Source organism: Mycobacterium sp. PDNC021 (genome assembly GCF_048282635.1).
Classification (GTDB): Bacteria; Actinomycetota; Actinomycetes; order Mycobacteriales; family Mycobacteriaceae; genus Mycobacterium; species Mycobacterium llatzerense.
The window spans coordinates 2282766-2339723 of record NZ_CP182502.1 but is presented as its reverse complement, the minus strand read 5'-3'; the positions used below and the strand labels follow the sequence as shown (position 1 = coordinate 2339723).

At 66.8% G+C, this 56958-nt stretch carries 51 protein-coding genes and 3 pseudogenes (1 of these 54 cut by a window edge); 27 read left to right on the top strand and 27 right to left on the bottom strand.

All coding sequences use genetic code 11. The features are described 5' to 3' along the window. The 3 genes in view from ACNO8X_RS10990 to ACNO8X_RS10980 are tightly spaced (each overlapping or abutting the next) and all read right to left on the bottom strand, a layout consistent with a single transcriptional unit that may run on beyond the window. Window positions 1-143 carry the 5' end (the start) of a hypothetical protein gene (locus ACNO8X_RS10990; protein WP_418005308.1) on the bottom strand. Its footprint begins 304 nt before the window's first position, so only the first 143 of its 447 coding nucleotides appear in the window; it begins with the start codon at window positions 141-143; its stop codon lies off the left edge, out of view. Further along, a complete protein-coding gene (locus ACNO8X_RS10985; RefSeq protein ID WP_418005307.1) occupies window positions 140-3049 on the bottom strand; it encodes an RND family transporter in 2910 nt (969 codons plus the stop codon). The genes ACNO8X_RS10990 and ACNO8X_RS10985 overlap by 4 nt, the downstream gene beginning before the upstream one ends. Next, window positions 3046-3492, bottom strand: a complete 447-nt coding sequence (locus tag ACNO8X_RS10980; RefSeq protein WP_418005306.1) for an MmpS family transport accessory protein — start codon at window positions 3490-3492, stop codon at window positions 3046-3048. Before ACNO8X_RS10980 ends, ACNO8X_RS10985 begins: the two co-directional genes overlap by 4 nt. A gap of 145 nt (window positions 3493-3637) precedes the next feature. On the opposite strand from ACNO8X_RS10980, the gene ACNO8X_RS10975 reads away from it, so the two are divergent. Further along, on the top strand, window positions 3638-4249 hold the full coding sequence (locus ACNO8X_RS10975) for a TetR family transcriptional regulator (protein WP_418005305.1): 612 nt from the start codon (window positions 3638-3640) through the stop codon (window positions 4247-4249). Window positions 4250-4256: 7 nt separating this feature from the next. On the opposite strand, the gene ACNO8X_RS10970 is transcribed toward ACNO8X_RS10975, so the two are convergent. After that, complete coding sequence (locus ACNO8X_RS10970; protein ID WP_418005304.1) at window positions 4257-5402, bottom strand: GTP-binding protein; 1146 nt, start codon at window positions 5400-5402, stop codon at window positions 4257-4259. A 136-nt stretch (window positions 5403-5538) separates the two neighbouring features. Between ACNO8X_RS10970 and ACNO8X_RS10965 the strand changes: the two genes are divergently transcribed. Next, window positions 5539-6084 (top strand): YceI family protein, encoded by a 546-nt coding sequence (locus tag ACNO8X_RS10965; RefSeq protein ID WP_418005303.1) that lies wholly within the window; start codon window positions 5539-5541, stop codon window positions 6082-6084. Between the two features lie 75 nt (window positions 6085-6159). On the opposite strand, the gene ACNO8X_RS10960 is transcribed toward ACNO8X_RS10965, so the two are convergent. Next, window positions 6160-6798 (bottom strand): HD domain-containing protein, encoded by a 639-nt coding sequence (locus ACNO8X_RS10960; RefSeq protein WP_418005302.1) that lies wholly within the window; start codon window positions 6796-6798, stop codon window positions 6160-6162. 107 nt (window positions 6799-6905) lie between these two features. Beyond that, window positions 6906-7172, bottom strand: a complete 267-nt coding sequence (locus tag ACNO8X_RS10955) for a UBP-type zinc finger domain-containing protein (RefSeq protein WP_260937847.1) — start codon at window positions 7170-7172, stop codon at window positions 6906-6908. A 94-nt stretch (window positions 7173-7266) separates the two neighbouring features. On the opposite strand from ACNO8X_RS10955, the gene ACNO8X_RS10950 reads away from it, so the two are divergent. Next, window positions 7267-8448 (top strand): geranylgeranyl reductase family protein, encoded by a 1182-nt coding sequence (locus ACNO8X_RS10950; protein WP_418005301.1) that lies wholly within the window; start codon window positions 7267-7269, stop codon window positions 8446-8448. Between the two features lie 15 nt (window positions 8449-8463). On the opposite strand, the gene ACNO8X_RS10945 is transcribed toward ACNO8X_RS10950, so the two are convergent. From ACNO8X_RS10945 to ACNO8X_RS10930, 4 genes and pseudogenes are all read right to left on the bottom strand, one after another. Then, on the bottom strand, window positions 8464-9234 hold the full coding sequence (locus ACNO8X_RS10945; protein WP_418005300.1) for an SDR family NAD(P)-dependent oxidoreductase: 771 nt from the start codon (window positions 9232-9234) through the stop codon (window positions 8464-8466). Window positions 9235-9455: 221 nt separating this feature from the next. After that, on the bottom strand, window positions 9456-10313 hold the full coding sequence (locus ACNO8X_RS10940; RefSeq protein WP_418005853.1) for a pseudouridine synthase: 858 nt from the start codon (window positions 10311-10313) through the stop codon (window positions 9456-9458). 2 nt (window positions 10314-10315) lie between these two features. Then, window positions 10316-12061, bottom strand: coding sequence for a glycerol-3-phosphate dehydrogenase/oxidase (locus ACNO8X_RS10935; RefSeq protein ID WP_418005299.1), 1746 nt, complete (start codon window positions 12059-12061; stop codon window positions 10316-10318). After that, window positions 12054-13551, bottom strand: a pseudogene (locus ACNO8X_RS10930) (NAD(P)H-quinone dehydrogenase). Before ACNO8X_RS10930 ends, ACNO8X_RS10935 begins: the two are co-directional and overlap by 8 nt. A gap of 60 nt (window positions 13552-13611) precedes the next feature. On the opposite strand from ACNO8X_RS10930, the gene ACNO8X_RS10925 reads away from it, so the two are divergent. Together ACNO8X_RS10925 and ACNO8X_RS10920 are read left to right on the top strand one after the other, a co-directional pair. Beyond that, complete coding sequence (locus tag ACNO8X_RS10925; protein ID WP_043397583.1) at window positions 13612-14079, top strand: gamma-glutamylcyclotransferase; 468 nt, start codon at window positions 13612-13614, stop codon at window positions 14077-14079. A gap of 190 nt (window positions 14080-14269) precedes the next feature. Then, on the top strand, window positions 14270-15157 hold the full coding sequence (locus tag ACNO8X_RS10920) for a hypothetical protein (RefSeq protein ID WP_418005298.1): 888 nt from the start codon (window positions 14270-14272) through the stop codon (window positions 15155-15157). A 60-nt stretch (window positions 15158-15217) separates the two neighbouring features. Here the strand turns inward: ACNO8X_RS10920 and ACNO8X_RS10915 are convergent, their stop codons facing one another. Next, window positions 15218-16387, bottom strand: coding sequence for a M20 family metallopeptidase (locus ACNO8X_RS10915; protein ID WP_418005297.1), 1170 nt, complete (start codon window positions 16385-16387; stop codon window positions 15218-15220). Next, window positions 16384-17598 carry a M20 family metallopeptidase gene (locus ACNO8X_RS10910; RefSeq protein WP_418005296.1) on the bottom strand — a complete coding sequence of 405 codons (1215 nt, stop codon included), beginning with the start codon at window positions 17596-17598 and terminating at the stop codon, window positions 16384-16386. Before ACNO8X_RS10910 ends, ACNO8X_RS10915 begins: the two co-directional genes overlap by 4 nt. A gap of 43 nt (window positions 17599-17641) precedes the next feature. On the opposite strand from ACNO8X_RS10910, the gene ACNO8X_RS10905 reads away from it, so the two are divergent. Continuing rightward, window positions 17642-18457 (top strand): purine-nucleoside phosphorylase, encoded by an 816-nt coding sequence (locus tag ACNO8X_RS10905; RefSeq protein ID WP_418005295.1) that lies wholly within the window; start codon window positions 17642-17644, stop codon window positions 18455-18457. Then, window positions 18412-19962: pseudogene (locus ACNO8X_RS10900) on the top strand (phospho-sugar mutase); the annotation flags it as partial. The gene ACNO8X_RS10905 and the pseudogene ACNO8X_RS10900, both read left to right, overlap by 46 nt. Before the next feature lie 20 nt (window positions 19963-19982). Here the strand turns inward: ACNO8X_RS10900 and upp are convergent. Continuing rightward, window positions 19983-20606 (bottom strand): uracil phosphoribosyltransferase, encoded by a 624-nt coding sequence (gene upp / locus ACNO8X_RS10895; protein ID WP_418005294.1) that lies wholly within the window; start codon window positions 20604-20606, stop codon window positions 19983-19985. Window positions 20607-20656: 50 nt separating this feature from the next. Between upp and ACNO8X_RS10890 the strand changes: the two genes are divergently transcribed. From ACNO8X_RS10890 to ACNO8X_RS10860, 7 genes are all read left to right on the top strand, one after another. Beyond that, entirely contained in the window at window positions 20657-20959 is a 303-nt protein-coding gene (locus tag ACNO8X_RS10890) for a type VII secretion target (RefSeq protein WP_418005293.1), read from the top strand. Continuing rightward, a complete protein-coding gene (locus ACNO8X_RS10885) occupies window positions 20959-22068 on the top strand; it encodes an NlpC/P60 family protein (protein ID WP_418005292.1) in 1110 nt (369 codons plus the stop codon). The genes ACNO8X_RS10890 and ACNO8X_RS10885 overlap by 1 nt, the downstream gene beginning before the upstream one ends. Window positions 22069-22086: 18 nt before the next feature. Further along, window positions 22087-22275: a hypothetical protein gene (locus tag ACNO8X_RS10880; protein WP_418005291.1), complete on the top strand. Its 189-nt coding sequence runs from the start codon at window positions 22087-22089 to the stop codon at window positions 22273-22275. 10 nt (window positions 22276-22285) lie between these two features. Continuing rightward, window positions 22286-23575 carry a primosomal protein gene (locus tag ACNO8X_RS10875; RefSeq protein ID WP_418005290.1) on the top strand — a complete coding sequence of 430 codons (1290 nt, stop codon included), beginning with the start codon at window positions 22286-22288 and terminating at the stop codon, window positions 23573-23575. Window positions 23576-23620: 45 nt separating this feature from the next. Next, complete coding sequence (locus ACNO8X_RS10870) at window positions 23621-24457, top strand: alpha/beta fold hydrolase (RefSeq protein WP_418005289.1); 837 nt, start codon at window positions 23621-23623, stop codon at window positions 24455-24457. 207 nt (window positions 24458-24664) lie between these two features. Beyond that, a complete protein-coding gene (locus tag ACNO8X_RS10865; RefSeq protein WP_166651317.1) occupies window positions 24665-25102 on the top strand; it encodes an MmpS family transport accessory protein in 438 nt (145 codons plus the stop codon). After that, a complete protein-coding gene (locus ACNO8X_RS10860) occupies window positions 25099-28053 on the top strand; it encodes an RND family transporter (protein ID WP_418005288.1) in 2955 nt (984 codons plus the stop codon). The genes ACNO8X_RS10865 and ACNO8X_RS10860 overlap by 4 nt, the downstream gene beginning before the upstream one ends. On the opposite strand, the gene ACNO8X_RS10855 is transcribed toward ACNO8X_RS10860, so the two are convergent. From ACNO8X_RS10855 to ACNO8X_RS10840, 4 genes are all read right to left on the bottom strand, one after another. Beyond that, the gene (locus ACNO8X_RS10855) at window positions 28032-29120 is read right to left on the bottom strand and encodes an adenosine deaminase (protein WP_418005287.1); all 1089 of its coding nucleotides are present in this window, start codon (window positions 29118-29120) and stop codon (window positions 28032-28034) included. The genes ACNO8X_RS10860 and ACNO8X_RS10855 overlap by 22 nt on opposite strands. Before the next feature lie 28 nt (window positions 29121-29148). After that, entirely contained in the window at window positions 29149-29970 is an 822-nt protein-coding gene (locus ACNO8X_RS10850) for a dienelactone hydrolase family protein (RefSeq protein WP_418005286.1), read from the bottom strand. A 73-nt stretch (window positions 29971-30043) separates the two neighbouring features. Next, window positions 30044-31360 (bottom strand): thymidine phosphorylase, encoded by a 1317-nt coding sequence (locus ACNO8X_RS10845; protein WP_418005285.1) that lies wholly within the window; start codon window positions 31358-31360, stop codon window positions 30044-30046. An 83-nt stretch (window positions 31361-31443) separates the two neighbouring features. Next, window positions 31444-31839, bottom strand: coding sequence for a cytidine deaminase (locus ACNO8X_RS10840; protein ID WP_418005284.1), 396 nt, complete (start codon window positions 31837-31839; stop codon window positions 31444-31446). A 225-nt stretch (window positions 31840-32064) separates the two neighbouring features. Between ACNO8X_RS10840 and sdhC the strand changes: the two genes are divergently transcribed. Genes sdhC through ACNO8X_RS10820 form a run of 4 tightly spaced genes read left to right on the top strand, consistent with a single transcriptional unit; the run spans window position 32065 to window position 35529 of the window. Continuing rightward, complete coding sequence (gene sdhC, locus ACNO8X_RS10835) at window positions 32065-32499, top strand: succinate dehydrogenase, cytochrome b556 subunit (RefSeq protein ID WP_081936740.1); 435 nt, start codon at window positions 32065-32067, stop codon at window positions 32497-32499. After that, window positions 32496-32978, top strand: coding sequence for a succinate dehydrogenase hydrophobic membrane anchor subunit (locus ACNO8X_RS10830; RefSeq protein WP_043397617.1), 483 nt, complete (start codon window positions 32496-32498; stop codon window positions 32976-32978). Before sdhC ends, ACNO8X_RS10830 begins: the two co-directional genes overlap by 4 nt. An 8-nt stretch (window positions 32979-32986) precedes the next feature. Beyond that, window positions 32987-34741: a succinate dehydrogenase flavoprotein subunit gene (gene sdhA / locus ACNO8X_RS10825; protein ID WP_418005283.1), complete on the top strand. Its 1755-nt coding sequence runs from the start codon at window positions 32987-32989 to the stop codon at window positions 34739-34741. Window positions 34742-34743: 2 nt separating this feature from the next. Beyond that, window positions 34744-35529 (top strand): succinate dehydrogenase iron-sulfur subunit, encoded by a 786-nt coding sequence (locus tag ACNO8X_RS10820; protein ID WP_418005282.1) that lies wholly within the window; start codon window positions 34744-34746, stop codon window positions 35527-35529. Between the two features lie 66 nt (window positions 35530-35595). Here ACNO8X_RS10820 and ACNO8X_RS10815 read toward each other — a convergent pair whose 3' ends face one another. Continuing rightward, complete coding sequence (locus ACNO8X_RS10815; protein WP_418005281.1) at window positions 35596-36444, bottom strand: hypothetical protein; 849 nt, start codon at window positions 36442-36444, stop codon at window positions 35596-35598. A gap of 152 nt (window positions 36445-36596) precedes the next feature. Here ACNO8X_RS10815 and ACNO8X_RS10810 point away from each other — a divergent pair, with 152 nt between their 5' ends. Next, window positions 36597-37574 carry an AurF N-oxygenase family protein gene (locus ACNO8X_RS10810; RefSeq protein WP_418005280.1) on the top strand — a complete coding sequence of 326 codons (978 nt, stop codon included), beginning with the start codon at window positions 36597-36599 and terminating at the stop codon, window positions 37572-37574. Continuing rightward, window positions 37574-39004 (top strand): FAD-dependent oxidoreductase, encoded by a 1431-nt coding sequence (locus ACNO8X_RS10805; RefSeq protein WP_418005279.1) that lies wholly within the window; start codon window positions 37574-37576, stop codon window positions 39002-39004. The genes ACNO8X_RS10810 and ACNO8X_RS10805 overlap by 1 nt, the downstream gene beginning before the upstream one ends. On the opposite strand, the gene ACNO8X_RS10800 is transcribed toward ACNO8X_RS10805, so the two are convergent. After that, the gene (locus tag ACNO8X_RS10800) at window positions 38980-39714 is read right to left on the bottom strand and encodes a TetR/AcrR family transcriptional regulator (RefSeq protein ID WP_418005278.1); all 735 of its coding nucleotides are present in this window, start codon (window positions 39712-39714) and stop codon (window positions 38980-38982) included. The genes ACNO8X_RS10805 and ACNO8X_RS10800 overlap by 25 nt on opposite strands. A 67-nt stretch (window positions 39715-39781) precedes the next feature. On the opposite strand from ACNO8X_RS10800, the pseudogene ACNO8X_RS10795 reads away from it, so the two are divergent. Beyond that, window positions 39782-40375, top strand: a pseudogene (locus tag ACNO8X_RS10795) (carboxymuconolactone decarboxylase family protein); the annotation flags it as partial. Window positions 40376-40473: 98 nt separating this feature from the next. Further along, entirely contained in the window at window positions 40474-41265 is a 792-nt protein-coding gene (locus ACNO8X_RS10790; RefSeq protein WP_418005277.1) for a 3-oxo-5-alpha-steroid 4-dehydrogenase, read from the top strand. Between the two features lie 4 nt (window positions 41266-41269). Here ACNO8X_RS10790 and ACNO8X_RS10785 read toward each other — a convergent pair whose 3' ends face one another. Continuing rightward, window positions 41270-42175, bottom strand: a complete 906-nt coding sequence (locus ACNO8X_RS10785) for a sigma-70 family RNA polymerase sigma factor (protein WP_418005276.1) — start codon at window positions 42173-42175, stop codon at window positions 41270-41272. A gap of 83 nt (window positions 42176-42258) precedes the next feature. On the opposite strand from ACNO8X_RS10785, the gene ACNO8X_RS10780 reads away from it, so the two are divergent. Beyond that, window positions 42259-43980 carry an APC family permease gene (locus tag ACNO8X_RS10780; RefSeq protein ID WP_418005275.1) on the top strand — a complete coding sequence of 574 codons (1722 nt, stop codon included), beginning with the start codon at window positions 42259-42261 and terminating at the stop codon, window positions 43978-43980. On the opposite strand, the gene ACNO8X_RS10775 is transcribed toward ACNO8X_RS10780, so the two are convergent. Next, entirely contained in the window at window positions 43977-45014 is a 1038-nt protein-coding gene (locus tag ACNO8X_RS10775) for a GGDEF domain-containing protein (RefSeq protein ID WP_418005274.1), read from the bottom strand. The genes ACNO8X_RS10780 and ACNO8X_RS10775 overlap by 4 nt on opposite strands. Before the next feature lie 251 nt (window positions 45015-45265). Between ACNO8X_RS10775 and ACNO8X_RS10770 the strand changes: the two genes are divergently transcribed. From ACNO8X_RS10770 to nagA, 3 genes are all read left to right on the top strand, one after another. Further along, window positions 45266-46264: an SMP-30/gluconolactonase/LRE family protein gene (locus tag ACNO8X_RS10770; RefSeq protein WP_418005273.1), complete on the top strand. Its 999-nt coding sequence runs from the start codon at window positions 45266-45268 to the stop codon at window positions 46262-46264. 96 nt (window positions 46265-46360) lie between these two features. Continuing rightward, window positions 46361-47608: a D-alanyl-D-alanine carboxypeptidase family protein gene (locus tag ACNO8X_RS10765; RefSeq protein WP_418005272.1), complete on the top strand. Its 1248-nt coding sequence runs from the start codon at window positions 46361-46363 to the stop codon at window positions 47606-47608. Window positions 47609-47621: 13 nt separating this feature from the next. Beyond that, window positions 47622-48797 (top strand): N-acetylglucosamine-6-phosphate deacetylase, encoded by a 1176-nt coding sequence (gene nagA / locus ACNO8X_RS10760; protein ID WP_418005271.1) that lies wholly within the window; start codon window positions 47622-47624, stop codon window positions 48795-48797. A gap of 322 nt (window positions 48798-49119) precedes the next feature. Here the strand turns inward: nagA and ACNO8X_RS10755 are convergent, their stop codons facing one another. Genes ACNO8X_RS10755 through ACNO8X_RS10730 form a run of 6 tightly spaced genes read right to left on the bottom strand, consistent with a single transcriptional unit; the run spans window position 49120 to window position 55535 of the window. Further along, window positions 49120-50685, bottom strand: coding sequence for a radical SAM protein (locus ACNO8X_RS10755; protein WP_418005270.1), 1566 nt, complete (start codon window positions 50683-50685; stop codon window positions 49120-49122). Beyond that, the gene (locus ACNO8X_RS10750) at window positions 50682-51131 is read right to left on the bottom strand and encodes a hypothetical protein (RefSeq protein WP_418005269.1); all 450 of its coding nucleotides are present in this window, start codon (window positions 51129-51131) and stop codon (window positions 50682-50684) included. Before ACNO8X_RS10750 ends, ACNO8X_RS10755 begins: the two co-directional genes overlap by 4 nt. Next, window positions 51112-51912, bottom strand: a complete 801-nt coding sequence (locus ACNO8X_RS10745) for a prolipoprotein diacylglyceryl transferase (protein ID WP_418005268.1) — start codon at window positions 51910-51912, stop codon at window positions 51112-51114. Before ACNO8X_RS10745 ends, ACNO8X_RS10750 begins: the two co-directional genes overlap by 20 nt. 25 nt (window positions 51913-51937) lie before the next feature. Further along, a complete protein-coding gene (locus ACNO8X_RS10740) occupies window positions 51938-53044 on the bottom strand; it encodes an NDMA-dependent alcohol dehydrogenase (RefSeq protein WP_418005267.1) in 1107 nt (368 codons plus the stop codon). A gap of 30 nt (window positions 53045-53074) precedes the next feature. Then, a complete protein-coding gene (locus ACNO8X_RS10735) occupies window positions 53075-54016 on the bottom strand; it encodes an alpha/beta hydrolase (RefSeq protein ID WP_418005266.1) in 942 nt (313 codons plus the stop codon). Between the two features lie 13 nt (window positions 54017-54029). Then, entirely contained in the window at window positions 54030-55535 is a 1506-nt protein-coding gene (locus ACNO8X_RS10730; RefSeq protein ID WP_418005265.1) for a flavin-containing monooxygenase, read from the bottom strand. A 125-nt stretch (window positions 55536-55660) separates the two neighbouring features. Between ACNO8X_RS10730 and ACNO8X_RS10725 the strand changes: the two genes are divergently transcribed. Beyond that, window positions 55661-56923, top strand: coding sequence for a PucR family transcriptional regulator (locus tag ACNO8X_RS10725; protein WP_418005264.1), 1263 nt, complete (start codon window positions 55661-55663; stop codon window positions 56921-56923). The last annotated feature ends 35 nt before the right edge of the window (window positions 56924-56958 follow it).

Here is a 56958-nt window from a genome sequence, read left to right as displayed (position 1 = left end):
TTGTGGGCGCCCACCTGTTCGCCCAACGGAGCCGGCGGTCGCCTCTCCAACCCGCGGACGTACACGAAGACACACGCGACGAAGGTCAGTGCCATCATCCCGGCAAGGATGGTGAGACCGCCCCACAGCTCCATGCCTGTCATGCGCCTCCTCCGTGGCTTCGCGCGCCTGCACCCGATCCACTGACCGCCGGGTCCCCGTCCTCCCACAGCAGCAGTTGACGCACAGCCTGGCGTGACCCGTAGGGCTGCAGCATCTGGCTGGCGGGGCGTGGCCGCACCTTCAGCGGCCACCAGAACCACCGCCCGAGCAGCACCGCGATGGACGGCGTCATGAACGACCGCACGATCAACGTGTCGAACAGCAGGCCCAGGGCGATGGTCGTGCCGATCTGGCCGAGCACCCGGAGGTCCGCGAACACGAAGGACGCCATGGTCGCGGCGAACACCAGCCCGGCTGAGGTCACCACCGCGCCGGACCCGGCCATCGAGCGGATGATGCCGGTGTTGATGCCGGCGTGGATCTCCTCTTTGAACCGCGAGACCAGCAACAGGTTGTAGTCCGATCCCACCGCCAGCAACAGGATGACAGCCAGCGCCAAGACAATCCAGTACAACTCGATACCGAAGATGTCCTGCCAGATCAGTACGGACAGCCCGAACGAGGCACCCAGCGACAGCGCCACGGTGCCGACGATGACGAGCGCGGCGACGATGCTTCTGGTGATGAACATCATCACCAGCAGAATCAGGCTCAGTGCCGCGATGCCCGCGATCATCAGGTCGTACTTGGCGCCCTCCTGAATGTCCTTGTAAGTAGCCGCGGTACCGGCGAGGTAGATCTTCGATCCACCCAGCGGCGTGCCTTTGACCGCTTGCCCCGCGGCGTGCCTGATGGCGGCGATATGCGAAATACCTTCCGGCGTAGCGGGATCGCCTTCGTGCGTGATGATCATGCGGGCGGCCTTGCCGTCCGGTGACATGAACAGCTTCATGCCGCGCTGGAACTCTGGGTTGGTGAACGCCTCGGGCGGAAGATAGAACGAGTCGTCAGTTTTCGACGCGTCGTACGCCTGTCCCAGCGCAGTGGCATTCTCCAGCGACGCGGCGGCCTGATCGTTCAGACCTGAGTTCGTGGCGTAGTTCGTCATCGTCAGTTCGCGGTTGGTTTGTTGACTGGCGATCTGCGGCGGGATCAAAGCGAGCAGTTTCGGTTGCAGCGCATCGAGTTTGGCGATGCTGCCCGCGACATCACCCAGCTGATCGGTCAGGTCGTCGATGCCGTCGAGAGAGTCGAACACCGACCGCAACGCAGCACAGACCGGGATGTCGTAGCAATGCGGCTCCCAGTAGAAATAGTTGCGCAGCGGCCGGAAGAAGTCGTCGAAGTTGGCGATCTTGTCGCGCAAATCCTTGGCGGTCGCGACAGTCTGCTGGAATGCCTGAGCCTGTTCGTGAGTGATACCGCTGGATTGCTGTTGCAGCGAATACTGTTGGCGCAGAATGTCGATCGACTTGTTGATCACGTCGACCTGCTTGAGCAGGTCAGCGCTGCGAGCCTGCTGGAAGGGCAGGTTGTTGATCTGGCCCGCGTTTCCGGCGCTGATCAGGAACGGTATCGACGAGTGGTCCAGGGGCGTCCCCAGCGGCCGGGTGATCGACTGCACCTGCGCGATGCCGTCGGTGTGGAAGACGGCTTTCGCGACGCGCTCCAACAGGATCATGTCGGTGGAGTTGCGCAGATCGTGGTCGGCTTCGATCATCAGCAATTCGGGATTGAGTCGGGCCTGCGAGAAATGACGTTCTGCGGCGGCGTAACCGATGTTGGCGGGCGCGCTTGCCGGCATGTATGGCCGGGTGTCATAGCTGGTCTTGTACCCGGGCAGGGCGATCAGGCCGATGAGGGCCACGGCGACGGTCACCACCAGGATGGGGCCGGGCCAACGCACGATAGCCGTGCCGATGCGCCGCCAGCCCTGGGTCTGCAGCTGGCGCACGGGTTCGAAGAGACCGAAATGCCGGCCGATACACAGCATCGCGGGCGCGAGCGTCAACGCGGCGACCACCGCGACGAGAACACCTGTGCCGGCGGGAATTCCGAGACTCTGGAAGTACGGCAGCCGGGTGAACATCAGGCAGAACACCGCACCGGCGATGGTGAGGCCCGATCCCAGGATGATGTGCGACGTCCCGCGATACATGGTGTTGTACGCGGTGACCCGGTCCTGCCCGGCATATCTGGCTTCGTGGAACCGGCCGAGAATGAAGATCGCATAGTCGGTGCCGGCAGCGATGACCAAGAGCGTCAACAGGTTTGTCGAGTACGTCGACAGCTCGATGATGCCGGCGTTGGCCAGCGAGGCGACGACGCCGCGCGACGCCGTCAGTTCCATCATCACCGTGAAGATCACCATGATCACCGTGGTGAACCGGCGGTAGAGCGAGAACAACATCACCATGATCACGCCGATGGTGATCAGGGTCGTCTTCAGCGTCCCATGGCGGCCCACCTCGAACTGGTCGGTGATGAGCGGCGCGGCGCCGGTGAGGTAGACCTTCAGACCTGTTGGCGGCGGGGTGTTCTCGATGATCCTGCGGACGGAGTCGACGGACTCATTGGCCAGCGACTCGCCCTGATTGCCGGCGAGGTACACCTGCACCAGGGCGGCCTTGCCGTCGGCGCTCTGCGAGCCGGCCGCCGTCAGCGGGTCACCCCAGAAGTTCTGCACGTGCTGAACGTGTTTGGTGTCGGCGGTGAGCTTGTCGATCAGGCCGTCGTAGTAGTGGTGCGCGGCAGCACCCAAAGGCTGATCGCCCTCCAGGACGATCATGGCCGAGCTGTCGGAATCGAACTCGTGGAACACCTTGCCGATCCGCTTCGCCGCCTGCAGCGACGGCGCGTCGGTCGGGCTCAGCGACACGTTGTGGGATTCGGCCACAGTCTCCAGCTGTGGCACAAAGACATTCGTAACGACGGCCAGGGCCAGCCAGAAGAAGGCGATGAGCACCGAGTATCGGCGGATGAAGTCAGGAACCCGGTTGGCGCTCATCCGGATTTGTCCAGACAGTAGGTGAAGGCGTGCACAGTGTTCACCGTTCTCTCGTCCTTGACGGCGTCATCGATGGTGATGCGGCAGCCGATCGAGTCGCTGTCACCTTGCGCCTGGAGGTTGACGAACACCGCAGGCTGCGTGGTGGTCGCGTCGTAGGTCCACGGCAACCTGACCGCGTCGGCGCGCTGTGGCCGGGCGTCCACGTCCAGGTAAGTGACGGTGGCCACGGTGCCCGGCGGTCCGAAGACCTCCATCACCACATGTTTTGGGTTGAACGGCACGATGTCGTTCACCGCACCGCTCGGGGTCGACGTGACGTCCTGCGACGCGAAGATGCCGTGCAGTCGGTACACCGCGAATCCGGCGACGACGACCACCACCACGGCCACCACATACATCCAGTGCTGACCAAGTCGGCGTCTGATCGAAAACCGCTGCATCCGTGCCCCTTTCAATCCATGCGGGTGGGCACGGACTGCGCGGAACTCCTTCTAGCGTGCCTAATCAAGAAGGTTGACGGTATGACATTAGACCCGCCGGGGCTATAATTCAACACGTAAGGAATTCTGTGAAACGGGGAGCCGAATGACCCAGCGAACCTCCCGCGGTGGACGCCGTCCGGGACCCAACGGCACTCGCGAGGCGATCGAGGAAACCGCACGAAAGCTGTTCGCGGAGTTGGGGTACGAGCGCACCTCACTGCGGCAAGTCGCGTTGCAAGCCGGCGTCGACCCCGCGTTGGTCAGCCACTTCTACGGCAAGAAGTGGGATCTGTTCCTCGCGGTGGTCGAACTGCCGGTCGAACCCTCGGTGATCATCGGCCGGGTGCTCGACGGCGACAAGGACACGGCAGGTCTGCGCCTGGCGTCATTCATCCTCGATGTTCTCGACGACGAGGTCCGGCGACGGCCCATGATCGGCATGGTGCGCGCCGCCACGGCCGAACCCGAGGCGGCGAAGCTGGTGCGGGACTTCCTCGCACGCAAGATCATTGCGCCCATCGCCGAAGGGCTCGGCTCAGCGGACGCCGACTACCGCGCCGCCCTGGTCATGTCGCAGGTCAACGGATTCGCGCTGGCGCGGTACGTCATCGGCCTCGAACCGCTGGCCAACCGCTCCAACGAGCAGCTTGCCGCCGACCTCGGCGTCACGTTGCAGCGCTATCTCCTCGGCGATCTCGCACCGAGCGCGCGCTAGCGACGAGTCAGACGTGGCTGTGCGCCGCGGTCCACGCCGGCAGCGGATCTGCGTACCGCAGCCACGCGCTCGTGCCGTCGGCAATTTCGTCGTCGGTGAGCAGCGCCGAGTCGAGAAGCGCTCGCACCTTGCCGGTTTCGAGGCGAATGCCGATGAAGACGATCTCCTGACCGGGCTCGATCTCGGTGCTCGTCCAGTACTGAGCGGGTTCGATGGTGAGGTTGGGTCCGGCCTGCGACCAGATGGCGGCGATGTTCGGTCGGGTGGCGATCCAGCAGAAGCCCTTGCTGCGCAGCAGTCCTCGCACCTGATCGAGGGCATCGGCGAGGCGCTGCGGATGGAACGGACGGTCGGCACGGAACGTCATGCTGCTGATGCCGTACTCCTCGGTTTCGGGCGTGTGCCCATTGGCGATCTCTTCATCCCACCCGGGCGCCTCGGCGGCGAGTTCCGGATCGAACAACCCGGTATCCAAAACGGTTGCCAGCGGCACGATCCCGTGCTCGGTGCGCTCGATCCGCGCGTTGGGGTTGAGGCGTCGCACGACGGCCTCGACGGTCGCAATCGTCTTGGCGCTGACCAGATCGGTCTTGTTGACCAGGATGACGTCCGCGAACTCGACCTGATCGACCAGCAGATCAGCGATGTTGCGTCCGTCGCCGTCGGCCACCGCCAGGTTGCGTTCGGTGAGCGCTTCCCCGCGCGCCAACTCCGGAAGGAAGGTGCACGCATCGATGACGGTGACCATCGTGTCCAGGCGGGCGAGCTCGGACAGCACGAAGCCGTCCTCGAATTCCCAACTGAAGGTGGCGGCCACGGGCATCGGCTCGGAGATGCCCGTCGATTCGATCACGATCTGGTCGAATCGCTGCTGGCGAGCCAGCTCGGCGACGGCGGTGATGAGGTCTTCACGCAACGTGCAGCAGATACATCCATTGGTGAGTTCGACCAACTTCTCCTCGGTCCGGTCAAGGTGACCTTGGCCGGCGATCAGGGCCGCATCGATGTTCACCTCGCTCATGTCGTTGACGATCACCGCGACGCGGCGGCCGTCCCGGTTGGCGAGGATGTGGTTGAGCAGCGTGGTCTTGCCGGCTCCCAAGAAGCCTGAAAGCACGGTCACGGGGATGAGATCAGCGGCGGTCGAGGGCATGACCTTAATGGTAATCATTTTCATTAAGGAACGCGAGCCGCCCAGCACCTGTCCGAGGAAATAATCCGGACCGTAGTCCGGTTGGATATCGTCAGAGCCGGATCGACCGACTCTCGAACCAACAAAGGACAGGCACATGACCACCGCAACCACTCCCCTCAGCGTCGGCACCTGGGCAATCGACACCGCCCACTCCACAGTCGAGTTCTCGGTACGCCACCTGATGGTCAGCAAGGTCCGCGGCAAGTTCGAGAACTTCAGTGGCGCCATCACTGTCGACGCGGACGGCACCCAGTCGGTCACCGCCGAGATCGACGTGACGTCGCTCAACACCGGCAACGAACAGCGCGACGGCCACATCAAGTCGGCCGACTTCTTCGACGCCGAGAACCACCCGGTCGCGACCTTCGCATCGACCTCGGTTCGACAGAACGGTGCCTCCTACGTGCTGGACGGCAACCTGACCATCAAGGGCAACACCCGCCCGGTAACCCTGGGCCTGGAGTTCAACGGCGTGAGCCCCGGCATGGGCGCCGGCGAGGTGTCCGGCTACGAAGCATCAGTTGTCATCAACCGCAAGGACTTCGGCGTCGACCTCGACCTGCCGATGGAGACCGGTGGCGCCGTCGTCGGCGACAAGGTCACCATCACCCTCGACATCGAAGCCGTCAAGCAGGCCTGATCCGATAGGCGACGCCGGGCCGGGTTCCCAAGCCTGTCGCCCGGCCCGGCGTCGGCCCGTGCTGGTCGTGGGGACTCACTCCGGCCAGGCGTTGTTCTCAATAAGGTCAACGAAATTCGTCCGCTTGAATGACGGATCAAAGTGGGCCAGGACGTCGTCGTTCATGGTCCCGAACGTCGTGTCGGGACGATTGACCATGCCGTCGTTGAACGCCCGCAGGATGCGGTTCTTGAAGTCGGGACGCGGATGTGCGGCCACCACCTCAGCTCGTTGTGCATCGGTGATCTCGTCGAAATCCAGACCCAGGACATCGGTTTCGACACCCAGGCTGACCACCGCCACCTCCGGTGCCAGGTGGTGCGGCACTTCCGGAGTCGTGTGCAGCGCGATGGCCAGCCACACATTCGTCGCTTCCCGCTCGGTACGGCCGAAGTCCAACAACAGCTTCCGCGCCATTGCCGCGCCATCGATCTCGAACCGCTGGTCCTTGGTGCCATGCGCCGCCGTCAGGCCCAGATCGTGGAACATGCCGCCGACGTAGGCGAGTTCCGGATCGACGTCCAGCCCGCGCGCAGCCACTTTCAATGAGCCCCACAGGAACACGCGGCGGGAATGGTTGAACAACGTTTCGTCGGTCGCCTGCCGGACGATCGAGGTGGTCTCCCGGACCAGCTCAGTGTCCGGAATCGTCACTCCTGCAATCACTTCAGCCATGATGTGTCACTCCCGTTGGGATTAATTGGACACATTCCATTTTGCCCGTTGATTCGCCGCCGCCACATGGCGCAAGCGGCCACGCAGCCCTCAAATCAGGACACCGGTCAGACGTACTTCTCGTGCACGTAGCACCACCGCCAGTTCTCGCCCGGCTCGAAGGACTGCACGATCTCGTGCCCCGGCGTCTGCGCATGAGCACTCGCGTGGCGCATCGGCGACGAATCGCAACAGCCGACGTGCCCGCACGTCAGACACAACCGCAGATGGACCCAGCGGGTACCACCCGCGATGCAGTCCTGACACCCCTTCGTCGTCTGCGGGGTGACCAGACGGACGTGCTTCAGGTGGGAGTCGCCGAAGATGGATGCCACGGCTTCCACGGTAGCCCCGTCGGTAGTAGTCCACCTGGCGGCTCCGCCCGAAAGCTGATGAACTGGAGCTTCTTCGGGACTGGGGGCGGACACGGTGGCACATCGATATGACGTCGTCGTCGCCGGTGGTGGCCCGTCGGGCTCCGCCGCGGCATGGCAGGCGGCACAGGTGGGCGCCAAGGTGCTGGTCGTCGACAAGGCAGAGTTTCCCCGGGACAAGCCTTGTGGAGACGGACTGACCGCCCGCGCCGTCAGTTACCTGCAGAAGATGGGCCTGGCAGACGAAGTCGCCACCTTCCACCGGGTCAACCGGGTCACGGTGTTCAGTCCGAGTCGGTGGGAGATGTCCTTCCCGAGGCGCCCCGGCATGCCCGATCACGGACACACCGTCAGCCGCACCCACTTGGACACCGTGTTGCTCAGGCACGCCGAGAAAGCTGGGGCGGAGGTTCGCGAGGGCGCCGAAGTGGCAGGACCGGAACTAGATGCCGACGGTCGTGTGGTCGGCGTGGTCCTCAAGACCGGGGAGAAGATCTGGGCAGATGCGGTCATCGCCGCCGACGGTGCGTACTCACCGATCAAGCGCGCGCTGACCATCAATTCGGAGTACAACGGCTACTCGGCTATCGCGATCCGCTCGGAGATACACGTCAACCGGCCGGACAACGATTCGCTCGACATTTATCTCAAGCTGCAGTTCGAGGGCGATCAGTTGCCCGGCTACGGCTGGGTGTTCCCGATGGGCGACGGCGTCTTCAACATCGGCGTGGGCTATGTCAACTGCTTCCGAAACTGGCAGGCGATCAACGCCACCCAGCTACTGGGCGACTTTCTGCGTTCCCTGCCGCGCGATTGGGACCTGCCGCCGATTGCCGAGTTGAAGAAGAGCAAGAGCGCGCGAGCGTGGCGACTGCCGATGGGTTTCACCGCGTGGCCGCCGTGGCGTCCGGGCGTCGTCTTCACCGGCGACGCACTCGGTGCCGCCAAACCGGTCTCGGGCGCAGGCATCTCGAAGGCGCTCGAATCCGGTTTGGTCGCCGGGGAAAGCGTGATCGCGGCCCTGTTGAACGGCGGCCCCAACGATTTCACCAACTACACCCAGCGCCTGGAGGCGGCCTGGGGCAGGGAGTACCGAATGGGCCGCTTCGGACACAAGCTCGCCGGTATCCCTGCCATTCCGAACGCAGGCATCAAGCTCCTCGACAAAGGGCTCGTCCGCGACTGCACGCTCAGGGTGATGTACGGAAAATCGCACGGTCCCCTGCATACATACTGACAGCCGGCCGCAGCCCTACCTCGGCGTCCCGCCACCGTCGACGATGACGACCTGTCCGGTGATGTAACTGCCTGCGCCCGAACACAACAGCAGCGCCGCGCCCACCAATTCATCGGGGTTGGCGAGCCGCTTCAGCAGGGTGTTGGAGGCCATCGCGTCGATCGCCGACTGCGGGTTGTTGCGCACCATGTCGGTGTCGACGGGGCCGGGCGCGATGGCGTTGACCCGGATGCCGTCGGTCGCGAAACCGGCCGCCATCGACCGGGTGAACGACAACAGCGCCGCCTTGCCGGCGGCGTACATCGACACGAACGGCGCGAACTGGAACGCGCCGATCGACGACATGTTCAGCACCGCCGCGGCCGGGCTGGCCTTCAAGTGCGGCAACGCTTTCTGCACCAGGAACACCGGACCGCGCAGGTTGGAGTCGTACGACTTGGCCCACGCCTCGGGCGTCATCTCCCCCAGCGGTTGGGCGAGCGCGTTGGCCGCGTTGTTGACCAGGACGTCGATGCCACCGAACTCCGCGACGGTGGCCGCCACCAGCCGGTCGAGATCGTCCAGGCTGCCCATGTTGGTGGGCACGCCGATCGCCTTGCCCCCCAGGCCGCGCAGGTGCTCGGCCGCGGCCTCACAGGCGTCGGGCTTGCGGCTGGCCACCACCACATTCGCACCGGCCAGCAGGAACCCCTCGGCCATCGCGAGGCCGATACCGCGCGTCCCGCCCGTCACGATGACGGTGCGGCCGGTCATGTCGAACAGGCGGTCAAATGTGGTGCGGTCCATGGCTAGCAGTAGAACACAGGGGTTGAACGCGTTGACCCGGCCCACTCCAATGAGCGGCACAGGCCGCCGAGACCAGCTCGGCGAGATCAGCGCGGCGTGTCGGCTCTGTTGTGACACTTGCGGTTTGGGGGCGTCAACTTTCCTTGACGCGTCAGGGAAAGTTGACGGCTTCCAGCGCGAGTTGTGTGGAGAGAGCTCCACGGCGCCGCCGTTCCCCGGATCTAGGTCCCAGCCTGCAACGTGCGCTGACTGACGAACTCCCGCTCAACGCCGGTCACCGGATCGGTGAACGCCAGCCGATGGGCCAGCAACTGCAGCGGCGTCGAGAAGTCACCGGCGGCGACATCAAGCACCGTGGGATACAACGGATCCCCGTCGATGGGCAGTCCGAGCGAGTTCATGTGCACCCGCAGCTGGTGCGTACGGCCCGTCGACGGCGTCAGCTGGAACAACCCCGAACCCAACGGCGCGACCACCGTCACCGCGTTCACCTCACCGGGTTCCACGACGGCCTGTAAAGACCCGCGCCGCTTCATAATTCGGTTACGCAACTCGACGGGCTCGGCCAATGTCCCGGCCGATGACCGGGCCAGATACGTCTTGGACACCGCACCCGAGGCGAACATCGTCTGATAGGCCCCGCGCAACGAGCGGCGCGCCGTGAACACCAGCACGCCCGCCGTCAGCCGGTCCAGCCGATGTGCCGGCGAGAGCTCCCACAAACCCAAGGCTCGGCGCAGTCTTACCAACGCCGTCTGCACCACGTGCCCGCCGCGGGGCATGGTCGCCAGAAAGTGCGGTTTGTCGACCACGACGATGTTCTCGTCGCGGTACAGCACCGGCACGTCGAACGGGACGACGGCCTCGTCGGGCAGGTCCCGGTACCAGTAGATGAACGCGCCGGCGGGCAGCTCGGTGACCGCATCCACGACCGACCCGTCAGCGCAAACCACTTCGCCGGCAAGCACTTTCGCGGCTGCCTCGTCGCCGAACCGGGACCGCAGCTCGGCCAGCACCGGCCCACCGTGCAGCCGCAGCCGGGACGGCCCGATCCCCTCATATCCGGGACGGACAGGCAGGCTCAATCGAGCGGCACCGGCTCGAGGATCTCCGCACGGGATTCCGGAGCCGCGGCGCGCAGCGCGTCGGCCGATTCGTCGTCGGGCTGGGTCTGCGACAGCACCTCGGCCTCGACGCGCGCCAAGTAGGTCGCGACCTCACGGTCGATGTCCTCGGCACTCCAACCCAGCACCGGCGCAATGACTTCCGCGACCTCGCGGGCGCAGTCCACGCCGCGGTGCTGGTACTCGATGGAGATCCGCATGCGGCGCGCGAGGATGTCCTCGAGGTGCAGCGCACCCTCGGCCGCGGCCGCGTACCAGGCCTCGACCTTCAAGTACACCGGCGCCTCGGTGATCGGCTCCAGCAGCTCGGGACGGTCGGCGGCCATGTCCAGCACCTCGCCGATCAACGAGCCGTAGCGGTCCAGCAAGTGGCGCACCCGGTAAGGATGCAGGCCGTAGTGCTGGCCGACGTGTTCGGTCTGGTTGATCAGCGCGAAGTAGCCGTCGGCGCCGAGCAGCGGCACCTTCTCGGTTATCGACGGCGCCACCCGTGTCGGCACGAACTCGCTGGCCGCGTCGATGGCGTCCTCGCCCATGACGCGGTACGTGGTGTACTTGCCGCCCGCGATGGCCACCAGGCCCGGGGCCGGCACCGCGACCGCGTGCTCGCGGGACAGCTTGGAGGTCTCCTCGCTCTCCCCGGCCAGCAGCGGGCGCAGGCCCGCGTAGACGCCGTCGATGTCGTCATGGTTGAGCGGAGTGGCCAGCACCTTGTTGACGTGCCCGAGGATGTAGTCGATGTCGGCCTTGGTCGCCGCCGGGTGCGCCAGGTCCAGGTTCCAGTCGGTGTCGGTGGTGCCGATGATCCAGTGCGTGCCCCACGGGATCACGAACAGCACCGACTTCTCGGTGCGCAGGATGATCGCCACCTCGCTGACGATCCGGTCCCGGGGCACGACGATGTGCACACCCTTGGAAGCGCGGACCCGGAAGCGCCCGCGCTGCTTCGACAGCGCCTGAATCTCGTCGGTCCACACGCCGGTGGCGTTGACCACGACGTGGCCGCACACCTCGGTCACCGCGCCGGTCTCGGAGTCGCGGACGCGGACGCCGGTGACCCGGTCACCTTCGCGCAGCAGCGCCACGACCTGCGTCGAGGTGCGGACCACGGCACCGTAGTGCGCCGCGGTGCGGGCGACGGTCATGGTGTGCCGCGCGTCGTCGACGACGGTGTCGTAGTAGCGGATCGCGCCGACCAGCGAGCTGCGCTTGAGCCCGGGCGCCAGCCGCAGCGCCCCGGCCTTGAGCAGGTGCTTCTGCGGGGGCACCGACTTGGCGCCGCCCAGCTGGTCGTACAGGAAGATGCCGGCGGCGATGTACGGGCGTTCCCAGATCCGCTTGGTCAGCGGGAACAGGAACGGCAGCGGCTTCACCAGGTGTGGCGCCAGAGTGGTCAGCGATAGCTCGCGTTCGTACAGCGCTTCACGGACCAGACCGAACTCGAGCTGCTCCAGGTAGCGCAGGCCGCCGTGGAACATCTTGCTGCTGCGGCTGGACGTGCCGGAGGCGAAGTCGCGCGCCTCGACCAGGGCGACCTTCAGCCCGCGCGTCGCGGCGTCCAGGGCCGCACCGGCACCGACGACGCCGCCACCGATCACGATGACGTCGAACTGCTCGGCGCCCAGCCGGTTCCATGCGGTCTCGCGCTGTGCGCGGTTCAGCAGGGTCTGACCATTGCCCGGGCCGGGAATCGGGTCACTCACGGCGGAACTCCTCGTGGTTACTCGTCGGTAGGCCTTGCATGACCGAGCCTACGTGGTCGGCCCCGGTTCGTGCGTCAGTCCAGATCGTCGTGAGCCATGAGCCGGCGGGCCGTCTCGATGGTCGAGCCCGACAGCGACGGGTAGACCGACAGGGTCTGGGCCAGATCGGTCACCGAGATCCGGTTCTGCACCGCCAGCGCGATCGGCAGGATCAGCTCGGACGCGATCGGGGCGACCACCACCCCGCCGATCACCACGCCCGTGGCCGGGCGACAGAAGATCTTCACGAAACCGTGCTCGAGCAACGACATCTTGGCCCGCGCGTTGGTGTTCAGCGGCAGCATCAGGGTGCGGGCCGGGACGGCGCCACTGTCGATGGCGGTCTGCGGCACCCCGACCGCGGCGATCTCCGGGAAGGTGAACACCGCGGCCGCGACGGTCCGCAGCCGGATCGGCGAAACCCCTTCACCCAGTGCGTGATACATCGCGATGCGGCCCTGCATGGCGGCCACCGAGGCCAGCGGCAGCAGGCCCGTGCAGTCACCGGCGGCGTAGATGCCCGACGCCGACGTGCGCGACACCCGGTCCACCGTCAGATAGTTGCCGGGGCCCAGCTCGATGCCGACCTTCTCGAGTCCCAGACCCTCGGTGTTGGGCACCGACCCGATGCTCATCAGGACGTGGCTGCCCTCGACCGTCCGGCCGTCGGCCAGATTGACCTTGGCGCCCGTCTCGGTGCGGACCACCGAATCGGCGCGGGCGTTCTTCACCAGGCGCACGCCACGTTCGGCGAAGCTCGTCTCCAGCACCGCTGCGGCGTCGGAGTCCTCGTGCGGGAGGATCTGGTCGCGGCTGGCGACCACGGTGACCTTGACGCCGAGTTCGGTGTAGGCGTTGCAGAACTCGGCGCCGGTGACGCCGGAGCCGACGATGATCAGGTGCTCGGGCAGCTCGTCGAGGTCGTAGAGCTGACGCCAGTTGAGGATGCGCTCGCCGTCGGGCTTGGCGTTGGGCAGCACGCGGGGGCTGGCGCCGGTGGCGATCAGCACCACGTCGGCCTTCAGCACGCCGGACCGGCCGTCGGGTGTGGTGACTTTCACTCGGTGGTGCGCCATGCCGGGGATGTCGTCGACCAGTTCGCCGCACCCGGGCACCACGTTGACGCCGGCGCGCAACAGCTGACCGCCGATGTCGACGGACTGGCTGCGGGCCAGCGTCTTGACCCGGTTGTTGATCTGCGGCAACGAGATTTTGGCGTCCTCGACATGCAGGTCGAAGCCCAGACCACTGGCCCGTCGCAGCTCGGTGCGCACGCCGGTCGACGCGATGAAGGTCTTGGACGGCACGCAGTCCCACAGCACGCAGGCGCCACCGATACCGTCGCGGTCGACGACGGTGACCTCCGTTGTGTCGGGGCCGTAACCGGCGGCAACCAGGGCTGCCTCATACCCGGCGGGACCGCCGCCGATGATCACGATGCGGGTAACCACGGCTACATCTAACCCCGAGTTGGGTGTTGGTCGCCGGACAACAAGCCGTACGCTTGCCAGGTGCCGCTCTACGCCGCTTACGGATCGAACATGCATCCGGAGCAGATGCTGCAGCGGGCCCCTCATTCCCCGATGGCGGCCACCGGTTGGCTGCACGGCTGGAGGCTGACGTTTGCGGGCGCAGACATCGGCTGGGAGGGCGCGCTGGCGACGCTGGTCCAGGATCCCATGTCCAAGGTCTTTGTCGTGCTCTACGACATGACCCGCGAAGACGAGGAACGCCTGGACCGCTGGGAAGGCTCAGAGCTGGGCATCCACAAGAAGATCCGGTGCCGGGTGAACCGGGTGTCGTCGGACACCTCGACCGAACCCGTGCTGGCGTGGCTGTACGTAGTCGACGCCTGGGAAGGTGGGCTGCCGTCGGCGCGCTACCTGGGCGTGATGGCCGAAGCCGCCGAGATCGCCGGCGCCCCCGCCGACTACGTCCACCACCTCCGCACCCGCCCGTCCCGCAACATCGGACCCTAACTTCCCGCGAGCGTGCGTGTCTGTCACCAACACGCCGTCGTTCGCATGCCATTCCGTCGCGCTCGCTGCTAACGACCGCCGCAACCCGTCAGGCCGTGGCACTGGTCCGCATCATCCACAGTTCGGGATCCATCCACAGATTGCGCGCGAGCACTGTTGACGAACGCGAGGCGACTCCAGTATCGGGGTCATGAATGCCGATCTCGAAGCGCTACTGGATGCCCAGAACGGGGTTGCCACGAGTGAGCAAATCCTGGCTCTGCAGTCCCGCCCGTCGTTCAGGGTGGATGTGAAAGCTGGAGTATTACAACGTATCTGGCAAGGAGTCTACTGCCACGGCGAACCTGACGACTGGGTCCGGCTACGTGGGCTCGACCTTGCCGCGGGCACGCCCGTTCCGGTCTGCCTCGGCACCGCGGCCGCGCTCCACGGTTTCGACACCGAGAACCCGAAGGACCTGCATGTCCTGAACCCTCCGCAACATCAGCTCCGGAACGCGGACGGATTGGTGGTACACCGCCGCGACGGCGCACCGATGGCAGAGGTGAACGGTCGACCCACCACCGCTGCGGCCTGGACAGCCATCGAGGTGGCCCGCTCGCTGCGCAGGCCACGAGCGCTGGCGACCTTGGATGCCGCGCTGCGGTCGGGAACCTGCGATCGCGTGGAGCTGGCCCGCGCTCTGATAAAGCAATCGGGACGTCGCGGCATTGTCGCGGTTCGTGAATTGCTGCCGCTGGCAGACCCGCGCGCCGAGTCTCCGATGGAGAGTGAAGCGCGACTGGTGATGCTCGATGGTGGGTTACCGGCGCCGGAACTCCAACATGAAATCATCGATGGCCGTGGGCAGTTGCGGCGCCTCGACTTTGCTTGGCCCGACCACCGCGTCGCGGCCGAGTACGACGGAATGGACTGGCACAGTGGCGCCGAGGCGATGTTGTCCGACCGGAACCGGACAACAGCGTTGATGGAAATCCGCTGGACGGTGGTGCCGATCGTCTACGACGACGTCCGGCGTCGGCCCGACGACCTGGTCTCGCGGATCGACATGCGTTTACGTCACGCTCGTGCGGCGTGAGTTGACGCCAAAATGCCCGCGAAATGCGGTGTGTCGCGGGCAGACACGCACGCTCGCGGTTTAGAACTCGGCGGCCTGCTCGATGATGTTGACCAGCACGCGGACGCCGACGCCGAGGGCGCGTTCGTCGAGATCGAAGGTCGGCTGGTGCAGGTCGAGCTGCGGGCCGACGCCAGGCCACACGCCGAGGCGCGCCATGGCTCCCGGCACCTCTTCCAAGTACCACGAGAAGTCTTCTCCGCCACCGGATTGCTTGGTGTCGGCCAGGGAGTCCGGGCCCAGCGCCTCGATCGCGTGGGTCATGATCCGGGTGGACAGTTCTTCGTTGACCACCGGCGGGACGCCGCGCCGGTACAGCACCGTGTGATCCACGTTGAGCGGCGCCAGCAGCGACGAAACGATCTCGCGGACAATCGATTCCATCTCGACCCAGGCGTCGCGGCTGGCGGTGCGGATGGTCCCGGCCAGAGTTCCCGTCTGCGGAATGGCGTTCGACGCGAACCCGGCGTTCACCGCACCCCACACCATGACCGTGCTGTGCCGCGGATCGACCCGACGCGACAGGATGCCGGGCACCCCGGTGATCAGCGTGCCGAGCGCATAGACCAGATCGCCGGTCAGGTGCGGCCGGGAAGTGTGCCCACCCGGCGAGTGCAGGGTGATCTCCATCTGGTCGGCGGCCGACGTGATCGGCCCCGGAATGGTGGCGACCTTGCCCACTTCCAGTCGCGGATCACAATGCAGCGCAAAGATTCTCGATACCCCGGCCAGCGCACCCGCAGAAATGGCGTCCAGTGCACCGCCGGGCATCAGCTCCTCGGCGGCCTGGAACACCAGGCGCACACCGACGGGCAGCGCCGGTGCGGACGCCAGCGCCAACCCGGCACCCAGCAGCACTGAAGTGTGGCCGTCGTGGCCGCAGGCGTGTGCCACGTTAGGGATTGTCGACGCGAACGGCAGGCCGGTGCGCTCGTCCATCGGCAGCGCGTCCATGTCGGCGCGCAGCGCGATCCGCGGCCGGTCCTCAGGACCGAAATCGCAAGTCAGACCGGTGCCGCCAGGCAGAATCTTCGGGTTCAACCCAGCCTCGGCCAGTCGCGTCGCGACGAACTTGGTGGTCTCGAACTCCTGCCGGCCCAACTCCGGGTTGGCGTGCAGATGCCGCCGCCACCCGACGAGGTCACCGTAGTTCGTGGCCAGCCAGCGCTCGGCGTGGTCCGAGAGGGTCATCCGCGCCCTGCCTTCACTTGTTGCTGAACCGCTGCCCGGTCCGCCATCTTCTGCAAAACCCGGGCTCGCTCATCAGGCGCTTGTGCCAACGCAACCACGGTGCGCGCCAACATGATTGCACCTTCGATGACGGCCTGGTCCGCACTCGGCCCCGCCGCGGCCACGGTGAATTCCGGCTGATGGATCGACGCCCCGTTGGCTTCGATCCCCACCACGGGATGGATGCCCGGCATCATCTGCGTGACGTTGCCCATGTCGGTACTACCAAGGGGCACAGAGACTTCCAGGTCCACCGGCAGCGGGGTGCGGCCCAGCCGCTCCATCTCGGCACGGAACACCGTCGTCAACCAGGGGTCCGGGGTGAGGGCGTCGTATCGCGGTGACACCTCGGTCACCTCGTGAGTGCAACCCGTCGCCAAGGCGCCGGCCGCGAAACAGGAGAACATCCGGACTTCCAGCTCGTCCAGGGACACCGAGTCGGTGGCGCGCATCGTGTACAGCAATTCCGCATGCGCCGGAATCACATTCGGCGCCTGACCGCCGTCGGTGACGATGCCGTGCATCATCTGACCGGGCGTCAGCTGCTGACGCAGCAGCCCGATCGCCACCTGAGCGACCGTCACCGCGTCGGCGGCATTGATGCCCAGGTACGGGGCAACTGCGGCGTGCGACTCGCGCCCGCGGTAGGCCACCGACACCTCGGACAGAGCCAGGGAGCGTGCCCCCGCGATGTCCACCGGGCCGGGGTGCAGCATCACTGATGCCGCGACGTCGTCGAACACTCCGGCGTTGATCAACAACGCTTTTCCGCCGCCGGCTTCTTCGGCGGGAGTGCCGATCAATGCCACGGTGATGCCGAGTTCGTCGGCGACCTCGGCCAGCGCCAACGCCGTGCCGACCGCCGACGCGGCAATGATGTTGTGCCCACACGCATGTCCGATGCCGGGCAGCGCGTCGTACTCGGCACAGATGCCGATCACGAGTTCGCCACTGCCGTAGTCGGCGCGGAACGCGGTGTCCAGACCGCCGGCGGCCGCGGTGACCTCGAACCCACGCTCGGCGACGAGCGCCTGGGTCTTGGCGCAACTGCGATACTCCGCGAAGGCCAGTTCCGGCTCGGCGTGAATCGAGTGGGACAGTTCGATCAGATCGGCACGGTGACGCGCGACGGCATCGGTGACCGTCTGCAGCGCGTCGCCAGTAAGCATCATGGAAGTATCGCACCGGCCCGTTTGGGCGCGGCTGGCAACTAAGGTGGACGCCGTGACCGTTCCGCAGGCCACCCCTGACTTCGCCGCCGCTCAGGCCGCCGCCGCCATCCGTGACCGCACCGGGATCCCGCAGTTCGACGTGGCTGTCGTACTGGGCTCGGGCTGGGCTCCCGCCGCCGCGGTGCTGGGCGAGCCCACATCCGCCATCGCCATGGCTGACCTCCCCGGATTCACCCCGCCGACAGCATCCGGGCATGGCGGGCAGGCGCTCGCGCTGCAGGTCGGCGGACGTGACGTGCTGGTGCTGTTGGGCCGCATCCACGCCTATGAGGGCCATGACCTGCGCCATGTGGTCCACCCGGTGCGCACTGCCATCGCGGCCGGTGCACGGACCGTGGTGCTGACCAATGCCGCGGGAGGCCTGCGCGCGGAGTACTCGGTCGGCCAGCCGGTGCTGATCAGTGACCACCTGAACCTGACGGCGCGCTCACCGCTGGTCGGCGCGCAGTTCGTCGACCTGGTCGACGCCTACTCGCCGCGGCTGCGGGCGCTGGCCCGCGCGGTCGACCCGTCGCTGACCGAGGGCGTGTACGCCGGCCTGCCCGGCCCGCACTACGAGACGCCCGCCGAAATCCGGATGCTTCGCACCCTGGGCGCCGATCTGGTTGGCATGTCAACGGTGCACGAGACCATCGCCGCCCGCGCCGGCGGCGCCGAGGTGCTCGGCATCTCGATGGTGACCAACCTGGCCGCCGGCATGACCGGCGAGCCGCTGAGCCACGCCGAGGTCCTGGAGGCCGGCCGCCAGTCCGCGACCCGGATGGGGACACTGCTGGCCGAGGTGCTGGCGCGGCTGTGACCGTCACACCCCTTGCCTTCGGCACCGCCGGCCTGCGTGGCCCTATGCGCGAAGGCCTCGACGCCATGAACGTCACCACCGTCAGTCGGGCGACGTGGGCCGTCGCGAAGGTGCTCAAGGACCGTTGTCTGGGCGGGTCGACAGTCGTGGTCGGCCGCGACGCGCGGCATCACTCCGACGAATTCGCGACGGCGACGGCGGAAATCTTTGCCGCCGAGGGATTTTCCGTCGTCCTCCTCCCCCACCCGGCACCCACGCCCGTCGTCGCCTATGCGGTGCGTCAGCTCAATGCCGTTGCCGGCGTACAGATCACCGCGTCGCACAATCCGCCGGCCGACAATGGCTACAAGGTGTACTTCGACGGGGGCATCCAGATCGTGCCCCCAACCGACGGCGACATCGAAACCGCGATGCGCCAGGCGCCGACGGACATCGCCCGGCAGCCGGTCACGCCCACCGATGGCACTCTCATCGAGCAGTACACGCGACGGGCCGGGTCACTGCGCAAGACCGAAGGCGACGTCCGAGTGGCACTGACCGCCATGCACGGCGTCGGGGGCGCGCTGGCAGTCGACGTCCTGAACCGAGCCGGCATCACCACTATCCACACGGTGGCAACACAATTCGACCCCGACCCCGACTTCCCCACCGTCGCGTTCCCCAACCCCGAGGAGCCCGGCGCCACCGACCTGCTGCTCACACTGGCCGCTGACAGCGACGCAGAGGTTGCCATCGCCCTGGACCCCGATGCCGACCGCTGCGCCGTGGGCATCCCGACCACGGGCGGTTGGCGCATGCTGTCCGGCAACGAAACCGGTTGGCTGCTGGGCGATTACCTGCTGTCGGACCTCACCCCGAACCAAGCCAAAGACACCGTCGTTGCCAGCTCACTCGTCTCGTCGCAGCTGCTCGCCACGATCGCGGCCGACTACGGGGCCCACCACGTCGAAACCCTCACCGGCTTCAAATGGCTCGCCCGCGCCGACAAGGACGTCCCGGGTGCCACCCTGCGCTATGCCTACGAAGAGGCCATCGGTCACTGCGTCGACCCCGACACCGTGCGCGACAAGGACGGCATCAGCGCTGCCGTCGTGGTCTGCGATCTGGTTGCGGCACTGCGTAATCAAGGTCAGACGGTGCAGGATCGATTGGACGCACTCGCCGCGAAACACTGCGTGCACGTCACCGGCGCGGTCTCGGTGCACACCGATGCCGACGCGGTGATGGCCCGCCTGCGCGCTGAGCCACCGACCGAGATCGCCGGTATCACTGTCGCCACCGAGGACTTGGCCCAGCTCCAGGGTCAACGCCGCACCGACGCGCTGATCTTCACCGGCGACGGCCTGCGGGTAGCGGCGCGCCCGTCGGGCACCGAACCAAAGGTCAAGGGCTACCTCGAGATCAGCAGGCCGCCGGCTGCCGATGTGACGGCCTCGCGTACCTCCGCGGAGGCAGAACTGGCGAGAATCAAAGCCGCTGTGACGGGCCTGCTGGCGCCACGCTGAGCGGCTCGGCGTATCCACCTTCAGCGCGGCCCGAACTGCCGATCCCCTGCATCGCCCAGGCCCGGCACGATGTAGGCGTCTGCGTTCAACGAAGCATCAATGGTGGCCGTGAACAACCGCAACGACGGAACCGCCTTCTCCACCAACGCAATTCCCTCCGGCGCGCACACCACACACACGGCGGTGATGTCATCGGCGCCGCGGTCGAGCAGCAACTGCAGCGTGTGCGCCATCGAACCGCCCGTGGCCAGCATCGGGTCGAGCACCATCACCGGCCGGCCGCTCAGGTCCGCGGGCAGCGACTCGAGGTACGGCGTCGGTTGATGCGTCGTCTCGTCACGGGCCATGCCGACGAAGCCGACCTGAGCCTCCGGAATCAGCGCGTGCGCCTGATCGACCATGCCCAGACCGGCCCGCAGCACCGGGACCAACAGCGGCGGGTTCGACAGCCGCGACCCGGTGGTCAGCGCCACCGGGGTTTGAACCGGCAGCTCGTCGCAGGCCAACGAGCGCGTGGCCTCGTAGACGAGCATCAGCGTCAGATCACGCAACGCCGCCCGGAACCCGGCGTTGTCGGTGCGCTTGTCACGCAAGGTGGTCAGCCGCGCGGCGGCCAACGGATGATCGACGACCCGGACGTCCATGCGCGCCAACATTAATGGAACCGAACGGGCCTGGCGGCCGTCTTATCCACATGACCCGAAATCTGACCGCGGATCCGTCGGCTCTGCACGCCCTTGCCGCGGATTACCGCGGCCACAGCACCGAACTGGCGGCGCACGCCGCGAACCTGGCTGCCATCGCGGGACAGTTCGACGTGTTCGGCCCGGTCGGCGCGGCCTTCGCCGCCGCCCTGGCACAGGCCACGCACCACCAGGCCCAACTGGCGCACCGCCTCAGCGCGCACCTCGACACCGGCGGCGAGGCGGCCGTCGCCACCGCGGCCGGCTTCGTCGACGCCGACCACAGCGTTGGCGGCCGGATCGGAGCCTGGTGATGAACGGCTCACTGACATCCGCGCTGGCAGCCCCGATCCGTGAGGTGCAGTCCCTCGTGGGTCCCGGTTTCTCCGGTCCGGACCCGGCCGACGCCCTGCGCACGGTGCAGTCCGGACTCGACGGCGTCGCCGCCGCTGCCGACAACGCGTGGCAGCAGACCCAAGGCCAGTGGACCGGCGCCGCGGCGGGCAGCGCGGGTCAGTTCGCGAACGCGGCCGTCACGGCCATCGTGGCGATGGCGATGACCGCCGGGCAGCTGAGCACCCACACACAGCAGGCCGCTGCCGCAGTGACCAGGGCGCGCGAGCGACTCGACACCATCCTGCGCAATTTCGAGACCAGAGCGGCCGAACTCGAAGCCACCCTGGAATCCCCCGCCGACGCCGCGGCGCTCATCGACGAAGCCAGCCGCGCGCTCGACGAGGCCATCACCGTCGTCGACGAGCTGCACACCGAACTCGCCGCGCAGGCCGAGCAGGTCACCGCCATGGCGAGCACTCCTCCGCCCCAGAACGGATCGCCCTGGGAGGCAAGCGGATCCGGCGCGGGCACCGGATCAGGTGCGGGCACCGGCCCGGGCATGAGCCTGCCGAGCCTGGGCACGCCGACCGGGCAGGGCGCCGATTGGGCAAGTGGACTCGCGGCGCCCGCGGCCCACGCCGCCCAGGCCGCGCTCACCCACCGCCGGCCGCCCGACCCCGGGAAGTTCGGCGCCGGCGAAGCCGTCACGCTGCCCGACGGCAGCACCGCCACCGCGCCCAACAAGGTCGCGGCCGACGCGGTCCGCCACGCCCTCACCCAACTCGGCGTGCCCTACGTGTGGGGTGGCACGACGCCCGGCGTCGGACTGGACTGCAGCGGCCTGACGCAGTGGGCCTACCGCGAGGCCGGCCTCGACCTCCCGCGGCTGGCGCAGGAGCAGGACATCGGCGCCGCCGTCGACCGCGGCTCGCTGCGCCCGGGCGACCTGGCGGTGTGGGACGGTCATGTCGCGATGATCGTGGGAAACGGCCTGATGGTGGAGGCAGGCGACCCCATCCAGCTGTCCCCGATCCGCACCACCAACCTCGATCAGGGTTTCCACGGCTTCTTCCGCCCGACCGCATGACCACCGAATGACGGCCGCATGACCACCGCCGAATACGACGACGCGATGGCACGTGCGCGTACGGCGCTGGCGGTGCTCAAACGCGCGGCAGCGGAACTGTCCACGCCGGGGCGGGACCCCGACGCGGCGGCCACCGTCCTGCGCCATCTACGCGACGACCTGTACCGACCCGACGCCCCCAGCATGGCCCCAGCCGCACGTCGATAGGCTGTGCCGCATGGCTGCTGACATCGTGCCGGTTCGGCTCGGTTTGACCCATGGCGATCTGTACACCCTGTGGGCGCCGTTGTGGCGTGACTCGGACGACGAGTGGGAAGCGTTCCTCGGCGACGACGACGCCCTCTTCGGGTTCGACTCCGTCGCTGACCTGGCCGCCTTCGTGCGGACCAACACCGACAACGACCTCGCTGACCACCCCAAGTGGCAGGCGCTCGGCGAGGCCAACGCCCACCGCCTGAACCCGGACGAGAGCCACCTGCACGACCTGGTCGGTGTGCCAGAACTGGTCGCCGAGAAGCCCACCGACGAGTCCGTCACCTCGCTGCGGCGGACGCTCCAGGTGGTCGGCGCGCTCGGCTCGGTGTGCGATCTGATCGCGGTGGCGAAGTTCTTCAACGGCAACCCCGTGTTGTCGACGCTGGGCGGCGGCGCCGAGGCCTACTCGGGTCGCGCCGGCCGCAAGCGCTGGGCGGACATCGAGGCCGCCGTCGGCCGCAGCTGGGATCACGTGCTCGACGCCATCGACGAGCTGGTGACCACCCCCGAGGTCGACGCCACGGCGGCGGCCAAGGCCCAGGCCGAGCTCGACGAGCCCGCACCTGAGCCCGAGGAAGACGAACTCGACGAGGCCGAAGCGGCCGCCGAGGACTCCGAAGATGAGGTCATCGAGGGCGAGGTGGACACGGACTCCGAGGAGGCGGCCCTCACCGTCCAGGCGGAGCGCCAGCTGCTCGGCAGCGACGAGGACTTCTGGGAGCGTGTCGGCATCGACCCGATCCGCATCATGACCAAGGGCGGCACCTTCTACACGCTGCGGTGCTACTACAACGACCAGCCGCGGTTCCTCGGCCGTAACGGCCGCATCAGCGTGTTCGGCTCAGAGCGCGCCCTGGCCCGCTACCTGGCCGACGAGCACGAGAGCGACCTGTCCAGCTTCGAGGCCTACGCCGACATCCGCACCGCGGCCACCGACGGCTCGCTGCAGATTCGGGTCACCGAGGACAACGTCTACGTGCTCAGCGGGCTGTCCGACGACATCTCCGACGGCCCCGACGCCGTCGACCGCGAGCAACTGGACCTGGCGATCGAGTTCGCCCGCGACGTCTGCGACTACGCCGACGACGGCACCGCCGACAAGGCCCTGACCACCAGCCAGCCGCTGGGCAAGTTCGTCGGCCACGTGCTCGAGCCCGAGACCGTCGGCGCCCCGTCGAAGCCGTACGCCGAGGCCGTCGCCCAGTGGGAGACCCTCGAGCGCTTCGTCGAGTCCCGACTCCGCCAGGAGTAGTCCAGACGGCGATGAGTTCCGGGGATGCCACCGGTCTGCACTGACATGACCCAGACCGGCACCCAGCCCATCGTCCGAAATCTCGCCGTACCCGGCGCGACCCTGCACTACGAGGTGCGCGGCAGCGGGCCGGTGCTCGCCGTCATCGGTTCCCCGATGACGGCGTCCGAGTTCGCTCTCGTCGCCGACGCGCTGGCCGTCGACCACACCGTCGTGACGTACGACCCACGCGGGCTCGGCGCCAGCCCCATCGACGATCCCGCACAGGACTCGACGCCAGAGCTGCGGGCCGCCGACGTCGCCGCGATCCTCGATGACCTCGGCGCCGGTCCGGCCGACGTGTTCGGCTCCAGCGGCGGCGCGGTGACCGGCCTGGCGCTGGCCACGAAGTACCCCGACTGGGTGCGGACCCTGGTCGCGCACGAGCCACCGCTGCTGGAACTGCTGCCCGCATCGGAAGCCGCCAAACAGCGCGCCGCGACGCAGGACATCATCGCCACCTTCCACAGCGACGGGCCCGGCGCGGCGATGGCGAAGTTCATGGCCACAGCGGGCTTCGATCAGTCCGAGGACGGGGCTCCGGGGCAGCCGGGACAGCCCTCGCCCGACGAGATGGCCAAGCAGCTCGCCGACCTGGCCCGGTTCTTCAACCACGAATTGCTCTGCACCACAACGTATGTGCCGGACCTCGACGCATTGAAAGCAAGCCGGGTCATCGTCGGCATCGGCGCCGATTCCGAACATCTCATCACGCACGGCACCTCGATGGCGCTGTGCCACCTGCTGGGTGTCGAGCCCGTCACCTTCCCCGGCGATCACGGCGGGTTCATGAGCGCGCCCGACGAGTTCGCGGCCACACTGAGGGCCGTTCTGCCCGACTGAAAATCCCAGGTCACCCAGCCACCGAGCACACTCCCGGCCGACACCCGGCAGAACCGCGTTGCAATATTAGTTAGCAAGGCGTAAGAATTTCCCAAGAATCCGCTGAGTCAGCGGAGCCTCCTGCCGAGGGCAGGACAGGCAGCAGCCTGATCGTCGGGGTTTCGGTCAGCGGGTTGAGCGGAAGGTGGTCGGGTGCGGTCGTTTTCGATGGGGCGCCTGTTGAAGAAGGTCTGGATACCGCTTCTTCTGGTGGTCGTATTGGCGGTGTCGGGCCTGGTGGTGTCGCGCCTGCACGCGAAGTTCGGGTCCGAGAACCTCAATGCCCACGCCGGTGCGGGAATCGAGATCGTCCAGTTCAACCCCAAAGTCGTCGTGTACGAGGTCTACGGACCACCCGGGAGCTCGGCCGACATCAGCTACTTCGATCCGGACGCCAACGTGCACTCGGTCACCGCGACACTGCCGTGGTCGGTCACCCTGTCCACCACGCTGCCGACGGTCAGCGCGAACTTGATGGCCCGCAGCGACGGTGAGCAGAGCAGCGACCACATCGGTTGCCGCGTCACCGTCAACGGCACCGTCCGCGAAGAGAAGTCAGCCGATGGCGTCAACGCCCAGACCTACTGCTTGGTGAAGTCCGCATGACCGAAACACTTGAGACACCGCACAGCACGACGGCCAAGCGGCCCAAGTTCGCCCATGCGCTGCGCATCCTGTCGGTGCCGATCATCCTGTTCTGGATCGCGATCGCCGTCCTGGTGAACGTGATCGCACCGCCGCTGGAGGTCGTCGGCGAGCTGCACGCCGCGCCGATGGCGCCCGAGGACGCCCCGTCGATGCACGCGATGAAGTTGATGGGCGGCAACTTCAAGGAGTTCAACTCCAACAGCACGATCATGGTCGTCGTCGAGGGCAAGGAGCCACTCGGCCCGGACGCCCACAAGTACTACGACGAGATCATCCGCAAGCTGCAGCAGGATCCCGAGCACATCCAGCACATCCAGGATTTCTGGGGCGACACGCTGACGGCGGCCGGCGCGCAGAGCGCCGACGGCAAGGCGTCGTACGTGATGATCAACCTGGCCGGCGAGCAGGGCATGACGCTCGCCAACGAAGGCGTGGACGCCGTCCGCAAGGTCATCGAGGAGACCAAGGCCCCGCCGGGGGTCGAGGCGCACGTCGCCGGTCCCGCCGCACTGACCGACGACCTGCACGTCATCGGTAACGCGAGCCTCATCATGATCACGGTGATCACGCTCGTCGCGATCGCGGGCATGCTGCTGGTGGTCTACCGCTCGGTCAGGACCACGCTGGTCCAGCTGTTCCTGACGTTCCTGGCGCTGTTGACCGCGCGCGGCGTGGTCTCGGTGCTCGCCACCCACGACGTGTTCGGGCTGACGACCTTCGCGGGCAACATCCTGACCATGCTGGCGATCGCCGCCGCCACGGACTACGGCATCTTCATCTTCGGCCGGTACCGCGAAGACCGTGGCATCGGCCTGGACCGGGACGACTCGTACTACGCCACCTTCAAATCCGTCGCCCCCGTGATCGTGGGCTCCGGCCTGACCATCGCCGGCGCGACGTACTGCCTGAGCTTCTGCCGGCTGCCCTACTTCACCACCATGGGCGCTCCGGTCGCCATCGGCATGCTCGTCGTGGTGGCGATCTCGGTGACGCTCGGCCCGGCTGTCCTGTACCTCGGCAGCCGCGTCGGGATGTACGAGTCCAAGCGGCCTCCGCAGAGCCGGTTCTGGCGGCGCATCGGCACGGCCGTGGTGCGGTGGCCCGCCCCGATTCTGGTGGCGAGCCTGTTCGTCGTGCTGGTCGGGATCGTGGCCATCCCCGGCTACAAGCCCGCCTACAACGATCGCTACTACCTGCCCGAGGACGCCAAGGTCAACATCGGCTTCGCCGCCGCCGACCGGCACTTCACGCAGGCCCGGATGAACCCCGACATCCTGATGGTCGAGTCCACCCACGACATGCGCAATCCCGCCGACATGCTGGTGCTGAACAAGATTTCGAGCAACGTGATGCACACCGACGGCATCGCGATGGTGCAGAGCATCACCCGGCCACTGGGCATTCCCATCCAGCACAGCTCGATTCCGTTTCAGACGAGCGTCTCGGGCCAGACCAGCAACATGAACCTGCCGTTCCAGCGCAAGCAGCTGGAAGACCAGCTGAGGATGGTCGACGCCACCAACGTGTCGATCAGCATCCTGGAGAAGCAGTACGCGCTGTCGCTCCAACAGACCAAGCTCACCCAGGACTCGGCCGCCAAGTCCCAAGCGCTCCTGGAGGTCACCGAGGAGATGCGCAACAACATCGCGAACTTCGATGACCAGTTCCGGCCGATGCGCAACTACTTCTACTGGGAACCGCACTGCTTCGACATCCCGATGTGTGCCGCGGTGCGGTCGGTGTTCGATTCCCTGGACGGCATCGACGAGCTGACCGACAGGACAAGCGATGTCCAGGTCAACACCGACAAGCTCGCCGACCTGGCGCCGAAGTTGACGGCGCTGCTCCCCCAGACCATCGCGTCGATGAAGACCAGCCGGGACCTGTCGCTGGCGTCGTACAACTCGCAGAAGGCCCTCATCGACCAGATGCAGGCCATGAACGACACCGCGCTGTCGATGGGTGCGGCCTTCGACGGCGCCAAGAACGACGACCTGTTCTATCTGCCGCCCGAGGCCTTCCAGAACCCCGATTTCCAGCGCGGGCTGAAGATGTTCATGTCACCGGACGGCAAGTCCGCGCGCATGTTCATCACCCACCAGAGCGACCCGGCGACCGTCGACGGCATCGCCCGCGTCGAGTCCGAACGCAAGGCCGCGCAGGAGGCCCTGAAGATGTCGTCGCTGTCGGACGCCAAGATCTACCTCGGCGGCGTCGCGGCGACCTACAAGGACATGGCCGACGGTGCCCGCTACGACTTGATGATCGCCGTCGTGTCGTCGCTGACGCTGATCTTCATGATCATGCTCATCCTGACCCGCAGCGCCGTCGCGGCGTTGACGATCGTCGGCACCGCGGGCAGTTCCATCGCCGCATCGTTCGGCATCTCGGTGCTGATCTGGCAGGACCTGTTCGGCATCCAGGTGCAGTGGCTGGTCATGCTGATGTCGGTCATCATCCTGTTGGCGGTCGGTTCGGACTACAACCTGCTGCTGGTGTCCCGGTTCCAGGACGAGATCCACGCCGGCCTCAAGACCGGCATCATCCGGTCCATGGCCGGCACCGGCGGCGTCGTCACCTCGGCGGGACTGGTGTTCGCGGCCACCATGGCCGGCATGATGGCCAGCAAGCTGATCGTGCTGGCGCAGATGGGTTCGACCATCGCCATCGGCCTGCTGATCGACACCTTCATCGTGCGGTCGCTGCTGATGCCGTCGATCGCGGTGCTGCTCGGTCGCTGGTTCTGGTGGCCGCAGGTGGTCCATCCGCGGGGCAAGTACAACTTCGAGAAGTTCGTGCCCAAGTCGTTCCAGCAGGCGCAGCAGCCCGCGCCGGCAGGTGCGGCAGCCGGGCGGTCTGGCTTCGTGGACGACACCCCGACGGACAGCTACCCGACGAGCACGGCGTAACGCGGTTTGATGACGTCGTCGATGATCGCCAGCCGCTCATCGAACGGGATGAAGGCCGACTTCATCGCGTTGATGGTGAACCGCTGCAGGTCGGTCCAGCCGTAGCCGAACGCCTCCACCAGGTGCGCCATCTCCTGGGTCATGGTGGTGTCGCTCATCAGGCGGTTGTCGGTGTTGACGGTGACGCGAAAGCGCAGCCGGGCCAACCGGTCGAACGGGTGCTCGGCGATGCTCGCCGCGGCGCCGGTCTGCACATTGCTGCTCGGGCACATCTCCAGCGGAATTCGCTTGTCCCGCACGATGTTCGCCACCCGGCCGAGCCGGGGGACGTCGCCCGAGGCCGCTGGAACTTCTATGTCGTCGACGATCCGCACCCCGTGCCCCAGCCGGTCGGCACCGCAATAGGCGATGGCCTCGTGGATGGACGGCAGGCCGAAGGCCTCACCGGCGTGAATGGTGAAGCGCGCGTTGTTGCCCCGCATGTATTCGAAGGCGTCGAGGTGGCGGGTCGGAGGGTAGCCGGCCTCGGCACCGGCGATGTCGAACCCGACCACGCCGCGGTCGCGGAACCGGATGGCCAATTCAGCGATCTCGCGGGACCGGGCGGCATGCCGCATCGCAGTGACCAGGCAGCGGACTGTCGCCGCCTGCCCCGCGGCGGCCGCGGCCTTCTCTCCGTCGGCGAACCCGGCCAGCACCGCGTCGACGACCTCGTCCAGCACGAGGCCATCGGTGATGTGCAGCTCGGGCGCGAACCGCACCTCGGCGTAGACCACGTTGTCGGCGGCGAGATCCTCGACGCACTCGTAGGCGACGCGGTACAGCGCGTCGGTGCTCTGCATGACGCCGACGGTGTGCGCGAACGGCTCCAGATAACGGACCAGCGAGCCGCTGTGCGCCTGGGTGCGGAACCACATCGCCAGTTCATCGACGTCCATGGTGGGCAGGTCGCCGTAGCCGCTCTGCTCGGCCAACTCCACCACGGTGGCGGGGCGCAGGCCGCCGTCCAGGTGATCGTGCAACAGGGCTTTCGGTGCTTGCTTGATCTGATCCAGCGTCAGGGTCATGTGTCCATCTTGCGCCGGATGGTGGCTTTTAGCCCGCCGGTTCCGTGGCCGGCAGCAGCCGTGTCCGGAACAGGTCCAGTACCTGGTCCAGCGCGACTCGGGTGGCCTGGCCCGGCTCATCGATCAGGTGCTCGGTGACCACCGAGTGCGGTGGCAGCCGCGCATCCGGGTTGGCGTCGGCGTCCTCGAGTTCGACGGCGATGAAGGCGTCACCCAGCTGCTCCCGGAGGAAATCGAAACGCGCTGCCGGGACCAGCTTGTCGCTCTTGAACCGCATGCCGATGACGTTGAGCCCACGGGCACACCGGCCCTTGACGACCTCCAGGTCGGCCGGCGAGATGTCGATGTTGTGGCGCTGCTTGGCGGTCAGGCCGATCGGCATCGACGGCTGGGACAGCACCGGGGCGAGGATGACGTCGTCGGTGGCCATCGCCAGGGCGTAGCCGCCGGTGAAGCACATCCCGATCGCGCCGACGCCGGGGCCGCCGCAGCGTTCGTGTTCGGATCGCGCCAGTGCCCGCAGCCAGTCGACCACCGGCGACGTCTTGCCGGTGGCGAGGAGGGTGAACTCCTTGCTGACGCACGCCGGCAGGACCGAGGCCATGCCTTTCAACGCGGCCATGTTGCTCGCGTTGGGGTCCAGACCCGGAATGCCGAACAGGTGGGGCAGGACGGCGGTACAGCCGATATCGGCGACCTTGCGGGCGAAGTCGAGAACCTTGGGCGTGATGCCCGGAATCTCGGCGATCACGATGACGGCCGGACCGGTACCGCGGCGGTAGACGGTGCGGGTCGTGCCATCGTGGGTGAACTCGGTGCGCTCGAAGTCGCGGAGGTCATCGTCAGCCATGCGGTCGACCCTAGCGGCGCAGACCGGTCAGAGCCATGGATGCCGCTTTCGCCCAAGGCGAATCAGCCGCTGCCTACTCGACGCGGTCGAGCACCACGGGCCGCTGCGCCGGCGGCGCGTCGTCCACGGACCAGCCGCCGTCGAGTTCGGCCAAGGCTGACGACAGCCGCTCGGGAGTCTCGGTGTACAGCGTGAACAGCGTCTCGCCGGCAGCGACGGGCTCGCCGCTGCGCCGGTGGAGGTACAGCCCCGCCCCGGCCTGCACGGGGTCGCCGGGCTGGGCCCGGCCCGCACCGAGCCGCCACACGGCCATCGCGACCGCCATGGCGTCGATGTCGCCCATCACCCCACCGCGGGTCGCCGCCACCGTCTGGGTGTACGTGCCCATCGGCAGCGGCGCCTCGGGATCGCCGCCCTGCGCCACGATCAGCTGCCGGAAACAGTCCATCGCGGTGCCGTCGGTCAGTGTGTCCGCCGGATCGACGCCGTCGATACCGGCGACGTCCAGCATCTCGCGGGCCAGCGCGATGGTCAGCGTGACGACGTCGTCCGGACCGCCGCCGGCCAGCACGTCCAGCGACTCGGCGACCTCGATCGCGTTGCCGATCGCGCGACCCAACGGCCGGTCCATGTCGGTGAGCAGCGCCCGGGTCGGGACGCCGTAGGCGATACCGAGGTCGACCATGGTGCGCGCCAGCTCGCGCGACTCGGCCTCGGTCTTGAGAAACGCGCCGCGACCGACCTTGACGTCCAGTACCAGCGAGCGGGCGCCCTCGGCCAGTTTCTTGCTCATGATCGAGCTGGCGATGAGCGGCAGCGATTCCGTCGTACCGGTGACGTCCCGCAGGGCGTAGATCTTGCGGTCGGCGGGCGCCAGGTCCCCGGCCGCGAAGATCGCTGCCCCGATATCGGAAAGCTGTTGGCGGATACGGTCTTTGGACAGTTCGGCGGTGAACCCCGGAATCGCTTCGAGCTTGTCCAAGGTGCCGCCGGTATGCCCGAGGCCGCGGCCCGCCGCCTGCGGGACGGCGCCGCCGCAGGCCATGACGACGGGGACCAGCGGGATGGTGATCTTGTCGCCGACGCCGCCGGTCGAGTGTTTGTCCACCAGCGCCAGCGGCCGGCCGGCACGCCGCAGGTCGGTGAAGTCGAAGCGCTCGCCCGAGCCGACCATCGCCGCGGTCCAGCGGGCGATCTCGGCCGGCGTCATGCCGCGCAGGAAGATGGCCATCAGCAACGCCGACATCTGCGCGTCGGCCACCCGGCCGTGGGTGTAGCCGTCGATCACCCAGTCGATCGCGGCATCGGACAGCACGCCGCCGTCGCGTTTGGTGCGAATGACTGTCGGAGCATCGAGATGCGACCCGTGGTTGTGCGCGTCCGACGACACGATGACATCCTCCTGCCGGCGACCCAGGCCGCCCCGTCGAGCTGGTTACCGGCCAGTAACCAGAAGTGTTGCCCCGCTTGGCGTTACCGGCGGTTCAGGTCATCCGGCCCGAAGGCGTCGGGTAGCAGTTCGGCCAGCGCCCGCGGACCCGATGCGTGGTCGATCAGCATGGCCGGTCCGCCGTGCTCGAGAAGCACTTGCCGGCACCGCCCACACGGCATCAGCACCGCCCCGGAACCGTCCACGCACGCCAGCGCGAGCAGCCGTCCACCGCCGCTGGAATGTAGGGCACAGACCACAGCACACTCGGCGCAGAGGCCAAGGCCATATGAGACATTTTCCACATTGCAGCCCACCACGATTCGACCATCATCGACCAGCGCCGCCGCCCCCACCGGGAAGTTCGAGTAGGGTGCGTAGGCATCCTCGGAAACAGCTATCGCCTTGTCCCGCAACAGCTTCCAGTCAATTTCTGACACCACCGACACCCCGTTCCCGGCGCCCCGAAACCACCTCGAGACCCGTCCCGACCACCCAGTAAGTTAATGTAGGCAAACCTAATTTCCGACGCGGGTTCGCCATTCCCCCCACACCGTAGTTCTGACTGTGCGCAAATTGGGATTAGAGTCGCCCCGAGGTTTGGGCTCGGCACGCGAAAAAGTTGCTGCCGGGTCATGCGTCCACCGACGGCGTTGGAGGTCGAAATGAGTACAGCGGCAGCCGCGGATTCCATACCCGCGCCGCGTTCATCCCCGCAGAAGCGGCGGAGCCTGTATCGCGGAGACCCGGGCATGTGGTCCTGGGTACTACACCGCATCACCGGTGCCACCATCTTCTTCTTTCTGCTGGTCCATGTTCTGGACACGGCACTGGTCCGGGTCAGCCCCGAGGCCTACAACGAGGTGATCAACACCTATAAGACGCCGATCATCGGGTTCATGGAGATGGGCCTGGTCGCGGCGGTGCTCTACCACGCCCTCAACGGCGTGCGAGTCATCTTGATCGACTTCTGGCAGCAGGGACCCAAGTACCAGCGGGTCATGCTGTGGACCATCCTGGCCATCTGGATCGCGGTCGTCATCGCCGCAGTTGGGGTAGAGGGCATGCACATGGTTGAGCACTACGGGTGGCTCAAGTGACCACGCATACCGATTCCGGCGCCGCCGAGGCACGCCGCGGAGGACGTCCGGCCCCGGTCCTGGAGCGCGAGTACGACCGCCCCGCCGCCCTCGACCACCCGCGCGCTCCCCGACGCCCTCGCGGCATCCCGTACTTCGAGAAGTACGCCTGGCTGTTCATGCGCTTCTCCGGCGCGGCACTGGTGCTGCTCGCCCTCGGTCACCTGTTCATCGGGCTGATCTGGGCGAACGGCGTCTACCGCATCGACTTCAACTACGTCGCGCAGCGGTGGGCCTCCCCGTTCTGGCAGATCTGGGACATGGCCCTGCTGTGGCTGGCGCTGGTCCACGGCGCCAACGGCATGCGCACCATCATCGGTGACTACGCCCGCAAGAACACCACCAAGTTCTGGCTGAACTCGATTCTGCTGCTGGCCACCGGATTCACCCTGGTGCTGGGCAGCTACGTGCTCGTCACCTTCGACGCGAACATCAAGTAGGGACGCAGATGATTCAGGAACATCGCTACGACGTCGTCATCGTCGGTGCCGGTGGCGCAGGTATGCGCGCGGCCGTCGAGTCCGGTCCCCGGGTCCGCACCGCGGTGCTGACCAAGCTGTACCCGACTCGCTCGCACACCGGTGCCGCCCAGGGTGGCATGTGCGCCGCACTCGCCAACGTCGAGGACGACAACTGGGAGTGGCACACCTTCGACACCGTCAAGGGCGGCGACTACCTCGCTGACCAGGACGCCGTCGAGATCATGTGCAAGGAAGCCATCGACGCGGTGCTGGACCTCGAAAAGATGGGCATGCCGTTCAACCGGACACCCGAGGGCCGCATCGACCAGCGTCGCTTCGGCGGGCACACCCGCGACCACGGCAAGGCCCCGGTCCGCCGCGCCTGCTACGCCGCCGACCGCACCGGCCACATGATCCTGCAGACGCTGTACCAAAACTGCGTCAAGCACGACGTCCAGTTCTTCAACGAGTTCTACGCACTCGACGTGGTCCTCACCGAGACCGCCAGCGGCCCGGTTGCCACCGGCATCATCGCCTACGAATTGGCCACCGGCGACATCCACATCTTCCACGCCAAAGCGATCGTCTTCGCCACCGGCGGCTCGGGCCGGATGTACAAGACCACCTCCAACGCCCACACCCTCACCGGTGACGGCCTGGGCATCGTCTTCCGCAAGGGACTTCCCTTGGAGGACATGGAGTTCCACCAGTTCCACCCGACAGGCCTGGCCGGCCTGGGCATCCTGATCTCGGAAGCCGTGCGTGGTGAGGGTGGTCGTCTGCTCAACGCCGACGGCGAGCGCTTCATGGAGCGCTACGCCCCCACCATCGTCGACCTCGCGCCCCGCGACATCGTGGCCCGCTCGATGGTGCTCGAGGTCCTCGAAGGCCGCGGCGCCGGACCCAACAAGGACTACGTCTACATCGACGTGCGTCACCTCGGCGCGGAGGTGCTGGAGGCCAAGCTGCCGGACATCACCGAATTCGCCCGCACCTACCTGGGCGTCGACCCCGTCACCGAACTGGTGCCCGTGTACCCGACCTGCCACTACGTCATGGGCGGTATCCCGACCACGATCAACGGCCAGGTGCTGCGCGACAACGTCAACGTGGTTCCGGGTCTGTACGCCGCCGGTGAGTGCGCCTGCGTCTCGGTGCACGGCGCGAACCGCCTGGGCACCAACTCGCTGCTCGACATCAACGTGTTCGGCCGTCGCGCCGGCATCGCTGCCGCCGAGTACGCGCAGAACCACAACTACATCGAGCTGCCCGACAACCCGGCGGACATGGTCATCGGTTGGGTCGGCGACATCCTGTCCGACCACGGCAACGAGCGTGTCGCCGACATCCGCACCGCGCTGCAGCAGTCGATGGACAACAACGCTGCGGTGTTCCGCACCGAGGAGACCCTCAAGCAGGCGCTGACGGACATCCACGCGCTGAAGGAGCGGTACTCGCGAATCACGGTGCACGACAAGGGCAAGCGCTACAACAGCGACCTGCTCGAGGCCATCGAGCTGGGCTTCCTGCTCGAGCTGGCCGAGGTCACCGTCGTCGGTGCGCTGAACCGCAAGGAGTCGCGTGGCGGCCACGCCCGCGAGGACTACCCGGACCGCGACGACACCAACTACATGCGCCACACCATGGCCTACAAGCAGGGCGCCGACCTCCTGTCCGATATCCGGCTGGACTACAAGCCTGTCGTCCAGACCCGGTACGAGCCGATGGAACGGAAGTACTAACCATGAGTGCACCTGTCCTCGACAAGCCCGAAGCCGGCGACCCGCCGCTGCCCCCGGTGCCGGACGGCGCCGTCATGGTCACGCTGAAGATCGCCCGGTTCAACCCGGAGAACCCGGACGCCGCCGGCTTCCAGAGTTTCCGCGTGCCCTGCCTGCCCAGCGACCGGTTGCTCAACCTGCTGCTGTACGTGAAGGGCTACCTGGACGGCACGCTGACGTTCCGGCGGTCCTGCGCGCACGGCGTGTGTGGCTCGGACGCCATGCGGATCAACGGCGTCAACCGGCTGGCCTGCAAGGTCCTCATGCGCGACCTGCTGCCGAAGAAGGCCGGCAAGGACCTGACCATCACCATCGAGCCCATCCGCGGCCTGCCCGTGGAGAAGGACCTCGTGGTGGACATGGAGCCGTTCTTCGACGCCTTCCGCGCCGTGAAGCCGTTCCTCATCACGTCGGGTAACCCCCCGACCCGTGAGCGCATCCAGTCGCAGACCGACCGCGCCCGCTTCGACGACACCACCAAGTGCATCCTGTGCGCCTGCTGCACCACGTCGTGCCCGGTGTACTGGAGCGAGGGCTCGTACTTCGGCCCCGCCGCGATCGTCAACGCGCACCGGTTCATCTTCGACTCGCGTGACGAGGCGGCCGCCGAGCGGCTCGACATCCTCAACGAGGTCGACGGTGTGTGGCGCTGCCGCACCACCTTCAACTGCACCGAGGCCTGCCCCCGCGGCATCCAGGTGACCAAGGCGATCCAGGAAGTCAAGCGGGCTCTCATGTTCGCCCGCTAAATATCGCGTCGAGTGTTGGCTTGTGTTCGAGATTCATTGAAATTCTCGAACACAAGCCAACTTTCGTTAGTAGGGTCCGCCAGCGGCGCGGAGTCCAGTCCGGGTTCTGGTGATGATCGTGTCTCGCCGGTAACGCAACAGGTCCGCGCCGACGCGAATCATGCGCCAGCCTAGGTCTCGATACTCGACGTCTTGGTCGATATCGCGGGTGCGCTGGCGCGGGTCCTGCCAGTGCTGGATGCCGTCGTACTGCACACCGACCTTCCACTCGGGCCAACCCATGTCGATGCGCCCCACCAGGTATCGGCCGTCGAATACTTCGATCTGCGTGTGCGACGGCCGCATGCCGTGCTCGGTGAACAACAGGCGTAGTCGGGTCTCCTGCGGCGACTCTGCGCCGTAGTCAGCGAGGTCAAGAACCCGGTCGAGTTGCCTCAGTCCCCGAACTCCGGCATGGCGATCGGCGAGTGATTGCACTTCCGGGATCTTCAACTCGGTGGCCTGGAGCAAGGCGTCTACCCAGATGACGGCGAGTACCTGGCCTTTCCTTCGCCCAAGGTCAAAGACCGTTCTCGCCGGCGTCGTGACGTTGATGCCCCGCACCTGGCATATCTCGTCGTCGGCCAGCTTGTCGCTGCGGATGAGAATGCCGGGTGGCCGCGTCCTGCTCGCCTGGTTGAGCTCTGCGGGCTGCCTCGCATCGATCCACAACGAGCCGTGCAGGGCGGCGGCCGACAACCCGACAGCGGTCGCCCTGCGCTCGGACCACAGCCAGGCCGCGACCGCCTTGTCGACGGGCGTGAGCTCCTGACCACGGGCCACGTAGACATTGCGATGAATCGCGTCGTACCGAGTTCTGAGCTGATATCGATTGACCCTGCCCGCGGCCAGGGCCTCAGTGCCTAGAAATGGCATGTGGATATGACGGCTGTGCGGCCTTGCTGGTTCCATCCGGATCGAGTGTTGGCCTGTGTGCGACTGAAGCGCGAAATCTCGAACACAACCCAACACTCGGCGGGAAAAAGTCGGGTATTTACTGGGACTCACGTTCCCGGTAAATTGGTGGCATGACTCAGGCAATGAAGCCCGACTACCAGAACCTGCTCGATGTGTTGTCCGAAGGCTCGGTGCGACGCCGCTTCGACCCGTACCTCGACATCGCGTGGGATGCCCCCGACATGCAGATCGACCTGCAGGATCCGCGGTGGGTACTCTCCCCCACCATCGACCCGCTGGGCGCGACCGAGTGGTACCAGAGCCAGCCGCTGGAGCGGCGGATCGAGATCGGCCGCTGGCGGACGCTCAACACCGTCAAGGTGGGTGCGGCGTTCGAGAGCATCCTGATCCGCGGGCTGATGGCGTTCATCATGAAGCTGCCGAACAACTCCCCCGAGTTCCGGTACGCGCTGCACGAGATGACCGAAGAGTGCAACCACATCCAGATGTTCCAGGAGCTGGTCAACCGCTCCGGGACCGATGTGCCGGGCATGCGCAAGCTGTTCTTCCGGCTGTCGCCGTACATCGGATTGGTGGGCCAGTACTCGCCGACGGCGTTCATGGCCGGCATCCTCGCCGGCGAAGAGCCCATCGATCACTTCCAGAAGGCCATGATCCGCGAGGGCAACAACCTGCCACCGGCGGTGCTGCGCACCATGCAGATTCACATCGCCGAGGAGGCCCGGCACATCTCGTGGGCCAATGAGTTCCTCAAGACCCACATGCCCAAACGGTCGTGGCGGTTCAAGGCCTTCGCCACCGTCGCTTTCCCGCTGGCACTGCGCTGGTTGGCGCACGAGATCATGGCGTCGCCGAAGTCGTTCGGCAAGCAGTTCGACATTCCCGAAGACGTTATGCGGCAAGCATTCTGGCGCAGCCCGCAGTCGCGGAAGATCATGGCGAGCTTCTTCGACGAGACCCGCGCGCTCGCCGAGGAGATCGGCCTGATGAACCGCGTCGGACGCTGGATGTGGAAGCGCTGCGGCATCGCCGGTGAGACGGCCCGTTACCGCAGTGCCCCCAACCGCGAGGCACAGTTGATCGCCTGATGCCCCACGTCATCACGCAGTCCTGCTGCAGCGACGCGTCCTGCGTCTACGCCTGTCCGGTCAACTGCATTCACCCCACGCCCGACGAGCCCGACTTCCACACCGCCGAGATGCTCTACATCGATCCGGTGGAGTGCGTCGACTGCGGCGCGTGCGTGACGGCCTGCCCGGTCGACGCCATCAAGCACGACGGTTCACTGGAGCCGACTGAGCGGGTCTTCCTCGAACTCAACGCCGACTTCTACAAAGAACCCCGGCCGCGTCCGCTGCTCGCGCCGGTCGTGCCGCCACTACAGGTGCGAGCTCCCGGCGCCCTGCGCGTCGCGATCGTCGGGTCGGGCCCGGCCGCGATGTACGCCGCCGACGAAGTGCTGACGATCCCGGCGGCCCGCGTCCGGATGTACGAGCGACTCCCCCAACCTGGTGGCCTCGCCCGCTTCGGTGTGGCCCCCGATCATCGGCGTACCCGGGCGGTGTCCCGGCAGTTCGACACCATCACCGCAGACCCGCGGCTGGAGCTGGTGACCGGCGTCGAAGTCGGCACCGACGTCACACATCAGCAGCTGCTCGCCGACCATGACGCGGTCATCTACGCGGTCGGCGCAGCCACGGACCGTCCGCTCGACGTGCCCGGCGCGGACCTGCCGGGCGTCAGCTCGGCCACCCGTTTCGTGGCTTGGTACAACGGCCACCCGGATTTCGCCGACGCTGCCTTCGATCTCTCGCAGCCCCGCGCGATCGTGATCGGCAACGGCAACGTCGCACTCGACGTCGCCCGGATACTCACCACCGATCCCGACCGCCTAGCCGCCACCGACATCGCACCGCACGCCTTGAAAGCGTTGCGGCAGAGCAAGATCGAAGAGGTCGTGGTGGCCGGCCGACGTGGGCTCGCGCAGTCGGCGTTCACGGTGCCGGAGCTGATCGGCCTGACGTCCATGCCCGACGTCGACGTCGTCGTCTCCGATGAGGATTTGGCATCACTACCGAACACCGATCCGCGCGCCCGCATCCTGCGTGACCTGCCGCGACGCCCCGGCAACCGCCGCATCGTGTTGGAATACCTGCAGTCGCCCACTGCGGTCCTCGGCGAATCCGCCGCGACCGGAGTCGAATTCGCCCGCAACGAACTGGTGGCGGCTGCCGATGGCGCCACAAAGGTCAAACCCACCGGGGAGCTGCACACCGTGGGCGCGGGACTCGTGCTGACGTCCATCGGATACCGCGGCCGGCCGGTCATCGACCTGCCGTTCGACGACGCGCGCGGCACCGTCCCCCACACCGCGGGCCGGGTCGACGGCGTCGCCGCCACCTACGTGACCGGCTGGATCAAACGCGGCCCGACGGGGTTCATCGGCACCAACAAGTCGTGCGCCCAGGAGACTGTGCGCAGCCTGGTCGCTGACTACAACTCGGGGCTGCTGGCCTGACGGTTCGCCAACTCGGCGACAACGGCAACGAGCGGCTCATCCCGGCTGACGTCGAACCCGGCCGCCCGGGCGGCGCCGTCGAGGACGTACCAGGTGAAGTCGGCCAGGTGCGCGATCATCTGTTCGCGGGTGTGGGTCGGCGCCGGGCTGCGCACCCAGGCGAACAGCGTCTCCTCGACCATCGTCACGATCGCCAATGGGACCAGCTTGAACGCGCTGTCGTCGACGCCGATCGCGAGCGTGATGGCGGCGATGATGCCGTCCGCGCGTTCGATGATGCGCAGCTTCAGCTCACCGACCGCGTCGAGCGTCTGGTCACCCTCGAACGACGGGCCGTTGCGCGCAAATTCGTTGAGCCGCGGATGATCGATCATCCAGTCCGCGACCGCTTCGATGGTTCGGGTCAGGATCTCCCGGAGTGTGCCGTCGGTGATGTCGAGCTTGCCGACCAGGACAGACCCGAAGTCGTCGATCAGGTACGACCGCACCCGACGCTCGAGTTCCTCCTTACCGGAGGTCTGCCGGTAGATCACCGACTTGGCGACGCCGGCACGCTTGGCAATGCCCGCGACGGAGATGTCGGCGCCGGGCGGGCTCTCCTCGAGCAGCTCGATCATCGCCAGCAGGATCTGGGAGCGGCGTTCAGTGTTGTGCTGTTCCCACCGCGCCTCGTAGCCATTCACCGACACAGGGTTCGGGGCCACAGACATGTGTGCCACGGTAGTCGCTGACCTTTCGCGTGACGCCCGCCACACCCCGTCACACATCGCGCGGCTGCCTCGTCCAACAGATATGACGACAACACCACGCATCGCGCCCCTGCCCCCACAACGAGCCGGACTGCTGACTCGGCTCATGTACCGCTATGCCAAGCGTGAGTTCGGCGAAGTGCCCGAACCGTTCGCCGTGGCGGCGCACCACCCGCGACTGCTGGTCGCCAACGCCGTGCACGAGGGTCTGCTGAAGAGCGGTTCGAAGACGCTGCCCGAGTCGGTGCGCGACCTCGCGGTGCTCTGGACCGCGAGGACGGTGGGCTGCTCCTGGTGCGTCGACTTCGGCACCATGCTGATGCGTCTGCAGAGCCTGGATGTGGAGCGGCTCAAGCACATCGATGACTACGCCACCTCGCCGTTGTTCACCGACGACGAGCGGGCCGCTATCGCCTACGCCAACGCCATGACCACCGATCCGCACACCGTCACCGACGAGCAGGTCGACGACCTCAAGCGCCGGTTCGGAGAGGCCGGGGTCATCGAGCTGACCTACCAGATCGGCGTGGAGAACATGCGAGCCCGGATGTACGCGGCGCTGGGCATCACCGAGCAGGGCTTCAGCTCGGGCGACGCGTGCCGGGTGCCGTGGGCGCAGTGATTCGGGCGCGCTGGCTCCACGAGACGGCCAGGTGGTAGAACACGTTACAGAAATAGCGGCTCGAGTCGCTGAAACAACCTGCTCAGCGAGGAGTGTCCATGCACTGGTACACCGGCGACACGTTCTATGACACGGTGCTGACCGCTGCTCTCGCGTTCGCCGCATTCGTGATCATCGGCGGTTTCTTCGCGCAGAGTTCGTACGGGCGATTCTCGACGACGAAACTCGGCTTGAACCTCAACCCGAAGCTCGGCTGGTGGCTGATGGAAATCCCCGCGACCGTGGTGTTCCTGATCAGCTACCTGGCCGGGCCGCACCGGTTCGAGCCGACATCCCTGGTGCTCGCCGGGATCTGGCTGCTGCACTACGCCAACCGGGGTTGGTTCTTCCCGCTGGCGATCCGCCAGGCGCCCGGCAAGCGCGGCACCTTCAACGTCTCGGTGATCGTGATGGGCATGCTCGTCACGTCGATGCACGGCTACCTCAACGGGACCCTGTTCAGCCACGACTTCTTCGGGCAGTACACCACCGCGTGGCTGACCGACCCCCGATTCCTGGTGGGGTTGGCGATCTACCTGTGCGGGTTCGCGCTGCTGGTGAACTCCGAATCGATCGTTCGGAACCTGCGCGACAAGAACAATCCCGGCGGTGCGGAGTACCGGATTCCGTTCGGCGGCGGCTTCCGGTTCGTCACCAGCCCGGCATACCTGGGCGAGCTCATCGCCTGGTCCGGCTTCGCGCTGTTGACCTGGGCGCTGCCCGGCGTTGCCATCCTGCTGATCACCGCGGGCAACCTGATTCCCCGGGCACTGGGCACGCACACCTGGTACCAGGAGAAGTTTCCCGAGTACCCCACCGATCGCAAGGCGTTGCTCCCCTACGTGCTGTGAGCCGCTAGTTCTGCTTCAGCGGCGACGCCGTGAACTTGTCCGGGTTCGCGATGTCCCACAGCGCGACGACCTTGCCGTCGCGCACGGTCATCGCGGTGACGCGCGGCAACATCTCGGGATGACCGCCGTCGGCGGGTAGTCCCGGGGTGTACGCGCCGAGCTCGCCGTTGATCAACGCCAGTTGCGACGTCGAAAGCCATTGCGGTCCATAGCGTCTGGCCAAGCCGAACAGGAACCGCGCCACCTTGTCCGCGCCGACGATGGTGCGCGGCGCCGTGGGTGCCCGGCGGTTGGAGTCGCCGGTGAACGTCGCATCGGGGTGCAGCAGTGCGACGACGGCCGCCATGTCACCACCGGCGAGGGCGGCCAACAGTTTGCCGACGATCTCGTTGTGGCCGGCATCCGGCGGCGGTGCCGGGGCCGCGGCGACCGCGCGCCGGGCTCGCGACGCAAGTTGGCGTGCACCGGCGTCCGTCACGCCGAGAACCGACGCGATCTCGGAGAACGGCACCGCGAAGCCGTCGTGCAGCACGAAGGCCACCCGCTGATCGGGCGTCAACCGCTCCAGCACCACCATCGCGGCGAAGCGGGCATCCTCCCCCGCAACCACGACGGCCAACGGGTCGGAGGCGTCGAAACCCGTCACCACCGGCTCGGGCAGCCACTCACCGAAATACGCTTCGCGGCGGTGCGCGGCGGACCGTAGCCGGTCCAGGCCGAGGCGGCTGACGACCGTCGTCAGCCAGGCCCGGGGCTCGGCGATGGTGTCGATATCTGCTGCGTGCCAGCGCAACCAGGCGTCTTGCACGATGTCCTCGGCGTCGGCGTACACGCCGGTCAGCCGGTAGGCGACGGACAGCAGGTGCGGGCGCAGCCGCTCGAACTCGTCGGTGTCCTGCGCGGTAGTCACCCCACCAACCTACGACTCGTCGCTTCGAGGCGGCGAACCGTAGCATCTTCTGGTCAATCGTCAGGAATGAGCGGGGAGCGTAGATGACGGCAACTGCACCGGACATCGTCGTCGAGGACAAAGGCCTCAAGCGGGGTGCCCTCGGTCTGGTGTCCAGCGTGGTGGTGGGACTGGCGTCCACGGCGCCGGCGTACAGCCTGGCCGCGACACTCGGCCTGGTCATCGCGGCCGGCGGCACACTGCTGGCGGGCGTCAAAGCCCCTGCGATCATGCTCATCTCGTTCGTGCCGATGTATCTCATCGCCGTCGCCTACCAGGAGCTGAACAAGGCCGAGCCCGACTGCGGCACCACGTTCACCTGGGCGGCAAGGGCTTTCGGCCCGGTGGTCGGCTGGCTGGGCGGTTGGGGCATCATCGCCTCCGACGTCATCGTGATGGCCAATCTGGCGCAGATCGCCGGGTCGTACTCGTTCACCTTCGTCGGCGACCTGGGTTGGCACTCGGCGGCCGGCCTGGCGAACAGCACCCTGTGGTCGACGGTCGCGGGCGTCATCTGGATCGTCCTCATGACGTACATCTGCTACCGCGGCATCGAGGTGTCGGCCCGGTTGCAGTACGTGCTGTTGACCGTCGAGGTCGTCGTGCTGATCGTGGTGTCGGTCGTGGCGCTGGTGAAGGTGTACACGCACCACGGGCACGCCTACTCGATCATGCCGTCATGGTCCTGGTTCTGGCCTGGCGGAATGGATTTCGGCACGGTGATCGCCCCGGCGGTGCTGGCCACGATCTTCATCTACTGGGGTTGGGACACCGCGGTGGCGTGCAACGAGGAGTCCGACGATCCGGGCCGCACACCGGGCCGCGCCGCCGTCATCTCGACGTTCCTGCTGCTGGCCACCTACGCGTTGGTGACGGTCTCGACCATCGCGTTCGCGGGCGTGGGCACCGAAGGCATCGGGCTGGGCAACCAGGAGAACGCCAAGGACGTGTTCACCGCCATCGGGCCATCGTTGTTCGGCGACAGCGTGATCGGGAAGATCGGGATGCTGCTGCTGTCGGCCTCGATCCTGACCTCGGCAGCGGCCTCGACGCAGACCACCATCATGCCGACGGCACGCACCACCCTGTCGATGGGTGTATACCGTGCGCTGCCACAGAGTTTCGCGAAGATTCACCGCCAGTATCTGACGCCGACCACCTCGACCATCGTGATGGGCGTGGTGTCGGTGCTGTGCTACGTGCTGTTCACCGCGATCAGCACCGATCTGCTGACGGCACTGATCGGTTCGGTCGGCCTGATGATCGCGTTCTACTACGCCCTGACCGGGTTCGCCTGCGCCTGGTTCTACCGAAAGACCTTGACCCGCAACATTCGCGACTTCGTGATGCGTGGCCTGTTGCCACTGGTCGGTGGCATCACGTTATCCGTGGTGTTCGTCTACGGCCTGATCCAGTACAGCAAGCCGGACTGGCTCAAGGACGAAAACCACCACGACGTCACGATTTTCGGTTTCGGTGCGGTGGGCGTGGTCGGCGTCGTCGGGCTGCTGCTCGGCGTGGTGCTGATGTTCGCCTGGCGCTTCGCACGGCCGGAGTACTTCCGCGGGCTGACGCTGCCGCGGCGGCATGACCTGGTGCTCGACACCCCGGCTTCTGGTCATTCCGGACCGCCCCATTTCGGGCTGCCGGACTCGGGTGACATGCCGACAGTCATCGCGCCTGATCTGTCGAACCTGCCGCCGGGTGAGACCGCGGTGGACACGGCAACCGGCGAGGAATTCCGCCGCGACGACCGGACCGGCTAGATGCACCGGTCCGCTGACTCGGACTCCCACCCGGGGTAAACCCCACATCCACCGCCACCGGACCGCTTGACCTCGTACATGGCGGCATCGGCGTGACGGATCACGTCGTCCAGCGAGAAGTGCAGTGCCGCAGTCGTTGCCGCGGCAACCCCGATGCTGGCCGACAGCGTCGCCCCGTGGTCCAGATCGAGGTGAGTCAGCGTCGCCAGCCGCGCGAGCAGGCCAGGTATGTCGCCTGCCCCAGTCGTGAACGTCACCAGTACGAGTTCGTCGCCGCCGATCCGCGCAACAACCTCGCCGGGCCGGACGATCGCACGCAATTTGTCGGCCATCGCGATCAGTGCGGCGTCACCGGCGGCGTGGCCATGCTCATCGTTGAGTCTCTTGAATCGATCGATATCGCACACCGCCACGACCAGATTCGGCGGCGACCCCTCTCGGGCCAGAGCTCGTTTGACGGCATGGTGCATGCCGCGCCGGTTGTGCAGCCGAGTCAACTGATCTGAATGCGCCGATCGCGCCATCCTGGCGATCGCGCGCCGCCCCCGCTCGATCAGCACGCAGCCGGCCAGCGGGATACCGACCACCCAGGCCAACGCCGGCATATAGATCACGAACAGCCCGAACAAGCTGACGTGTTGTTCGACCACAGCCCAAGCGGTGATTCCGGCGATCAGCAGCGCACCGAATGCACAGTGCACAGCCAGCAGCCGCGCGCCCAGCAGAAATCCGATGAATACCCCGATGACGCCCAGATACAACGTCGTGCACAACCGTGCCTCGACGGTGGACATCGTCAGAGCAACGGCGGCGATTGCGACGTCGGCCCACACCACGAAGGCAAGCGCTCCTTTGTACTGTGGCCACGGCCACCACAGCCAGCGACAGCCAAGGCCGACTGCGGACGCGATGGCGATCGCCTGCACCACACGTGGCACTACCCCGGTGGGTCCGGCCGAATGGAACTGAACGACAACGGCCGAGCCGGCCAGCATGAAGCAGCACACGACGACCACATGGCTGAACGCGCGCATGAATTTGCCTTCGCGCAATGCATTGGTGGCAAATCGATATTCGTCGCCCCCCACCCTCACCCCCGAGACGCTCCATCTGCACTTGATGCTGTCTAGCATGCTATATCTGCCCTAGGTCTGCCTATGGCGCTCAACGAATACATCCACAGCCCAGGGCATAGCACACTTTGTCGACATTGCCATAACTGCATCAGCCGACCAGTCTCACGGAGCGTCCACCTGGAGCTCACTCGCCGAGTTACCGTTCACCCGTGTCGCACAAGCCGTCCATCAATCCGGTGCGCTGGACCCCGCCGCCGGTCGACGCCCTGCCCGATTTCCCGTCCGCGGAACTCACCATCGTGCCGATGCCGGGCGATGCCCCGGAGGACGTCGTCGTCGGCCCCGACGGCGCGCTGTGGACGGGCCTCGTGGACGGACGAATCGTGCGGGTCTCCCCCGACGGCAGCATCGACGTCGTGGGCGACACCGGAGGCCGACCGCTGGGGCTGCACGTCGCCCGCGACGGACGGCTGCTGGTCTGCGACAGCTATCGCGGGCTGATGGCCCTGGACCCTGGCACCGGCGCTCTCGACGTGCTGGTGCCCGATATCGACGGCCGGCCGCTCCGGTTCTGCTCGAATGTCACCGAAACCTCTGACGGCACAATCTATTTCACAGAGTCGACGAGCTCCTTCCACTACGAGCATTTCCGCGCGGCGATTCTCGAGGCCCGCGGCGACGGCGGCCTGTACAAGCTGGCGACCGACGGCACGGTGAGCACGCTGCGCGACGGCTTGTACTTCGCCAACGGCGTCACCGTCACCGCAGACGGCACGGCGCTGGTGTTCGCCGAGACACAGGGTCGCCGGCTGTCGAAGTACTGGTTGTCGGGACCGCAGGCCGGGACCATCACCCCGCTGGCGGTCAACCTGCCCGGCATGCCCGACAACATCTCGACGGGCGCCGACGGCCGGATCTGGGTCGCGCTCGTCACCCCGATCAACGCCGCCGCGGAGTGGCTCGCCCCGCGGCCGACGATCCTGCGTCAGCTGGTGTGGCGATTGCCAGAGGCGCTGCAACCGCAGATGCCGTTGGAGGTGTGGGCCGTCGCCTTCGACCCGGACACCGGCGCCGCGGTCGCCGGGGTGCGCGCCAAGCACCGCCAGTTCGGACAGGTCACCGGACTGGTCGAACACGACGGGCGGCTGTGGATGAGTTCCATCGGCGTCCCGGCACTGGCCCACTGCGCGCTCCCCGAGCGCGGGTAGCCGCCGGTTATCTAATTCACATTTGTAACTTCAACCCCATTTGTCACAGCGCGCCAACACCGTTTCCAGGGTTCCGTCGCCTAATCTGGCGACACCATGGCGACCACCCGATCTACGGCACAACGCGCTGCAGCCCTGGCAGCAGCGTTTTTCCTGACGACCGCGCCGGCCCTGGCCTATGCCGAACCCGATCCGCCGGCCGCTGATCCGTGCCCGTACCGGGTGAACACCCCGCCCGCGGTCGACCAGTCCGAGGTGCCCAAGGCCGGCGACCCGCCGGCGCCCGTCCCCGTGCCCGCCACGCCACTCGGTGGGGAGCTGCTGGGCGGCTGCGGCATCGTCGCCGCGCCCGACATGCCGCCGCTGCCCGGCGATGTCTCGGCGGACGCCTGGATCCTGGCCGACCTCGACAACGGCGACATCATCGCCGCCAAGGACCCGCACGGCCGGCACCGCCCGGCCAGCATCATCAAGGTGCTGATCGCGACCCAGGCCCTACGCGAACTGCCCATCAACAAGCGCGTCACCGGCACCCCGGAGGACGCTGCCGCCGAGGGCACCCGCGTCGGCGTCGACGACGGTGGCATCTACACCGTCAACGACCTGCTGCACGGCCTGCTCATGCACTCGGGCAACGACGCGGCGCACGCGCTGGCGATGCAGGTCGGCGGCATGGACACCGCGATCGACAAGATCAACGATCTGGCCTCCAAGCTCGGCGGCCGCGATACCCGGGCGGCCACCCCGTCCGGCCTCGACGGTCCGGGCATGAGCACCTCGGCTTACGACATGGGCTTGTTCTACCGCTACGCCTGGCAGAACCCCACGTTCGCCTCGATCGTGGCGACTCAGAAGTACGAGTTCCCGGGACATCCGGCCAAGCCCGGCGAACCCGGTGACCACCCCAGCTACGAGCTGGAGAACGACAACAAGCTGCTCTACAACTACCCGGGAGCACTCGGCGGCAAGACCGGTTACACCGACGATGCCGGGCAGACGTTCGTCGGCGCCGCCGACCGTGGCGGACGCCGTCTGGTCGCGATCCTGCTACACGGCACCCGGGTGCCGATCGCGCCGTGGGAGCAGGCCGCACGTCTGCTGGACTACGGATTCGCCACCCCGCCCGGCACCAAGGTCGGCACCTTGATCGAGCCGGACCCGTCGCTCACCCAGCGCAAGCCCGACGCCAAGCATCCCGCGGCGGCTCAGGCCCTCGACGGCCTGCCACCGATGGACGCGGTGCCGATCCGCGTCGGCGTCGGCGTCGTGGGGGCCGCGGTGGTGCTTTCGCTGATGATGGCCGCCCGTTCGATCAATCGGCGCCCGCAGCACTCCAACAGGTAGAGAATGACCGGCGATGACGCTCATCTCGGCCGGGACCGTTGTTTTCGGAGGCGCAGCGCTCGACGCTGTGTCCCGGCCCGGGTGGCTGGAGATCAGCGGCGACCGAATTCTGGCGTGCGGTAGCGGCACCGCACCGCGCAGCGTCGACGTCGACTTCCCCGAAGGCGTTGTGGTGCCGGGCTTCGTGGACATGCATGTGCACGGCGGCGGCGGGTTTTCCTACAGCACCGACGATCCCGACGAGGTAGCGCGGGCCGCCGAATTTCACCGCGCCCACGGGACCACCACAACCCTGGCCAGCTTGGTCACCGCGGCTCCGGAAGTACTGCTGGCGCAGGTTCAGACCCTGTCCGACGCGGTACGCGCCGGCATCGTGGCCGGGATCCATCTCGAAGGTCCGTGGCTGAGTTCCGCTCGCTGCGGCGCGCACGACATGACGCAATTGCGTGACCCCGACCCCGCCGAGATCGACAGCTTGCTCGCCGCGGCCGACGGGGCCATCCGGATGGTGACGATCGCTCCGGAACTGCCGGGCGCCGATGTCGCGATCGAACGATTCGTCGACGCGGGAGTCATTGTGGCCGTGGGCCATACCGACGCCAGTTATGAAGAGACGAAACGAGCGTTGCAACTGGGCGCCACCGTCGGCACGCATGTGTTCAACGGCATGCGCCCGCTGCACCACCGCGATCCGGGCCCGGCACTGGCGCTGCTGGAGGATGCCCGGGTGACGGTGGAACTCATCGCCGACGGGGTGCATCTGCACCCGGCGCTGGTGCATCAGGTCGCGATCACCGCGGGCTCCGAGCGTGTCGCGCTCATCACTGACGCGATGGCGGCCGCCGGCATGCCCGACGGGTCGTACCAACTGGGCGGTCTCGACGTCGAGGTCAGCGGCTCGGTGGCGCGACTGCTCGAGCGGGCCACCATCGCGGGCAGCACCGCGACTATGGACGCCCTGTTCCGCACGGCGGCAACAGGTTTGGAGTCCGCCTCGGATTCTGCGTATCGGCACGCAGTGGCCATGACGGCGACGACGCCGGCACGCACGCTGGGTTTCAGCGACGTCGGCGTGCTGGCGCCCGGCGCGTCCGCCGATCTCGTGGTGCTGGATTCGCAATTGCGGGTTCGCGCGGTGGCGAAGCGCGGGGTGTGGACGGCTGCGGGCCGCGCCGCTTCTCCACGTTGACCCTGTAATGATGGCGCAGTTGTTCGAGTGACGTGCACCGCCAAGTGAGGATGAACGAATCCCTCCCGAGGTCGCGACCCGCTGCGATGGCGCCGGATCCACGTCGCGAAGTACCTGAGTGCAATCGGGTAGCGACTAGCCGGCGGTCATTGCGCTCAGGGACCGCTGGTGCCCGGAGAAAGTACCTGCGTTCAATCACGGCAGCTGTGCGCGCCTGATGATTGACGCTACGTATTTCTCCGGCCGGGTTTTCTAGGCAGCGGGAGTACGGCGTTGGGTGTGAGCTGAAGTAGCAAACTCCTCCGTCGGGCGCGCCTAGCCCTCAGATCACCGACAGCGGCAATGCCCGTCCCAAGTCGCGACCCGCTGCGATGGACATCCGTTGTCTCCCAAGGGCAGGCCACGCCTGCACCGCGCAGAACGGCGCGCACTGGTCCTGGCTGGAGCGGGTTCCGACGTGCACGCAGCACTGCACCAGACGCTCTTCGATCATGGTCGAGATGTCCATGAACGGCTTGACCGTGATGCGAACCACCCTTTCCCCCAACAGCTTCCGCACGCGGTTCTTTCCGCCGGGCAGCGCCGACGAGGCGAGGGCCAGCAGGGTCGGCATGCCCAGATCGCAGTTCTGGCAGATGGTTCGCCAGACATCGCCGATCCCGGGGTGCGACAGCGACGACTGCTCGGACAACAGGCCAAGTAGCGATTCCCGTACCGCGAGTTGCAGTTCGTGCGGCAGCTCGCTGTCGGCAATTCTGTTGGACACCAACCCGATTCGGTCCTTGAGGACGTCGTGGCCGATCAGCGAGACCAGCGACCGCCATTGCCCGGAGTCGTCGCGCAACACGTAGCCGACCGAGCAGCAGTGCGGGTGCGAGCAGGGCAGCGCGGTGAGGTCACGCCAGGTCACCAGGCCATCGGTCTGCGGGCCGAGCCGGCTCAGCACGCCGGTGTGGGTCAGCCGATCGAGCGCGTCCAGGCTCCCCGAGCGCCCCGAGCCGAACTGCGGCTGGATGGTGATGCCGCCGACATACGGGGTATCGAGCGCCAGCTGGACCATGTCGCCGATCTCGTTGTCGTTGACGCCCAGCGCTGCGGCCATCACCAATGTCGTGAAGATCTGATGTTCCGAAAGCCGCTGCAACACCTGCTTTTTCAGCCTCCGGAGGTCACCTCCGCGATGGTGCCGGTGGGCCGTCTCGGACAGCCCGTCGTACTGCAGATACACCTCGACCCGGTGGCGGTGTGAGCTGATCAGCTCCAGCAGGCTGTCGTCGGTGGCGATCCGAACCCCGTTGGTGTTGATCAGAATTCGCGTGATGGGCCGGCTGGTTAGTTCGTCGAGCAATTCGGCCAGATGGGGATGCAGGGTGGGTTCTCCGCCGGAGAGCATCAGCACATCCAGTCGCCCGTTCTCCCGGGCCAGCCGTAGGTCGATGTTCGCGAGCACCTCGGCCACTGGCACCACATTGCGCAGATCGGGAGACGAATCGGTGAAGCAGGTAGGGCACCGCAGGTTGCAGGCCTCGGCGATGTCTTCGAGCAGAATGCAGGTGTGCTGGGTCTGCATCTCCGGTAACCCGCGCAGATACGCGGAAGGGATCGGATCGAAATTGCCTGCCACATCAGGGGTGTGCGACTTGGTCGGTGCGGTCCACTCCTCCAGGTACGACAGAATCTCGGGGCTCTCGTCGTACAGCGTGCTCACCAGTCCATGCGTCGGGCAGCCTCGCTCCAGCCACACCCGTTCGTCGCGCTCGACCAGCCGGCCGGCCAGGCGCGCGACGTCGGCCAGTGGCCGTTCCGGCACCTCGTGGTGGCAACGCGGGCAGTACGCCGTCACGTAGCGCAGTATCCGGTCGCCGCGCAGCCCCATCCCCGACGTCATGTGTACATCGTGGGGTTCAGGCCGGTGCAGAAGCCGACAGTCAGGATCGAGGTGAGCGCCCAGCCGATCATCAAGCCGAGACCGAGCCCTTTGGGCACAGGGCTGCCCGACTTCCACAGCGCAAACCCAGCACCGAAGGTGACCAGAGCCAGCAGCGCGGCGCCCAACCCCACCGTCATCTTCCCCTGGTCCGAAAGCATCACCGTGACGATCCCGATACCGAAGTTCAACACCGGAAACATGAAAACCCCGCCGATCGCGGCGCCGACCGACACCGAGTTGGGCTTCGGCGGCGGATAGCCGTACTGCGGATACTGCGGCGGGTATTGCGGATACTGCGGCGGATACTGGGGGTATTGCGGGTACTGGGGATACTGCGGATTCTGACCGGGCGGAACGCCATCGCCGGGCTCATCGTCCGGATACTCAATTGGCGGCTGGGACACGGTCGTCCTCCCTGTCTGCAGACGAAATCCGGTAGTAGCCACGGCGATAGCCACGCCACACCCGAAAACCCAAGAGCGCCAGGGACGGCAGCAAGACCCATTGGGGCCGGGTGAGATCCAGCCACACCGTCTCGTTGGCACGCACGAACTCCACGAAGAAACGGAACACCGCGTAGGCCGCCGCGTAGATGACGAACAACTCGCCGGGATGGGTGATACGGGGCCGCAGCCACATGAGCACGGCGAAAGCCGCCAACTGGAACACGATTTCGTACACAAACGACGGGTGCATGGCCAGCCCGGCCAGGCAACCCGGACATTCAGGGGTGCTCACCGGGGCGTGCACGCCCCACGGCAGCGTCGTCGGTCGGCCGGGCGCCTCGGTCAGCAGGCAGCCGATTCTGCCGACCGCCATCCCCAATGCGACCGCCGGGGCGAACAGATCTCCCGTCTTACCCCGATACCCGCCGAGACGTTTGGCGATCAGCACGCCCACGTAGGCGCCGAGCAGCCCACCGATGATGCTCTTGGAGCCGTACTCCCACGCCTGCGCGGCGGTCGGGTTGGCGCTGAAATCGAGGTGGCGCGCCAAGCCTGACAGGCGCATCCCGATCGCCCCGCCGACGAGGGCACCGGTGACGGCCACCAGCGACTGTTCGTTCACCGCGCCGCGGCGGCGCGCCTCGTGGACGAACACGATCACGGCGGCCAGCACGCCCAGCCCCACGAACAAACCGTGTACCGGCACCTGCACCGGTCCGATCTGCCATTGCGGGATCACAATGGCAACCTACCTGCAGGAATGGTCAGTGCACGATGATCCCGCGAATGTTCTTGCCTTCCCGGAGGTCCTGGTAGCCCTGGTTGACCTCTTCGAGGGTGTACTTCGTGGTCACCAGGTCGTCGAGCTGGAGCTGGCCGTCGTTGTAGAGCCGGAGCAGCCGGATGATGTCGTACTGCGGGTTGGCCGAGCCGAACAACGAGCCGCGAATGGTCTTCTCGAACAGGGTCAGCTCCAGGCCCGAGACATGAATCGTCAGCTTCTCGGGATTGGCCATACCGATGACGACGACCGTCCCGCCCTTGCCGATGGCGTGAAACGCGGATGTGACGACGTCCTCGTCGACTGTTCCGACGCAGATGATGGCCTGGTCGGCGCCCTGTCCCCAGGAGAGTTCGTTGATCTTCTCGGCCGCGGCCTCGGCGCTCGCAAAGACATGTGTCGCACCGAATTTCAGCGCCGTATCGCGTTTGAACGCCACCGGGTCCACTGCCACAATGTATTTCGCGCCGGCGTGCGCGGCACCCTGGACGGCGTTGATGCCGATGCCGCCGATGCCGTACACGACGGTGATGTCGCCCGGCCGTACGTTGCCCGCATAGGTGGCACCGCCCCATCCGGTCGGGACGCCGCAGCCCACCAGGACCGCGGTCTCCAGCGGCAGCCAGTCGTCAACCTTGACCACCGAGTGCTGCGAGATGGTGGCCTTCTTGGCGAACGTGCCCAGCATGCACATGGCGCCGAAATCCGTACCGCCCTGGTGGAATCGGAACGAGCCGTCGGGCATGGAGCCCTCGAGAATGGTGGCGCCCATGTCGCAGAGGGCCTGCCGACCGGTCGAGCAGTACCGGCAATGGCCACAGCTCGGAATGAAGCTACACACGACGTGGTCGCCGGGCTTGACCTTGGTGACGCCGGGGCCGACGTCCTCGATGATGCCGGCGCCCTCGTGCCCACCGACGATGGGATAGCGGGGTGGCAGATCACCGTCGGACAGGTGCAGATCCGAATGGCACAGCCCGGCGGCGGTGTAATTGATCAACACTTCACCGGGCCCGGGCCCGTCGAGGTCGAGCTCCATGATCTCGAAGGGCTTGCCCGGTTCCAGGAGTACAGCCGCGGTGGTCTTCATGTCCATGTCTCTTTCGGTGGTGTATTACGTTCAGGCTGAATGGGTTTGGCGCAGATTCCCTTGCTGATGTCCCTGCGCGGGCGCCAGATCACGTTTGAGGAAGGCAAGCTGGTCGGCCAGGACCCGCTGCTGCCAAGGGCCGTCGTAGAAGTCGAGATGGTCTGCCGGGTACTCGCGCAACTGCGCCCAGTAGCCGGCGCGACGCGCCGCCTTGCGGGCAGCGGCCGCCGGAGCGATGCGGTCGCCGGTGCCGGGCTGCACCAGGATCGGGCATGTCAGCTTGCCGGCTTTCCTGATCGGACGGTTGAACGCGACCCCGAGGGCGTGCCTGCCGCGGACCTCGTTACGCCACGTGGGTCCGGCCACGGGAAGCCAGGCCTCTTCGGAACCGGAGGTTGCGATAACTGCCGACGATCCGCCGACCACCGGCACCATGTGGGCCGGCCGCCCGATGGCCGTGCCCACCACGTCCCGGACGGCATTCGCGCTGGCACGCACCAGATAGCCGGCACCGCAGTTGCGCACCAGGTGGGTCAGTGTGGCCACGCCGTCGACTGCCGGATTCATCGAGATGACGGCCGCGATGCGCTGGTCGCCGGCCGCGACGGCGATGACATGGCCGCCGGCGTAGGACGTGCCCCACAACACGATCCGCTCCGGGTCCACCCCGGGCAGGTGCCGCGCCGCGGCGACGGCGGCGTGGTAGTCCTGCCGCTGACGGCGAACCGAAACATCCTGCCGGGGAACACCTTCGGACTCACCGAAACCTCGGTAGTCGAAGACCAGCACGTCCAGCCCCGCCTCGGTGAACGGCTCGGCGAAGCGCAGTAACGCCGTGTCCTTGGTGCCGCTGAAGCCGTGCGCCATCACCACACACGGGCGGCCGGACTCACCCGCCAGCGCATCCGTGGCGGCGGGCAGATGCCAAGCCGCGCAACGCACTCCGTGACTGAAGAAGTAGAGCTGCTTCATGGATGATCGCTCCCTACGAGGCGTACGCGACGGTCTTGACCGACGAGAACCGCAGGCCTGGGTCCTCGATGGGGCCATTGCTCAGGCGCTCGGCATCCATCTCGTAGGCCTGCTTGACCAGCCAAGAGCCGCTGTCGCCGCTGCGGGGGAACTGCTCGATGCCCCGCTGGACATAGCCCGACGCCAGGTCCAGCAGCGGACCGCGTTCCATGTCCGGGTTCTCCGGCACCGGGACGACGATGTCGTGTCCGCCCGCGTCCATGTGGTCCAGCAAGCGGCACAAGTGCTCGCAGACCAGGTCGACCTTGAGTGTCCAGGCCAGGTTGGTGTAGCCCATCGCGAACGCCAAGTTGGGGACGTCGGAGACCATCATCGCCTTGTACACCGAGTGATCGGGCATGTTGAGTACCTGATCGTCAACGCTCAGCGCGATCTTTCCGAAGGCGGACATGTTCAAACCCGTTGCGGTGACGATGATGTCGGCTTCGAGTTCCTGGCCCGACTGCAGCAGGATGCCGCGCTCGGTGAACCGCTCGATCTGGTCGGTGACCACCGACGCCTTGCCGGACCTGACCGCCTTGAACAGGTCACCGTCGGGCACCATGGCCAGGCGCTGCTCCCACGGGTTGTAGCGCGGCGTGAAGTGCGTATCGACGTCGAAGCCCTTGGGCAACTGCCGGGCGACGTTGGCGATCAACAACTTTCGCATCAGCTTGGGGTATTTCGTGCAGAGCTTGTACAGCCCGCGGCCTGTCGCGATGTTCTTGCGCCGCACGATCGGGAAGGCACGCTCATGCCCCAGTACCTTGTTCAGCGCGTTGGTGATCGGGTCGGCCGCCGGCACCGACAGCACGTAACTCGGCGACCGCTGCAGCATGGTGATGTGGCCGGCTTTGTCGGCCATGGACGGGATCAAGGTGACCGCCGTTGCGCCGCTGCCGATCACGACGACCTTCTTGCCGACGTAGTCCAGGTCTTCCGGCCACAGCTGCGGATGGATCACCGGACCCTCGAAGTCGTCCTTGCCGGGGAAGTTGGGGATGAACGGCTTCTCGTAGTCGTAGTACCCGGTGCCGAGGAAGAGGAAGCGACCGGTGAACGTCGTCGTCTCGTCTCCGTGTGTGGTGGTCACGATCCAGCGTCCACTGTCGGAGTCGAAGTTCGCGTTCTGTACGCGGTGGCCGAACCGGATCTGCTCGTCGATCCCGTTCTCGTCGACGGTCTGCTGCAGGTAGTCCAGGATGATGTGGCCGTCGGCGATCGACTTGCGGTGTGTCCACGGCTTGAAGCCGAACCCGAAGGTGGGCATGTCCGAGTCCGAGCGGACGCCAGGATACTTGTGCAGGCTCCAGGTGCCGCCGATGGCATCCCGGCCCTCGATGACCAGGAATGACGTGCCGGGGCGTCGCGTCTTGAGGTGGTAGGCCGCGCCGATACCGGAAATCCCGGCCCCGATGATCAACACGTCGACGTCCCGCGTCTCCGACCGCTGCGCTGAGGTGGCTGAGGTAACTGACACTGTGTGGCTCCTGACGGATGGAAGTGCTCTTTGTGTGATGGCACTCACGCTATGGACGCCGCCGGACACGTGACAGGTGCGACGGCCCAGTACTCGCCTTGCGATATGTGCGAGCGCATACTTCGATGGTGGCCGCCACGACACCATCACCTGAGGTCATCAATCTCATGGGCGATGTCGCCGAACTGATGCTGGGCGAACTCGACGATCTGGTCGCCGAGATGGACGCAGCCGAGGTCGAGCTCTCTCCCGCCGCCGGGTCCGATGCCGCGGTGATGGCCGATACTTCGGCGAGTAACCGCGCCAACGCCCTGCGCGTGTTGACGATGTTCGCCCGCCGTGAAGCCAAGACGGTACCCATCGACATCCCGCCCGAGGCCCTCGATGTCGCCCGCACGGTGGCCCGGCGAGGCATGGACCTGGACGTGATCTTCCAGTCTTACCGGCGGGGGCAGAACGTCGCGTGGAGTCACTACATGCGGCACGCCGCTCAGCTGGTGCCTGCCGGCCCGCTGTTGTTCGAACTGCTGGAGGTGGCGTCGGGCCGCATGTTCGAGTACGTCGACCACGTAGTCGGCAGCGTCATCGCCGCGGCGCAGCGCGAACGCGAAGAGGTGCTCGGTGGCGCCATCGCCCGCCGCGCCGAAACCATCCGGCTCATCCTCGACGGCGCGGCGATCGACGCCACACGGGCCGGCGAACGCCTGGGCTACGACCTACGTCAGCGCCACACCGCGCTGGTGCTGTGGACGCCACCGCACGGTGATGTGCAGGGCGCACTCGAGTCGGCCGCGGCAGTGCTGGCGCGGGCCGCAGGCACCCGCCCGCCGTTGACGCTGTCGGTCGGACCGTCGACGTTGTGGGCGTGGCTGGGCAGCAGCTCCGAGCCGGCTCTCGACGCGTTACCGGAGGCAATCGAGCAGGCGCAGAACCACATTCGCGTCGCCGTAGGCCCAACGCAGCCGGGCATCACCGGCTTCCGCCGCTCCCACGAGGCAGCGTTGTCGATTCAGAGCCTGCTCGCCGGGCACCCCGGCGGCGCGCGGGTTGCTCTCTTCCGCGATCTCGAGGTCACCGCCCTGGCAGCCCAAAACACCAACCGCGCAGCCGAATTCGTCGGCGCGGCGCTGGGCCCCCTCGCCGAGGACACGTCGGCGGCGGCCCGGCTGCGTGACACCTTGCGGGTCTTCCTCGACGAGGCCGAGAACGCGCCGCGCGCCGCGACCCGGCTGCATACGCACCGCAACACCGTCCTGCAGCGGGTGGCACGCGCGAGCGAACTGCTGGGGTACCAGCCGGGCGAACGCCGGTTGGCCATGGAACTGGCGCTGGAACTGGCGCACCAACTCGGACCCCGCGTGCTGACCGCGGGCTCAGCCGGCGCCTGACGGTCACATCGCCGGGAGCCCGGATACCCGGCCCG

Bases quoted from the DNA above. Each gene is read 5' to 3' on its own strand.
- ACNO8X_RS10985 (WP_418005307.1), bottom strand. From the start codon at position 3,049: ATGAGCGCCAACCGGGTTCCTGACTTCATCCGCCGATACTCGGTGCTC.
- ACNO8X_RS10980 (WP_418005306.1), bottom strand. From the start codon at position 3,492: ATGCAGCGGTTTTCGATCAGACGCCGACTTGGTCAGCACTGGATGTAT.
- ACNO8X_RS10975 (WP_418005305.1), top strand. From the start codon at position 3,638: ATGACCCAGCGAACCTCCCGCGGTGGACGCCGTCCGGGACCCAACGGC.
- ACNO8X_RS10970 (WP_418005304.1), bottom strand. From the start codon at position 5,402: ATGCCCTCGACCGCCGCTGATCTCATCCCCGTGACCGTGCTTTCAGGC.
- ACNO8X_RS10965 (WP_418005303.1), top strand. From the start codon at position 5,539: ATGACCACCGCAACCACTCCCCTCAGCGTCGGCACCTGGGCAATCGAC.
- ACNO8X_RS10960 (WP_418005302.1), bottom strand. From the start codon at position 6,798: ATGGCTGAAGTGATTGCAGGAGTGACGATTCCGGACACTGAGCTGGTC.
- ACNO8X_RS10945 (WP_418005300.1), bottom strand. From the start codon at position 9,234: ATGGACCGCACCACATTTGACCGCCTGTTCGACATGACCGGCCGCACC.
- ACNO8X_RS10920 (WP_418005298.1), top strand. From the start codon at position 14,270: ATGAATGCCGATCTCGAAGCGCTACTGGATGCCCAGAACGGGGTTGCC.
- ACNO8X_RS10915 (WP_418005297.1), bottom strand. From the start codon at position 16,387: ATGACCCTCTCGGACCACGCCGAGCGCTGGCTGGCCACGAACTACGGT.
- ACNO8X_RS10910 (WP_418005296.1), bottom strand. From the start codon at position 17,598: ATGATGCTTACTGGCGACGCGCTGCAGACGGTCACCGATGCCGTCGCG.
- upp (WP_418005294.1), bottom strand. From the start codon at position 20,606: ATGGACGTCCGGGTCGTCGATCATCCGTTGGCCGCCGCGCGGCTGACC.
- ACNO8X_RS10890 (WP_418005293.1), top strand. From the start codon at position 20,657: ATGACCCGAAATCTGACCGCGGATCCGTCGGCTCTGCACGCCCTTGCC.
- ACNO8X_RS10885 (WP_418005292.1), top strand. From the start codon at position 20,959: ATGAACGGCTCACTGACATCCGCGCTGGCAGCCCCGATCCGTGAGGTG.
- ACNO8X_RS10880 (WP_418005291.1), top strand. From the start codon at position 22,087: ATGACCACCGCCGAATACGACGACGCGATGGCACGTGCGCGTACGGCG.
- ACNO8X_RS10875 (WP_418005290.1), top strand. From the start codon at position 22,286: ATGGCTGCTGACATCGTGCCGGTTCGGCTCGGTTTGACCCATGGCGAT.
- ACNO8X_RS10870 (WP_418005289.1), top strand. From the start codon at position 23,621: ATGACCCAGACCGGCACCCAGCCCATCGTCCGAAATCTCGCCGTACCC.
- ACNO8X_RS10865 (WP_166651317.1), top strand. From the start codon at position 24,665: ATGGGGCGCCTGTTGAAGAAGGTCTGGATACCGCTTCTTCTGGTGGTC.
- ACNO8X_RS10860 (WP_418005288.1), top strand. From the start codon at position 25,099: ATGACCGAAACACTTGAGACACCGCACAGCACGACGGCCAAGCGGCCC.
- ACNO8X_RS10855 (WP_418005287.1), bottom strand. From the start codon at position 29,120: ATGACCCTGACGCTGGATCAGATCAAGCAAGCACCGAAAGCCCTGTTG.
- ACNO8X_RS10850 (WP_418005286.1), bottom strand. From the start codon at position 29,970: ATGGCTGACGATGACCTCCGCGACTTCGAGCGCACCGAGTTCACCCAC.
- sdhC (WP_081936740.1), top strand. From the start codon at position 32,065: ATGAGTACAGCGGCAGCCGCGGATTCCATACCCGCGCCGCGTTCATCC.
- sdhA (WP_418005283.1), top strand. From the start codon at position 32,987: ATGATTCAGGAACATCGCTACGACGTCGTCATCGTCGGTGCCGGTGGC.
- ACNO8X_RS10820 (WP_418005282.1), top strand. From the start codon at position 34,744: ATGAGTGCACCTGTCCTCGACAAGCCCGAAGCCGGCGACCCGCCGCTG.
- ACNO8X_RS10815 (WP_418005281.1), bottom strand. From the start codon at position 36,444: ATGCCATTTCTAGGCACTGAGGCCCTGGCCGCGGGCAGGGTCAATCGA.
- ACNO8X_RS10810 (WP_418005280.1), top strand. From the start codon at position 36,597: ATGACTCAGGCAATGAAGCCCGACTACCAGAACCTGCTCGATGTGTTG.
- ACNO8X_RS10805 (WP_418005279.1), top strand. From the start codon at position 37,574: ATGCCCCACGTCATCACGCAGTCCTGCTGCAGCGACGCGTCCTGCGTC.
- ACNO8X_RS10800 (WP_418005278.1), bottom strand. From the start codon at position 39,714: ATGTCTGTGGCCCCGAACCCTGTGTCGGTGAATGGCTACGAGGCGCGG.
- ACNO8X_RS10790 (WP_418005277.1), top strand. From the start codon at position 40,474: ATGCACTGGTACACCGGCGACACGTTCTATGACACGGTGCTGACCGCT.
- ACNO8X_RS10780 (WP_418005275.1), top strand. From the start codon at position 42,259: ATGACGGCAACTGCACCGGACATCGTCGTCGAGGACAAAGGCCTCAAG.
- ACNO8X_RS10775 (WP_418005274.1), bottom strand. From the start codon at position 45,014: ATGCGCGCGTTCAGCCATGTGGTCGTCGTGTGCTGCTTCATGCTGGCC.
- ACNO8X_RS10765 (WP_418005272.1), top strand. From the start codon at position 46,361: ATGGCGACCACCCGATCTACGGCACAACGCGCTGCAGCCCTGGCAGCA.
- nagA (WP_418005271.1), top strand. From the start codon at position 47,622: ATGACGCTCATCTCGGCCGGGACCGTTGTTTTCGGAGGCGCAGCGCTC.
- ACNO8X_RS10755 (WP_418005270.1), bottom strand. From the start codon at position 50,685: ATGACGTCGGGGATGGGGCTGCGCGGCGACCGGATACTGCGCTACGTG.
- ACNO8X_RS10740 (WP_418005267.1), bottom strand. From the start codon at position 53,044: ATGAAGACCACCGCGGCTGTACTCCTGGAACCGGGCAAGCCCTTCGAG.
- ACNO8X_RS10735 (WP_418005266.1), bottom strand. From the start codon at position 54,016: ATGAAGCAGCTCTACTTCTTCAGTCACGGAGTGCGTTGCGCGGCTTGG.
- ACNO8X_RS10725 (WP_418005264.1), top strand. From the start codon at position 55,661: ATGGTGGCCGCCACGACACCATCACCTGAGGTCATCAATCTCATGGGC.